This is a genomic window from Pseudomonas sp. R4-84 (genome assembly GCF_054130985.1).
On sequence record NZ_CP096390.1, the window covers coordinates 1,133,998 to 1,190,192 of the forward strand.

55 protein-coding genes and 2 pseudogenes (2 of these 57 only partly in view) are annotated in these 56,195 nt (G+C 61.1%); 36 read left to right on the top strand and 21 right to left on the bottom strand.

Translation table 11 applies throughout. The features are described from left to right. From prfB to M1D68_RS05300, 7 genes are all read left to right on the top strand, one after another. Positions 1-878 (top strand): peptide chain release factor 2 gene (gene prfB / locus M1D68_RS05270; RefSeq protein WP_095963568.1); it begins 218 nt to the left of the window's first position. Within the gene, positions 1-878 belong to an annotated coding region that runs on past the window's edge; the region does not span the whole gene. Between the two features lie 107 nt (positions 879-985). Then, complete coding sequence (lysS, locus tag M1D68_RS05275; protein ID WP_420764203.1) at positions 986-2,488, top strand: lysine--tRNA ligase; 1,503 nt, start codon at positions 986-988, stop codon at positions 2,486-2,488. A gap of 101 nt (positions 2,489-2,589) precedes the next feature. After that, positions 2,590-3,306: a TetR/AcrR family transcriptional regulator gene (locus M1D68_RS05280; protein ID WP_420764204.1), complete on the top strand. Its 717-nt coding sequence runs from the start codon at positions 2,590-2,592 to the stop codon at positions 3,304-3,306. Positions 3,307-3,393: 87 nt separating this feature from the next. Continuing rightward, positions 3,394-3,948, top strand: coding sequence for a hypothetical protein (locus M1D68_RS05285; protein ID WP_434562495.1), 555 nt, complete (start codon positions 3,394-3,396; stop codon positions 3,946-3,948). 37 nt (positions 3,949-3,985) lie between these two features. Further along, entirely contained in the window at positions 3,986-5,263 is a 1,278-nt protein-coding gene (locus M1D68_RS05290; RefSeq protein ID WP_434562497.1) for a flavohemoglobin expression-modulating QEGLA motif protein, read from the top strand. A gap of 147 nt (positions 5,264-5,410) precedes the next feature. Next, entirely contained in the window at positions 5,411-6,316 is a 906-nt protein-coding gene (locus tag M1D68_RS05295; RefSeq protein WP_457969539.1) for an alpha/beta hydrolase, read from the top strand. Next, positions 6,313-6,642: a hypothetical protein gene (locus tag M1D68_RS05300; RefSeq protein ID WP_420764208.1), complete on the top strand. Its 330-nt coding sequence runs from the start codon at positions 6,313-6,315 to the stop codon at positions 6,640-6,642. The genes M1D68_RS05295 and M1D68_RS05300 overlap by 4 nt, the downstream gene beginning before the upstream one ends. A 186-nt stretch (positions 6,643-6,828) precedes the next feature. Here M1D68_RS05300 and M1D68_RS05305 read toward each other — a convergent pair whose 3' ends face one another. From M1D68_RS05305 to M1D68_RS05315, 3 genes are all read right to left on the bottom strand, one after another. After that, positions 6,829-7,620 carry an OmpA family protein gene (locus M1D68_RS05305; protein ID WP_457969541.1) on the bottom strand — a complete coding sequence of 264 codons (792 nt, stop codon included), beginning with the start codon at positions 7,618-7,620 and terminating at the stop codon, positions 6,829-6,831. 49 nt (positions 7,621-7,669) lie between these two features. Further along, positions 7,670-8,083 (bottom strand): DUF4398 domain-containing protein, encoded by a 414-nt coding sequence (locus M1D68_RS05310; protein WP_014336761.1) that lies wholly within the window; start codon positions 8,081-8,083, stop codon positions 7,670-7,672. A gap of 286 nt (positions 8,084-8,369) precedes the next feature. Then, the gene (locus tag M1D68_RS05315; RefSeq protein ID WP_420764210.1) at positions 8,370-8,714 is read right to left on the bottom strand and encodes a pilin assembly protein; all 345 of its coding nucleotides are present in this window, start codon (positions 8,712-8,714) and stop codon (positions 8,370-8,372) included. Between the two features lie 176 nt (positions 8,715-8,890). Between M1D68_RS05315 and ppc the strand changes: the two genes are divergently transcribed. From ppc to M1D68_RS05350, 7 genes are all read left to right on the top strand, one after another. Then, positions 8,891-11,521 (top strand): phosphoenolpyruvate carboxylase, encoded by a 2,631-nt coding sequence (gene ppc, locus M1D68_RS05320; RefSeq protein ID WP_457969544.1) that lies wholly within the window; start codon positions 8,891-8,893, stop codon positions 11,519-11,521. A gap of 289 nt (positions 11,522-11,810) precedes the next feature. After that, complete coding sequence (gene adk / locus M1D68_RS05325; RefSeq protein ID WP_420764212.1) at positions 11,811-12,458, top strand: adenylate kinase; 648 nt, start codon at positions 11,811-11,813, stop codon at positions 12,456-12,458. Positions 12,459-12,552: 94 nt separating this feature from the next. Next, complete coding sequence (gene tsaB / locus M1D68_RS05330; RefSeq protein ID WP_457969546.1) at positions 12,553-13,242, top strand: tRNA (adenosine(37)-N6)-threonylcarbamoyltransferase complex dimerization subunit type 1 TsaB; 690 nt, start codon at positions 12,553-12,555, stop codon at positions 13,240-13,242. Between the two features lie 329 nt (positions 13,243-13,571). Then, positions 13,572-13,880 (top strand): hypothetical protein, encoded by a 309-nt coding sequence (locus tag M1D68_RS05335; protein WP_420764214.1) that lies wholly within the window; start codon positions 13,572-13,574, stop codon positions 13,878-13,880. After that, positions 13,880-14,740, top strand: coding sequence for a DUF72 domain-containing protein (locus M1D68_RS05340; RefSeq protein ID WP_434650088.1), 861 nt, complete (start codon positions 13,880-13,882; stop codon positions 14,738-14,740). The genes M1D68_RS05335 and M1D68_RS05340 overlap by 1 nt, the downstream gene beginning before the upstream one ends. A 33-nt stretch (positions 14,741-14,773) precedes the next feature. Then, positions 14,774-15,595: an isocitrate lyase/PEP mutase family protein gene (locus M1D68_RS05345; protein WP_457969548.1), complete on the top strand. Its 822-nt coding sequence runs from the start codon at positions 14,774-14,776 to the stop codon at positions 15,593-15,595. Between the two features lie 16 nt (positions 15,596-15,611). Next, positions 15,612-16,310 carry an extensin-like domain-containing protein gene (locus tag M1D68_RS05350; protein ID WP_434562511.1) on the top strand — a complete coding sequence of 233 codons (699 nt, stop codon included), beginning with the start codon at positions 15,612-15,614 and terminating at the stop codon, positions 16,308-16,310. Positions 16,311-16,313: 3 nt separating this feature from the next. Here the strand turns inward: M1D68_RS05350 and M1D68_RS05355 are convergent, their stop codons facing one another. Further along, positions 16,314-16,934: an energy transducer TonB gene (locus M1D68_RS05355; RefSeq protein ID WP_420764218.1), complete on the bottom strand. Its 621-nt coding sequence runs from the start codon at positions 16,932-16,934 to the stop codon at positions 16,314-16,316. A 92-nt stretch (positions 16,935-17,026) separates the two neighbouring features. Between M1D68_RS05355 and M1D68_RS05360 the strand changes: the two genes are divergently transcribed. Then, positions 17,027-17,809 (top strand): class I SAM-dependent methyltransferase, encoded by a 783-nt coding sequence (locus tag M1D68_RS05360; protein WP_420764219.1) that lies wholly within the window; start codon positions 17,027-17,029, stop codon positions 17,807-17,809. A 111-nt stretch (positions 17,810-17,920) separates the two neighbouring features. Here M1D68_RS05360 and M1D68_RS05365 read toward each other — a convergent pair whose 3' ends face one another. Beyond that, a complete protein-coding gene (locus M1D68_RS05365; RefSeq protein ID WP_420764220.1) occupies positions 17,921-18,556 on the bottom strand; it encodes a TetR/AcrR family transcriptional regulator in 636 nt (211 codons plus the stop codon). Positions 18,557-18,649: 93 nt separating this feature from the next. Between M1D68_RS05365 and M1D68_RS05370 the strand changes: the two genes are divergently transcribed. Together M1D68_RS05370 and M1D68_RS05375 are read left to right on the top strand one after the other, a co-directional pair. After that, entirely contained in the window at positions 18,650-19,750 is a 1,101-nt protein-coding gene (locus tag M1D68_RS05370; protein ID WP_457969551.1) for an efflux RND transporter periplasmic adaptor subunit, read from the top strand. A gap of 6 nt (positions 19,751-19,756) precedes the next feature. Further along, a complete protein-coding gene (locus tag M1D68_RS05375) occupies positions 19,757-22,822 on the top strand; it encodes an efflux RND transporter permease subunit (RefSeq protein ID WP_457969553.1) in 3,066 nt (1,021 codons plus the stop codon). A 135-nt stretch (positions 22,823-22,957) separates the two neighbouring features. On the opposite strand, the gene M1D68_RS05380 is transcribed toward M1D68_RS05375, so the two are convergent. From M1D68_RS05380 to plsB, 3 genes are read right to left on the bottom strand one after another with little or no spacing between them, the layout of a single operon-like run. Beyond that, positions 22,958-23,647 carry a DUF4197 domain-containing protein gene (locus tag M1D68_RS05380; RefSeq protein ID WP_457969554.1) on the bottom strand — a complete coding sequence of 230 codons (690 nt, stop codon included), beginning with the start codon at positions 23,645-23,647 and terminating at the stop codon, positions 22,958-22,960. Between the two features lie 29 nt (positions 23,648-23,676). Continuing rightward, positions 23,677-24,075: a YbaY family lipoprotein gene (locus M1D68_RS05385; RefSeq protein WP_457969556.1), complete on the bottom strand. Its 399-nt coding sequence runs from the start codon at positions 24,073-24,075 to the stop codon at positions 23,677-23,679. 53 nt (positions 24,076-24,128) lie between these two features. Next, entirely contained in the window at positions 24,129-26,630 is a 2,502-nt protein-coding gene (gene plsB / locus M1D68_RS05390) for a glycerol-3-phosphate 1-O-acyltransferase PlsB (protein WP_457969558.1), read from the bottom strand. 240 nt (positions 26,631-26,870) lie between these two features. Here plsB and M1D68_RS05395 point away from each other — a divergent pair, with 240 nt between their 5' ends. Further along, positions 26,871-27,080, top strand: a complete 210-nt coding sequence (locus M1D68_RS05395; RefSeq protein WP_007927922.1) for a cold-shock protein — start codon at positions 26,871-26,873, stop codon at positions 27,078-27,080. Positions 27,081-27,219: 139 nt separating this feature from the next. On the opposite strand, the gene M1D68_RS05400 is transcribed toward M1D68_RS05395, so the two are convergent. The 3 genes from M1D68_RS05400 to dapE form a co-directional block, all read right to left on the bottom strand. Next, a complete protein-coding gene (locus M1D68_RS05400; RefSeq protein WP_420764225.1) occupies positions 27,220-27,597 on the bottom strand; it encodes a hypothetical protein in 378 nt (125 codons plus the stop codon). Positions 27,598-27,676: 79 nt separating this feature from the next. Continuing rightward, positions 27,677-28,486 (bottom strand): putative RNA methyltransferase, encoded by an 810-nt coding sequence (locus M1D68_RS05405; RefSeq protein WP_434562519.1) that lies wholly within the window; start codon positions 28,484-28,486, stop codon positions 27,677-27,679. Beyond that, on the bottom strand, positions 28,486-29,637 hold the full coding sequence (dapE, locus tag M1D68_RS05410; protein WP_434562521.1) for a succinyl-diaminopimelate desuccinylase: 1,152 nt from the start codon (positions 29,635-29,637) through the stop codon (positions 28,486-28,488). Before dapE ends, M1D68_RS05405 begins: the two co-directional genes overlap by 1 nt. A 305-nt stretch (positions 29,638-29,942) precedes the next feature. Here dapE and tcdA point away from each other — a divergent pair, with 305 nt between their 5' ends. Beyond that, on the top strand, positions 29,943-30,755 hold the full coding sequence (tcdA, locus tag M1D68_RS05415; protein ID WP_457969561.1) for a tRNA cyclic N6-threonylcarbamoyladenosine(37) synthase TcdA: 813 nt from the start codon (positions 29,943-29,945) through the stop codon (positions 30,753-30,755). Positions 30,756-30,881: 126 nt separating this feature from the next. Here tcdA and M1D68_RS05420 read toward each other — a convergent pair whose 3' ends face one another. The 5 genes from M1D68_RS05420 to M1D68_RS05440 form a co-directional block, all read right to left on the bottom strand. Next, positions 30,882-31,286, bottom strand: a complete 405-nt coding sequence (locus M1D68_RS05420; protein WP_434562523.1) for a SufE family protein — start codon at positions 31,284-31,286, stop codon at positions 30,882-30,884. Next, on the bottom strand, positions 31,283-32,488 hold the full coding sequence (locus M1D68_RS05425) for an aminotransferase class V-fold PLP-dependent enzyme (protein ID WP_457969563.1): 1,206 nt from the start codon (positions 32,486-32,488) through the stop codon (positions 31,283-31,285). Before M1D68_RS05425 ends, M1D68_RS05420 begins: the two co-directional genes overlap by 4 nt. 73 nt (positions 32,489-32,561) lie before the next feature. Beyond that, positions 32,562-33,596 (bottom strand): 2,3,4,5-tetrahydropyridine-2,6-dicarboxylate N-succinyltransferase, encoded by a 1,035-nt coding sequence (dapD, locus tag M1D68_RS05430; protein WP_457969564.1) that lies wholly within the window; start codon positions 33,594-33,596, stop codon positions 32,562-32,564. 32 nt (positions 33,597-33,628) lie between these two features. Then, complete coding sequence (locus M1D68_RS05435; protein ID WP_238349422.1) at positions 33,629-33,937, bottom strand: arsenate reductase; 309 nt, start codon at positions 33,935-33,937, stop codon at positions 33,629-33,631. A gap of 369 nt (positions 33,938-34,306) precedes the next feature. Beyond that, on the bottom strand, positions 34,307-34,717 hold the full coding sequence (locus M1D68_RS05440; RefSeq protein WP_457969566.1) for a type II toxin-antitoxin system PemK/MazF family toxin: 411 nt from the start codon (positions 34,715-34,717) through the stop codon (positions 34,307-34,309). Positions 34,718-35,126: 409 nt separating this feature from the next. On the opposite strand from M1D68_RS05440, the pseudogene M1D68_RS05445 reads away from it, so the two are divergent. Beyond that, positions 35,127-35,452: pseudogene (locus M1D68_RS05445) on the top strand (DUF6124 family protein). Between the two features lie 240 nt (positions 35,453-35,692). Here the strand turns inward: M1D68_RS05445 and M1D68_RS05450 are convergent. Together M1D68_RS05450 and M1D68_RS05455 are read right to left on the bottom strand one after the other, a co-directional pair. Further along, entirely contained in the window at positions 35,693-35,995 is a 303-nt protein-coding gene (locus M1D68_RS05450; RefSeq protein WP_420764233.1) for a Fis family transcriptional regulator, read from the bottom strand. Positions 35,996-36,005: 10 nt separating this feature from the next. Next, complete coding sequence (locus M1D68_RS05455; protein ID WP_028237030.1) at positions 36,006-36,347, bottom strand: type II toxin-antitoxin system RelE/ParE family toxin; 342 nt, start codon at positions 36,345-36,347, stop codon at positions 36,006-36,008. A gap of 86 nt (positions 36,348-36,433) precedes the next feature. Here M1D68_RS05455 and M1D68_RS05460 point away from each other — a divergent pair. After that, positions 36,434-36,580: pseudogene (locus M1D68_RS05460) on the top strand (DUF6124 family protein); the annotation flags it as partial. A gap of 263 nt (positions 36,581-36,843) precedes the next feature. Here the strand turns inward: M1D68_RS05460 and dapC are convergent. From dapC to map, 3 genes are all read right to left on the bottom strand, one after another. Next, a complete protein-coding gene (gene dapC / locus M1D68_RS05465) occupies positions 36,844-38,043 on the bottom strand; it encodes a succinyldiaminopimelate transaminase (protein ID WP_457969568.1) in 1,200 nt (399 codons plus the stop codon). Between the two features lie 136 nt (positions 38,044-38,179). Next, positions 38,180-40,882 (bottom strand): [protein-PII] uridylyltransferase, encoded by a 2,703-nt coding sequence (locus M1D68_RS05470; protein ID WP_457969570.1) that lies wholly within the window; start codon positions 40,880-40,882, stop codon positions 38,180-38,182. 44 nt (positions 40,883-40,926) lie between these two features. Then, the gene (gene map, locus M1D68_RS05475; RefSeq protein WP_186705495.1) at positions 40,927-41,709 is read right to left on the bottom strand and encodes a type I methionyl aminopeptidase; all 783 of its coding nucleotides are present in this window, start codon (positions 41,707-41,709) and stop codon (positions 40,927-40,929) included. A 375-nt stretch (positions 41,710-42,084) separates the two neighbouring features. Between map and rpsB the strand changes: the two genes are divergently transcribed. The 15 genes from rpsB to rnhB form a co-directional block, all read left to right on the top strand. Continuing rightward, on the top strand, positions 42,085-42,822 hold the full coding sequence (gene rpsB / locus M1D68_RS05480; protein WP_003198231.1) for a 30S ribosomal protein S2: 738 nt from the start codon (positions 42,085-42,087) through the stop codon (positions 42,820-42,822). Positions 42,823-43,017: 195 nt separating this feature from the next. Further along, positions 43,018-43,884: a translation elongation factor Ts gene (gene tsf / locus M1D68_RS05485; RefSeq protein WP_072387961.1), complete on the top strand. Its 867-nt coding sequence runs from the start codon at positions 43,018-43,020 to the stop codon at positions 43,882-43,884. Between the two features lie 213 nt (positions 43,885-44,097). Further along, positions 44,098-44,841, top strand: coding sequence for a UMP kinase (gene pyrH / locus M1D68_RS05490; RefSeq protein ID WP_039591983.1), 744 nt, complete (start codon positions 44,098-44,100; stop codon positions 44,839-44,841). Then, positions 44,838-45,395, top strand: a complete 558-nt coding sequence (gene frr, locus M1D68_RS05495; RefSeq protein WP_420764236.1) for a ribosome recycling factor — start codon at positions 44,838-44,840, stop codon at positions 45,393-45,395. Before pyrH ends, frr begins: the two co-directional genes overlap by 4 nt. 13 nt (positions 45,396-45,408) lie before the next feature. Further along, a complete protein-coding gene (uppS, locus tag M1D68_RS05500) occupies positions 45,409-46,164 on the top strand; it encodes a polyprenyl diphosphate synthase (protein ID WP_434562533.1) in 756 nt (251 codons plus the stop codon). Next, positions 46,164-46,970, top strand: coding sequence for a phosphatidate cytidylyltransferase (locus tag M1D68_RS05505; protein ID WP_420764238.1), 807 nt, complete (start codon positions 46,164-46,166; stop codon positions 46,968-46,970). Before uppS ends, M1D68_RS05505 begins: the two co-directional genes overlap by 1 nt. Beyond that, positions 46,967-48,157 carry a 1-deoxy-D-xylulose-5-phosphate reductoisomerase gene (gene ispC / locus M1D68_RS05510; protein ID WP_420764239.1) on the top strand — a complete coding sequence of 397 codons (1,191 nt, stop codon included), beginning with the start codon at positions 46,967-46,969 and terminating at the stop codon, positions 48,155-48,157. The genes M1D68_RS05505 and ispC overlap by 4 nt, the downstream gene beginning before the upstream one ends. A gap of 52 nt (positions 48,158-48,209) precedes the next feature. Further along, positions 48,210-49,562: an RIP metalloprotease RseP gene (rseP, locus tag M1D68_RS05515; protein ID WP_457969574.1), complete on the top strand. Its 1,353-nt coding sequence runs from the start codon at positions 48,210-48,212 to the stop codon at positions 49,560-49,562. Positions 49,563-49,636: 74 nt separating this feature from the next. Continuing rightward, positions 49,637-52,012 (top strand): outer membrane protein assembly factor BamA, encoded by a 2,376-nt coding sequence (bamA, locus tag M1D68_RS05520; RefSeq protein ID WP_420764241.1) that lies wholly within the window; start codon positions 49,637-49,639, stop codon positions 52,010-52,012. Between the two features lie 45 nt (positions 52,013-52,057). Further along, positions 52,058-52,561: an OmpH/Skp family outer membrane protein gene (locus M1D68_RS05525; protein ID WP_003184901.1), complete on the top strand. Its 504-nt coding sequence runs from the start codon at positions 52,058-52,060 to the stop codon at positions 52,559-52,561. A gap of 3 nt (positions 52,562-52,564) precedes the next feature. Next, on the top strand, positions 52,565-53,620 hold the full coding sequence (lpxD, locus tag M1D68_RS05530) for a UDP-3-O-(3-hydroxymyristoyl)glucosamine N-acyltransferase (protein WP_434562535.1): 1,056 nt from the start codon (positions 52,565-52,567) through the stop codon (positions 53,618-53,620). Positions 53,621-53,731: 111 nt separating this feature from the next. Then, positions 53,732-54,172 (top strand): 3-hydroxyacyl-ACP dehydratase FabZ, encoded by a 441-nt coding sequence (fabZ, locus tag M1D68_RS05535; protein ID WP_003184897.1) that lies wholly within the window; start codon positions 53,732-53,734, stop codon positions 54,170-54,172. After that, positions 54,169-54,945 (top strand): acyl-ACP--UDP-N-acetylglucosamine O-acyltransferase, encoded by a 777-nt coding sequence (gene lpxA, locus M1D68_RS05540; RefSeq protein ID WP_420764243.1) that lies wholly within the window; start codon positions 54,169-54,171, stop codon positions 54,943-54,945. Before fabZ ends, lpxA begins: the two co-directional genes overlap by 4 nt. 2 nt (positions 54,946-54,947) lie before the next feature. After that, entirely contained in the window at positions 54,948-56,078 is a 1,131-nt protein-coding gene (gene lpxB, locus M1D68_RS05545) for a lipid-A-disaccharide synthase (protein ID WP_457969578.1), read from the top strand. A gap of 11 nt (positions 56,079-56,089) precedes the next feature. Beyond that, positions 56,090-56,195: the 5' portion of a ribonuclease HII gene (rnhB, locus tag M1D68_RS05550; RefSeq protein ID WP_457970685.1), read on the top strand. The gene runs 539 nt beyond the window's last position; 106 of the gene's 645 nt are visible here — the first part of the coding sequence; the start codon lies at positions 56,090-56,092; its stop codon lies beyond the right edge, outside the window.

Below are 56,195 nucleotides of genomic sequence, written 5' to 3' on the forward strand. Positions count from 1 at the left end.
CAAGTGGCCTGGCCGATTGTCGCGACCTGCTGGACATGGCTGTCGAAGAGAACGACGAAGGCGCGGTCGGCGATGTCGTCGCCGAACTGACTCGCCTGGACGAGAACCTCGCCAAGCTGGAATTCCGTCGCATGTTCAGCGGCGAGATGGACATGAACAACGCCTACCTGGACATCCAGGCCGGTTCCGGCGGCACCGAAGCCCAGGACTGGGCCAACATCCTGCTGCGCATGTACCTGCGCTGGGCTGACAAACGCGGTTTCGACGCCACGATCATGGAACTGTCCGCCGGCGAAGTCGCCGGGATCAAGGGCGCCACCGTGCACATCAAGGGCGAATACGCCTTTGGTTGGCTGCGGACCGAGATCGGCGTGCACCGCCTGGTACGCAAGAGCCCGTTCGACTCCGGCAACCGGCGCCACACCTCGTTCTCGGCGGTATTCGTCTCTCCGGAAATCGATGACAACATCGAAATCGAGATCAACCCGGCCGACCTGCGCATCGACACCTACCGCTCCTCCGGTGCCGGTGGCCAGCACGTAAACACCACTGACTCGGCCGTGCGGATTACCCACGTACCGACCAACACGGTGGTGAGTTGCCAGAACGAACGTTCCCAGCACGCCAACAAAGACACCGCGATGAAGATGTTGCGGGCCCGCTTGTACGAGCAGGAAGTGCAGAAGCGCAACGCCGCGTCCCAGGCACTGGAAGACACCAAGTCCGACATCGGCTGGGGTCACCAGATCCGTTCGTACGTGCTCGACGCCTCGCGGATCAAGGACTTGCGTACCAGCATCGAACGCAGCGACTGCGACAAAGTGCTTGATGGCGACATCGATGAATACCTGATCGCCAGCCTCAAGCAAGGGCTGTAACGCGACACCCACGCGGTGGGCAGGCACGCTTGCACGCAAGCGAGGCCTGCCCGCAAACTCCGGCCCGGGGCCGGGGGCAACGAACCTGTGATGGAATCCTTAAAGACATGAGCGACCTAGAACTCGACCCGCAAGCCCTGCAACAGGAAGAAAACTCCCTGATCGCCCTGCGCAAGGAAAAGCTTGCTGCCGAGCGCGAGAAGGGCCAGGCCTTCCCCAACGACTTCCGCCGCGACGCGTATTGCGACGTCCTGCAGAAGAAGTACGCAGACAAGACCAAGGAAGAGCTGGCCGAGGCGGCGATTGCGGTCAAGGTTGCCGGTCGCATCATGCTCAACCGTGGTTCGTTCATGGTGATCCAGGACATGACCGGCCGCATTCAGGTCTACGTCAACCGCAAGACCCTGCCGGAAGAAACCCTGGCCGCCGTCAAGACCTGGGACCTGGGCGACATCATCGCCGCCGAAGGCACCCTGGCCCGCTCCGGCAAGGGCGACCTGTACGTCGAAATGACCAGCGTGCGCCTGCTGACCAAGTCCTTGCGCCCGCTGCCGGACAAGCACCACGGCCTGACCGACACCGAGCAACGTTACCGCCAGCGCTACGTCGACCTGATCGTCAACGAAGACGTGCGCCAGACCTTCCGCGTGCGTTCGCAAGTCATCGCCCACATCCGCAGCTTCCTGATGAAGCGTGACTTCCTGGAAGTCGAGACGCCGATGCTCCAGACCATCCCTGGCGGCGCGGCGGCCAAGCCGTTCGAAACCCACCATAACGCCCTGGACATGGAAATGTTCCTGCGTATCGCCCCGGAGCTGTACCTCAAGCGCCTGGTGGTCGGCGGCTTCGAGAAAGTGTTCGAGATCAACCGCAACTTCCGTAACGAAGGCGTTTCGACCCGGCATAACCCCGAGTTCACCATGCTCGAGTTCTACCAGGCCTATGCTGACTACGAAGACAACATGGACCTGACCGAAGAACTGTTCCGCGAACTGGCGCAGTTGGTCCTGGGCAGCACCGATGTGCCATACGGCGACAAAGTGTTCCACTTCGGCGAGCCGTTCGTGCGCCTGTCGGTGTTCGATTCGATCCTCAAGTACAACCCTGAGATCACCGCCGCCGATCTGCAGGACATCGACAAGGCCCGTGCCATCGCCAAGAAGGCCGGCGCCAAGGTGCTCGGCTTCGAAGGCCTGGGCAAGCTGCAGGTGATGATTTTCGAAGAGCTGGTGGAGCACAAGCTGGAGCAGCCGCACTTCATCACCCAGTACCCGTTCGAAGTGTCGCCGCTGGCCCGTCGCAACGACGAAGACCCAAGCGTGACCGACCGCTTCGAGCTGTTCATCGGTGGCCGGGAAATCGCCAACGCCTATTCCGAGCTCAATGACGCGGAAGACCAGGCCGAGCGCTTCATGGCCCAGGTAGCCGACAAGGACGCGGGCGACGACGAAGCCATGCACTACGACGCCGACTTCGTCCGCGCCTTGGAGTACGGCATGCCGCCGACCGCAGGTGAAGGCATCGGCATCGATCGCCTGGTGATGTTGCTGACCAACTCGCCGTCGATCCGGGATGTGATCCTCTTCCCGCACATGCGGCCCCAAGCGTAATGGTCTGAATCAAAAAGCCGCCTCGATGGGCGGCTTTTTATTGCCTGTCTGGTACAAACGTATCAATTGGTTACTTCTGAAATAGCGAGGAAACACCTGTCGTGAATCGTGCAATGGCTCCAGAAGGTGCAGCGGGCGTCGCCACTGCTGTCGCTGAAAGTGTTCAGTACCAGGGTCGCAAGGCCAGCCGACAGGGCAGTGAACAGCGCCGCCAGGACATTCTCGACGCGGCCATGCGCATCGTCGTGCGCGATGGCGTGCGGGCCGTGCGACACCGCGCGGTGGCCGCCGAAGCGGGCGTGCCGCTGTCGGCCACCACTTACTACTTCAAGGACATCGACGACCTGCTCACCGATACGTTCGCCCAGTACGTGGAGCGCAGCGCGGCGTTCATGGCCAAGCTGTGGACCAACAACGAGGGGCTGCTGCGTGAAATGGTCGCCTACGGGGACGGCAGCGCCGAGTCGCGCTCGCAATTGGCCGACGACATTGCGCGGATGACCGCTGATTATGTGCAGCATCAGTTGCAGAGTCGTCGCGACTATTTGATGGCCGAACAGGCCTTTCGCCAGGAAGCGCTGCTCAACCCACGCCTGGCGGAACTGGTTCGTTCTCATCAACGAATCCTGCTCCATGGCACCTGTCAGTTTTTCCAGGTGTTGGGCTCGCGCGAGCCGCAACAGGATGCCAAAGTGTTGACGGCGATTATCGGTCGGATGGAATATCAGGGCTTGCTCAATGGCGCCGAGCCTGTCGCTGAAGAAGACATGCTCGGCATCCTGACCCGCTACATGCACCTGGTACTGGCGTCGGTGTAGCCCTTATTGGGGTACAACAGGTCCCCCGTGGCGAGGGAGCAAGCTCCCTCGCCACAAGACAAAGCGCTGAAGCCATAGGGAGTTCCAATGAAAGCCTGGCATGCCGTTGTTCTGGCCGTGTCGTTGCTGCTGCTCAGTGGGTGCCTGGTGTCGTTCAAGGCGCCGTTGCCCGACAGCGAAGCCGCGCCCAAGGGCCTGCTCGGCCAATGGACCAGCACCAACGCCTGGGGCGAGCCGTTGAACCTGGAGCTGACGCAAGTCGGCAAGCACCGCTACCAGGCCATCAGCTACTTCAGGGCCAAGCCCCGAGAGCGCGAAGCCATTCCCGTGACGGTCTCCCGACACGGCAGCCGCTGGTACCTGTCGGCCAAGGTGCCGGCCCGCTATGGCGGACATTTTGTCATTGCCGGTTTCGAACTGACCGACAAACAGGAACTGGTGGTCTACAACCTGGACATGGAACAGATCAACCAGGCCATCGGCCAGAAGCTCCTCAGTGGCCAGCCGAACCCAAGCGAAGAGGGCGATGGCGTGCTGGTGGACAGCGACATGGTCAAGGTGTTCAGCTACCTCGACGACCCAGCCAATTCCGACGTGTTCTCGGAAGCCGTGCGCTATCAGCGACTGGCCAAATCCCAATAACTGCTACAAGTGGACGTTTTTTTCACAGGAGTTCCGGGTGGACGATTACCAGCAGACGATACGCACCTTGTCCGATCGCATTGTGCTGGCGCAGACGCCGATTCGAATCCTCGACGCGGTGAAGTGGGACGAGAACATCCGCAAAGGGTTTCTCAAGACCAAGGGCAAGGAAATGCCCACCGTGGACCGCGACTATTACCTCAACCGACCGCTGTCGTTCGATTCCAGCAAAGTGAAGCTGGAGTTTCAGAACATCGAGCGCGACATCACCCGCCAACTCGGGCAGTTCAACCCGGTTGGCCAGATCATGCGCCGCATGTGCAAGGAATACCGCATGGTGGTGCGCATGCTCGAAGCGCGCGGCACCGAGGACTTCGGGCTGATTTCCCAGGAGCTGTATGGCGCGGCGTCCGACGCCTTCCACGCCGGTGACCCGACCCTGGCCGACCTGGGGCTGATGCTGTCCGATTACCTGAACAACATCGATGGCCGTGGCGACCTGAAGGACGAGCCCAAGGTCCTCAGCGCCAAGGAAGCCGTGAGCCTGTTGCAGCATCGCCTCAACCGGGTGTTCGGCGAAGCCGAGGAAACCATCCGCGTGTTCGAGTCCGACGGGATCGTGGCCGACGCGGCGGCGGGCGCCGACTACATCAAGATCCGCACCGACGCGATGTTCAACGAGCGCGATGTACGCGCCCTGGAGGTCCATGAAGGGCTGGTGCACGTCGGCACCACCCTCAACGGCCTGAACCAGCCGATCTGCACCTTCCTGTCCAAGGGCCCGCCCTCGTCGACAGTGACCCAGGAAGGCCTGGCGATCCTGATGGAGATCATCACCTTCGCGTCTTACCCGAGTCGCTTGCGCAAACTCACCAACCGCACTCGTGCCATTCATATGGTGGAAGAGGGCGCCGATTTCCTGCAGGTCTACGAGTTCTTCCGTGAACAGGGCTTTGAAATGGCCGAAAGCTACGGCAACGCCAGTCGGGTTTTCCGTGGTTCGGTGCCGACCGGTCTGCCATTTACCAAAGACTTGTCCTACCTCAAGGGCTTCATCATGGTTTACAACTATATTCAGCTGGCCGTGCGCAAAGGCAAGCTGGAGCAGGTTCCGTTGCTGTTCTGCGGCAAGACCACCCTGGAGGACATGCGCACGTTGCGCCAGTTGGTGGATGAAGGCCTGGTCGTACCGCCCAAGTACCTGCCCGACCAATTTCGCGACATGAACGCGCTGTCGGCCTGGATGTGCTTCTCCAACTTCTTGAACCACCTGAGCCTGGACCGGATCGAAGCGGATTATTCCAATATCCTTTAACCACACCAACAATCCCTGTGGGAGCGAGCTTGCTCGCGATAGCGACAGGACAGTCAATACAGCTGTGACTGACATACCTCTATCGCGAGCAAGCTCGCTCCCACAGGGGACCGTGTTTCAACCTGAGTTTTAGCGAGGCTTCACCGGATGCGAACCCTCGGCATCATGTGCCTGCTGTTGACCCTGACCGGTTGCAGCTCCCTGTTGTTCTACCCCGAACGCGGGCTGCCGTTTACCCCCAAGCGGGCCAACCTTGAATACCGCGATGTCACCCTGACCACCGCCGATGGGCTGAAGCTGCGGGGTTGGTGGCTGCCGGTGAAGCCGGGTGTAAAGGTCAAGGGCACGGTGCTGCATCTTCACGGCAATGGTGGCAACCTGGCCTGGCACCTTGGCGGGAGCTGGTGGTTGCCGGAGCAGGGCTATCAGGTGTTGATGGTCGATTACCGTGGCTATGGCGTTTCCGAAGGCGAGCCGAGCCTGCCGGCGATCTACCAGGACCTCGACGCCGCGTTCAATTGGCTCGACCAGGCGCCGGAAGTGCGGGGCAAGCCGTTGGTGCTGCTCGGCCAGAGTCTCGGTGGCGCGCTGGCGGTGCATTACCTGGTCGAGCACCCGCAGCGCCAGCAGCAGCTCAAGGCCTTGGTGCTCGACGGCGTGCCCGCCAGTTATCGTGATGTAGGGCGTTTCGCTCTTGGCACCTCATGGCTGACCTGGCCACTCCAGGTGCCGCTGTCGTGGCTGGTGCCGGACGGCGACAGCGCCATCGGCTCGATTGCGCAATTGAACGGCGTACCGAAACTGATCTACCACAGCCTCGACGATCCGATCGTGCCCCTTTCCAACGGCATCCGCTTGTATCAAGCTGCGCCGCCGCCACGGGTGCTGCAACTGACCCGTGGCGGGCATGTGCAGACCTTCGCCGACCCAACCTGGCGAACCGTGATGCTGCGCTACCTCGACGACCCCCGGCACTTTGACGGCCTGCGCCGCCTGGGCGAAATTCCGAATTACCCGAAATCACCCGTTGAATCACCTGAGAATCCGCAATGAGCGAAGAACGTAACGCCATCCCCCTGATAATCACAGGAATCTGCAGCATCCTCGGCACCGTCGCGGCGCTCTGGTACTACGGCTACCTGCATTTCGCCAAGCCCGAGGATGCGTTGCTGCTCAACGAGTTCACCATGCTCAAGACCGTTCCGGGGGAGGACTACAAGGTTTCCCTGGAGCCGGCGCCGCAAGTGGCCCAGTGCATCGATGGCGTGCTGGTGTTGTTCGACACCGAACAGAAAGGCCTGACCGGTGTGCTGATCAACGAGAAGAAGCGCGCGGTGCGCTGCATGGGGCAGGAGACCCCACAAAAACTTCAGCCTTAAGCGAGACCCCTGTGGGAGCGAGCTTGCTCGCGATAGCGGTGGTTCAGCAGCATTGATAGTGCCTGACACTCCCCTATCGCGAGCAAGCTCGCTCCCACAAGGATCGTGTGCAGCCAAATAAATTTGATCATAAAAAAGCCCCGCCTGATTGAAGTCAGGCGGGGCTTTTGAGTTGCAGTCAACCGATCAGTTGGCGCTCATGGTCGAACGCGGGGCGACGGGCTGGTTGTCGTTGGAGATGGTGACCTCCACGCGACGGTTCATGGCGCGGCCCGAGACGCTGGTGTTGTCGGCGACCGGGAATTCCTTGCCGTAGCCCTGTGTCACGATGCGGGCCGGGTCGACGCCCATTTTCACCAGGGCGGTGCGCACGGAGCTGGCGCGGCGTTCGGACAGCGATTGGTTGTAGGAGTCCGAACCGGTGCTGTCGGTGTAGCCTTCGATGATCACCTTGCGATCCGGGTTTTCCTGGAGGAACTGCGCCAGTTTGCTCACGTTAGTCATGCCGCTGGTACGCAAGTCCGACTTGTTGGTGGCAAACAGCACGTCGCCGAAGGTCACCAGCGTACCGCGCTCGGTCTGCTTGGCGTTGAGGCTGTCCTTCAACTGCTTGATCTGCGCGTTGCGGGCTTCCAGCAGTGCGCGGGCGCGTTCGTCACCGGCGTTTTTCAGCTCGGCTTCGGCGTTGCGCAGGGCAATGGTCTGCTTGGCCACTTCGACACGCTGGTTGGTCAGGTAGGCCAGTTGGTCGACCTTGGCTTCGTCCTCGTTATCCATGTAGGCCTTGTCGGCCTTGGCGAGAAAATCGGCAGCGTCCTTGGTTTCCAGGGCCGCGACCTTGGTGGCCGCCGGGTCGGCCTGCAAGCCGTTGTAGTTGGTGCGCGCCTGTTCCAGGTTCGCGTTCGGATCGTGGGAGCAAGCGGCCAGGGCTACGCAGGCGGCAAGCAGGGCGGGCATCATGAAATGTTTGTGCGTCATAGTCTGTCGTCCTTTTATCAATGAGAAGTGCGTCGTGGCTCGAACCGGGTCACTGGACCTTGTTCATGCCTTCCTGACGCAGTTCCTGAACCCCTTTCTGGGAATCCTTGAGGGCCTGTTCGGCCTTGGCGGCCTGGGCCTTGCGCTCGGCGACGCGGGCATCCCATTCGGCCTGTTCGGCCAGACGCTTGGCCTCTTCGTAATTCTCGTCGTGCATGGCGATCTCGGCCTGCTTGAGCTTGTCCTGGGCCGATTTCATTTCCACGGCGGCAAACTCGGTGCCGCCAGCGCTGACGGCGCTGTTGACCGCAGATTGCGTGACCGCGTATTGCTCCGAAGGTGGGTTGCCGGCACAACCGGCCAGAATGAAGCTGCTACCGATAGCCAGGGCAGCCAACTTCAGGCCGCGCAGGCCAGTGGATGAGGGTTTGGCAGTGCAGGTATTCATAGGCTTCAACTCCATTGGAAAACTCCTGAAAAAAACACCATTCCATGCTGGGACCGAAGCCGTGACGTCTGTTTTGGCGCTGGCGCCAGGGCGCGTTTTTTTAAACGGCCGTTCCAGTATGGTTATTCGGTGTGACCCGAGGCGTTTTTCAAAAGTTCAGGCAAGGATGGCCATTCGCCAAAAGAAATACTGACTGATTGGTCAAGCGCCAAAAAGCTGAACTTTCAAGGCGGGCAGCGGTATTCCAACGCGACTGGGACAGGCTCCGCGCTGGAATTTCGCACGCTGGAAAGGGCGGCAATCAGTGTTTGGATTTGTCGCTGTGGGAGGAAAGTTCGCGCAGATGACGGCGTGACAGCGCGAGAAAACGTGGCGTCGGGCCCACGTCTTCATACAGCGGATCACCTTCCTCATCGGTCGATACGACTTGCGATCCCTTGACGTAGGGGAAGCTGGCTTCCAGCTCTTCCAACGCGGCGCCGATCAGCTCCCCGAGCAGTTCTTCGGGCTGACGTTTGGGGTACATGTCGCAGATGGCCGCCAGGCGCGCAGCGGCCTCTACATCGAGATGAATCGTGTAGCCGGTCTGGGTCAGGCGACCCTTGGCATTTTCTTCCCAATGCTGGGCAAGCTCACGGATTTTCATGATGACCTCAATAGCCCTGCTTATGGCAGGCGCGACAGTGACAAGCCGTTGTGTGGCTTATCTTGAGACTAGCTTTGTCCGACAAGGTTTAATGTCCCTTCGTCGCTTGTCATAAACGATCAGCATCGGCACTCTCTCCTACAAAGCTGTCCGGACCTTTTGCTGGAGAACTGCTGATGACCGATATCGATGCCCGCCTGCGCGAGGATGTCCACCTGCTCGGCGAGTTGCTGGGCAACACCATTCGCGACCAGTACGGGGACACCTTTCTCGACAAGATCGAGCAGATCCGCAAAGGCGCCAAGGCGGACCGACGTGGTTCCATGGACGCCGAACTGAGCGCCAGCCTCAATCAGTTGAGCGAGGAGGAATTGCTGCCGGTCGCGCGAGCGTTCAACCAGTTCTTGAACCTGGCCAACATCGCTGAGCAATACCAATTGATTCATCGGCGCGAAGAATCCAAGCCTGCGCCGTTTGAAGCGCGAGTGTTGCCCGAGTTGCTGGCACGCTTGCGCGCCGAAGGCCACAGCGCCGAATCGCTGGCCCGGCAGTTGGGCCGGCTCGATATCGAGTTGGTCCTCACCGCCCACCCCACGGAAGTCGCCCGGCGTACGCTGATCCAGAAATACGACGCCATCGCCGCGCAACTGGCGGCCCAGGATCACCGTGACCTCACCAGTGCCGAGCGCGCGCAGATCCATGAGCGCTTGCAAAGATTGATCGCCGAAGCCTGGCACACCGAAGAAATCCGCCGCACCCGGCCCACGCCCGTGGACGAGGCCAAGTGGGGCTTTGCGGTGATCGAGCATTCGCTGTGGCAGGCCATCCCCAATTACCTGCGCAAGGCCGACCAGGCCCTGCACGCCGCCACCGGGCTGCGCTTGCCGCTGGAAGCCGCGCCGATCCGCTTTGCCTCCTGGATGGGCGGCGACCGGGATGGCAACCCGAACGTCACCGCCGCGGTCACACGCGAAGTGCTGTTGCTGGCGCGTTGGATGGCGGCGGACCTTTATCTGCGCGATGTCGATCACCTGGCGGCCGACCTCTCCATGCAAAAGGCCAGCGAGGCCTTGCGCGCCCAGGCCGGTGACAGCGCCGAACCCTATCGCGCGGTACTCAAGCAATTGCGTGAACGCCTGCGGGCCACCCGCAACTGGGCCCAGGCCTCCTTGAAAGCCACTACGCCGGCCTCTTCCGAAGTGTTGCAGGACAACCGCGAACTGCTCGATCCGCTGGAGTTGTGCTATCAGTCCCTGCACGAGTGCGGCATGGGGGTGATTGCCGACGGGCCGCTGCTCGATTGCCTGCGCCGCGCGGTGACCTTCGGGCTGTTCCTCGTGCGCCTCGATGTGCGCCAGGATTCGACGCGCCACACGATGGCCATGACCGAGATCACCGATTACCTCGGGCTTGGACGCTATGAAGACTGGGACGAAGAGCAGCGCATCCGTTTTCTGCTGGATGAGCTGAATAACCGACGTCCGTTGTTGCCGCCGCATTTCAAACCGTCCGCCGACACTGGTGAGGTCCTGGCGACCTGTCGGGAAGTCGCGGCGGCGCCGGCGGCGTCCCTGGGTTCCTACGTGATCTCCATGGCCGGTGCCGCTTCCGATGTGCTGGCAGTGCAATTGCTGCTCAAGGAAGCCGGCGTGTTGCGGCCGATGCGGGTGGTGCCGCTGTTCGAAACCCTCGCCGACCTGGACAACGCTGGGCTGGTCATGGAGCGCCTGCTGGCGTTGCCGGGTTATCGCTCGCGCCTGCAAGGACCCCAGGAGGTGATGATCGGCTATTCCGATTCAGCCAAGGACGCCGGGACCACGGCGGCGGCCTGGGCACAGTATCGAGCGCAGGAGCGACTCGTGGACATCTGCCGCGAGCAGCAAGTCGAACTGCTGTTGTTTCATGGTCGCGGGGGTACGGTAGGCCGTGGCGGTGGCCCGGCGCACGCGGCGATCCTGTCGCAGCCGCCAGGTTCGGTGGCGGGGCGGTTCCGCACCACTGAGCAAGGCGAAATGATTCGTTTCAAATTCGGCCTGCCGGACATCGCCGAACAGAACCTCAACCTTTATCTCGCCGCGGTGCTGGAAGCGACCCTGCTGCCACCGCCGCCGCCCACGCCAGAATGGCGCCATTTGATGGACGAATTGGCCGCTGACGGTGTCAGTGCCTACCGCGCGGTGGTGCGGGAAAATCCACAATTCGTCGAGTATTTTCGCCAGTCCACGCCGGAGCAGGAGTTGGGTCGTCTGCCCTTGGGCAGCCGTCCGGCCAAGCGTCGCGCCGGGGGGATCGAGAGCTTGCGGGCGATTCCGTGGATCTTCGGCTGGACCCAGACCCGCCTGATGCTGCCAGCCTGGCTCGGTTGGGAAACCGCCCTGGGCAAGGCGCTGGAGCGCGGCGAGGGTGAATTGCTGGGGCAGATGCGCGAACAGTGGCCGTTCTTCCGCACCCGCATCGACATGCTGGAGATGGTGCTGGCCAAGGCCGACGCCGATATTGCCCAGTCTTACGATGAGCGTCTGGTGGAACCGGCATTGCTGCCGTTGGGCGAGCATTTACGCGACCTATTGTCGCAGGCCTGCTCGGTGGTCCTGGGGTTGACCGGCCAGTCGCAGCTACTGGCACATAGCCCAGATACCTTGGAATTCATTCGCCTGCGCAACACTTACCTCGACCCCTTGCACCTGTTGCAAGCCGAACTGCTGGCACGGTCGCGGCAGCAGGACGTTGCCCAAGGCAGCCCCGTGGAACAGGCATTGCTGGTGTCTGTAGCCGGGATCGCCGCCGGTTTGCGCAACACCGGCTGACGTCGGGTCGTTACCCGCGACAACTCGCCCGGCTCGTCCGGGCGTAGCCGTTTATGGAGAACGACAGGTCGGCCAGGCGACAGTTTGTTGTCAGGTTGCGACTCTCGCCACCTCGTACGAAGGTCGCGTTCGACGCGGGTTCCTCCGACTTTCGGCGGCTTGTGTGGGTCGGGCCTGCTGTGTATCTTGATCAGCCTTTGGCCGTTTGGGCGGCCACGATCCTGTTTTCCGAGATTGGCCCCACGAGGCGAATCCGAGCGTTTACATAAAAAAATTGAGGAGCACATCGATGCGCGTCATTCTGCTGGGAGCTCCCGGGGCCGGTAAAGGTACTCAGGCAAAGTTCATCACCGAAAAATTCGGTATCCCGCAAATCTCCACCGGCGACATGCTGCGTGCGGCGGTCAAGGCCGGCACCGAGCTGGGCATCAAGGCCAAGAGCATCATGGATGCCGGCGGCCTGGTGTCGGATGACCTGATCATCGCCCTGGTCAAGGATCGTATCGCTCAACCTGACTGCGCCAATGGCTTCCTGTTCGATGGTTTCCCGCGCACCATTCCACAGGCTGAAGCCCTGGTGAGCGCCGGCGTAGAGCTGGATGCAGTCGTTGAAATCGCCGTCGAGGACGAAGAAATCGTCCAGCGCATCGCCGGTCGACGTGTTCATGAGCCGTCCGGCCGTGTCTATCACACCGTTTACAATCCTCCAAAAGCCGAAGGCAAGGACGATGTGACGGGTGAAGAACTGGTGCAGCGCAAGGACGATACCGAAGAAACCGTGCGTCATCGCTTATCGGTCTACCACTCCCAGACCAAGCCGCTGGTGGATTTCTACCAGAAGCTGTCGGCTGCCAACGGCAAGCCGAAATACAGCCATATCGAAGGCGTCGGTTCGGTTGAGGCCATCACTGCCAAAGTGCTTGCGGCCTTGAGCTGAAAAGTCTGATCGGCAGCAACAACTACGGCCCGCTTGCGGGCCGTAGTTGTTTATACTGGCGCACTTTTTCCCCACCTGATTTACGGACACATCAATGAGCACCTTGCTGGCCCTGGACACCGCGACTGAAGCTTGCTCCGTTGCCTTGCTGCACAACGGCAAGGTCACGAGCCATTACGAGGTGATCCCGCGTTTGCATGCGCAAAAATTGCTGCCGATGATCCAGCAGTTGCTCAGCGATGCCGGCACCAACTTGCAAGCGGTGGATGCAATCGCCTTCGGTCGCGGGCCCGGGGCTTTCACCGGTGTGCGCATCGCCATCGGCGTGGTGCAGGGCTTGGCCTTTGCCCTGGAGCGCCCGGTGCTGCCGGTGTCGAACCTGGCGGTGCTGGCCCAGCGCGCCCTGCGCGAACACGGTGCGCGCCAGGTCGCCGCGGCGATCGATGCGCGCATGGACGAGGTGTATTGGGGCTGCTATCGCGAAGCCAACGGCGAGATGCGCCTGGCGGGGCCTGAAGCGGTAATGCCACCCGAGGCGGCGGCGCTGCCGGCTGAGGCGAGCGGTGATTGGTTCGGCGCCGGTACGGGCTGGGGTTATGCCGAGCGGATCGGTGTCAGCCTTGTTGGCCAGGACGCCTCGATGTTGCCCCATGCCGAAGACTTGCTTGCGCTGGCACGCTTCGCCTGGGAACGCGGCGAGGCCATTGTGGCCGATGATGCCCAGCCGGTTTACCTGCGGGACAAGGTAGCAACGCCAAAATCCGAGCGACAATCCCAGGCTTGACCACACTCCAAGCGGGCACAGTTGTGGCGAGGGGATTTATCCCCGCTGGGCGCGTAGCGCCCCCGACATTGTTGCGCCAGATGCGGATCTGGCGAGGGCTGCGCAGTCGAGCGGGGATAAATTCCCCGCCACACAGGCACTTTTAATCCCAGAGTTTTCTGGCTGAAAGTCGTTTCCCCATCCATAAGTCACACCCAACCTTGCCAGTCGTCACTTTTCCGGCCCGTTTTTAAACCTTTTTAGCTTTCTGTGTTCTAGTTATCACTTGCGCGTTTGCGCGGCTACGAATGTGCCGCTAAATTGCCATCATTGATACCGAGCATTCTGTCATGCGTATAGACGGCGTTTCATCCCAGTCCTACCCGATCAAGCGTCGGCCTCGTGCGGGTAAATCCGCTGAGCCCGAAAACTTCGATGATATCGATGGCGACCTGGAATTTCCGTCCGAAGAGCAACTGGCCGCACGTGCCGCCAAAGCCTCTGCGCAGCGCCTGAGCAATCTCCCCGCCCGTCAGCAGGACATGCTGTATCACCGCGCCATGAGCCGCAGTGTCGCCACGGCCCTTGCCAGTTATTTGAGCACTGCCGGTTTTGTCGACTGGGATATGGAAGTGCTAGGGCTCGACCTCTACATCTGATGCGGTTGCCTTATTACCTGGGCTGCCCATCCTGGAGCGAAAACGCCTGGCGCGATTATCTTTATCCCCAAGACGCAAAAAGCTCCGACTTCCTGAACCTCTATAGCCAGGTTTTCAATGCCGTGGAAGGCAACACGACCTTCTATGCGAGCCCGTCTGCGGCCACTGTCCAGCGCTGGGCGGAAATCATGCCCGAGCATTTTCGTTTCACGGCCAAGATCCCGGGCGACATCAGCCATGGCGGCGACTTGCGTGAACACCTGACCGCCACTGAAACCTTCGTTCAACTGCTCAGCCCGCTGGGCGAGCGCGTCTCGCCGTTTTGGCTGCAGCTGTCCAAGGCCTTCACGCCCAATCGGATGCAGGAGCTGGCGGCGTTTATCGACGCGTTCCCGAGCCCGTTGGCGGTCGAGGTCCGTCACGACGAGTTTTTTGCCAAGGGCGATGCCGAGCGCCGGCTCAATCGCCTGTTGCTCGATCGCGGCGTGGAACGCATCTGTCTCGATCCACGGGGCTTGTTCAGCTGCGCCTCGACCGATCCCTCAGTGATCCATGCGCAATACAAGAAGCCTCGGGTGCCTACGCGGCCAGCGGCTTTCACTCAATGCCCGCAGGTGCGCTTCGTCGGCCATCCAGTGGTGGAAGCCAACGAGCCGTTCCTGACGCCCTGGGTGGAGAAAATCGCCGAGTGGATCGAAGAAGGGCGCACCCCGTACATGTTCCTGCACACCGCCGACAACCTTCTGGCGGCAAAGCTCGCGATGCGTTTTCACAGCCGCTTGATGAACCGTTTGCCTGGCTTGCCGGCCCTGCCTGAGCTATATAGAGAACCCGCCGCCGAGCAACTGGGTTTGCTCTAAGGCAAACCCTCCCATTGCTCAGGAGCGACTCTGATGGATGCACAAACCCGGCGAGCCCAGGCGTTCAAGGCCCTGCATGAACGCGAAGGGGCCTTTGTAATTCCCAATCCGTGGGATGCCGGATCGGCGAAGATGCTCGCCAGCCTTGGCTTCGAAGCCTTGGCGACCACCAGTGCCGGCCACGCTTTTTCCCTGGCGCGGCCCGATGGTGCTCTGGGCCTGGATGACACCCTGGCCAACGTGCGAGCGATTGTGGCGGCCACGGATCTGCCAGTTGCGGTCGACCTGGAAAACGGCTTTGCCGATGCGCCCGACCCATGCGCGGCCAGCCTGCTGCGTGCGGCAGAGGCCGGGGCGGTGGGGGGCTCCATCGAGGACGCCACCGGGCGCGAAGACAGCCCGATCTATCGTTTCGATCAAGCAGTGGCGCGGGTCAAGGCCGCGGCCGAGGCGGTGCGCAGCCTGCCGTTCCCGTTCATGCTCACCGCCCGCGCGGAAAATTTCCTGCACAACAAACCCGACCTGGACGACACGATCCGACGCCTCAAGGCGTTCGCCGACGCAGGCGCCGACGTGTTGTACGCGCCAGGATTGAGCAGCGCCGAACAGGTCCTCGCGGTGGTACAAGCGGTGGCGCCCAAACCGGTCAATGTGCTGATGTCCGGCGCCCTGGACCTTACCGTGGCGCAGTTGAGCGAACTGGGCGTCAAGCGCATCAGTGTCGGCTCGGCGTTGGCGCTGGCGGCCTATGGCGAGTTCTTCCGCGCCGCGCAGGAAATCCAGCAGCAAGGCACGTTCACCTTCACCCGTCGCTCGATGCCATTCAAGCAGGCCAATCAATTATTCAAGGGCTGATGCCCGGGGCGTTGTCGTGCGGTTTTTCAAAGGTTTGATGGTGGTGCTGCTGATCGTCGGCGCCGCAGTGCTTGGCGTATGGCGCGGCTGGTTGTCGGTGCCGCCGCAATGGAATCCCTGGGCGCCGCTGGACGTCAGCGCCCCGCCGAACATGCTGACCCGCTACAAGCTGATGGCCCTGCGCAACGACCCACAACTGTGCGACCAGGCGCTCGCTACGTCAGGGCTTCGGACCTCTCGCCAGGCGGACAGCGGCGCCAACACCACCTGTCCGTTGACCAATGTGTTGCGAGTGCAGGGCGGCGAGGTGGCGCTGAGCAGCAGCTTCCTGGCCAGTTGCCCGCTGGCCGTGGCTTTTGCGTTGTTCGAGCGCCATGCGCTGCAGCCGGCGGCAACGGCGGCCTATGGGCAGAAAGTCACGCGTGTCGATCATCTGGGCAGCTTTGCCTGTCGCAACATGTACGGCCGTGAGAGCGGGGCGCGCAGCCAGCACGCCACCGCCAGCGCGCTCGATATTGCCGGGTTTCGCCTGGCCAATGGGAAGGCGATCAGCGTGCTCAGGGACTGGCCGAAAGACAACACCGATGCGCAGTTCCTGCGGCAGGTGCGAGATGGCGCCTGTGAGATGTTCAGTGTGGTGTTGAGTCCGGACTACAACGCGGCGCACCGCAACCACTTCCATCTGGATGTAGGGCCGTGGTGGATCTGTCGGTAAGAATCAGGCGGCGATACGAAGGTTCTGCAGAACGATCGGACGTGCCCAACGGGTATCGAAATCGAGTTGCTTCTGCTGCGCCACCAATTCCTCTTCCGGGAACGGAGGGAACGGTTTATCCAGCAAGTCGAGTTCGAACTCGGCGATCGGCAGGTGCAATGGACGCGGGTGCGGCGCCGGGCCCGGTTCCGACTGTGGCTGGCCGGCTGTGAGGACGATCGGGCGAACCCAGTTGCTCTCGAAGGTTTGCTGCTTTTGCTGGGCAACGATTTCTTCGGGCGGGAACGGTGGGAACGGTTTGTCCAGCAAATCCAGTTCGAACTCGGCAATCGGCAGGAACAACGGCTCTGGCGGCTTGACCTGGGTTTCCTTCACGTCGCAGGTGCGCTGGCTGACGATGTGCTCCAGCAGCTCGGCGCCAAGGGTCGGTTCAACCGCTTCATCGAGGGCGACGGGCTGGTAGCTGCCAGGCGCCGGTGCGTTTTCACCCAGTTGATCGGCCAGGGCCCGGGCAAAAAAATCCTGCCACAGGTGACTGACGCCGCTCAGCGCTTGGGTGTTACGCAGGCTGTAATCGCCGTAAGGGGAGATAACGCCTATCGATGTGGATTGAATGTCTGACATTTTTCTCGGTCGACGCTCAGCTCTGGCAAAATGCCGTTCACCGTTGTTATCGGCTGGTTTTGCCGATCCTTAATTTTTTCGAGCGTGTTTTCATGATTGAGCAACCCGCGGCCTGCCGCATCCATGTCGAGGCCTTGATTCCGGCGTTCCAGCCCCAGGCCGAACAATGGGCAGAGCGGCTTGGCCTGCCTTTGCAAGTGGACGATGGCGAGTTTGCCTTGCAGGTCGGCGAGCAGGGATTGCAATTGCAGCAATTGGGTCCGGACGCGCCGGGACCGGTGCGGGTGGATTTCGTCGAGGGTGGCGCGGCCCATCGGCGCTTGTACGGCGGTGGCAGCGGTCAGATGATCGCCAAGGCGGTCGGTGTCGCCCAAGGTGTGCGTCCGCGGGTACTCGACGCCACGGCCGGGTTGGGCAAGGACGCGTTTGTGCTGGCGAGCCTGGGCTGCGAAATGAGCCTGATCGAGCGCCAGCCGCTGATCGGTGCACTGCTGGAAGATGGCCTGGCCCGTGGCGCGGAAGATTTCGACGTGGCGCCGATCGTGGCGCGCATGCGTTTGCTCAAGGGCAACTCCATCGAGGTGATGCGCCATTGGGAAGGCGAGCCGCCCCAGGTGATCTACCTGGACCCGATGTTTCCCCATCGAGAGAAAACCGCCCTGGTGAAAAAGGAAATGCGCCTGTTCCGACCTTTGGTGGGCGATGACAATGACGCACCGGCGCTGCTGGCCGCGGCGCTGGCGCTGGCGACCCACCGGGTGGTGGTCAAGCGCCCGCGCAAGGCGCCTTGCATCGAAGGGCCGAAGCCGAGCCATGGGCTCGAGGGCAAGTCCAGTCGGTACGATATCTATCCCAAGAAGGCGCTCAAGGCTTGAAACCGAGGCGCCCCCGTTCGCGAGCAGGCTCGCTCCCACACGGAACACCACGATCCCTTGTGGGAGCGAGCCTGCTCGCGAATGAAGCCCCCAGGTGATGGCGCTTGGGAACTAAGGCCGATAGGCCCGCATGAACAACCCCACCACTTCCTGCACATGAGCCTCGGCCGCCTCGGCGTCTTGCGGTCCGTCGCAGCCGTACAGCAACCTGAAGTTGGCCGCCCCCTTGATCAGGCAGAAAAAATGCTCGGCGGCATTTCGCGGTTTGTCGATGCTCAAGGCGCCGCTCTGGTTGACCTTGCTCAATAACCGCTCCATGCCGCAGAGCATGCGTTGCGGGCCGGCCTCGTAGAAAATCGTCGAGAGCTTCGGATCCTGACTACCCAGGGCGACCATCAGCCGATGCAGATTCACCGACTCGTCGCTGTTGATCAGTTGATTGAAGCCTCGGGCGATGTTCAACAACACGTGTTCGATCGGGACGCCTTCGACCCATTCGAAGAACAGCGGCGGCACTTGCTCCTCGCACTTGGCGATCACCGCGGCGGAAAACAGCGTTTCCTTATCGTTGAAGTGGCTGTAGACCGTCAGCTTCGATACGCCGGCCTCGGTCGCCACCGCATCCATGCTGGTACTGGCGTAACCCAGGCTCAGGAAGAGATTTTTGGCCGCATCGAGAATGGCCTGGCGTTTGGCCAGATCCTTCGGACGACCAGGGCCGCTGGGAGGGGGAGGATTGTTCGACATTCTTCGCTTTAATACTGGACTGGTGAGTTTGCTATTAATAACATACCCGCCAGTATAATTATTCCAAGCATCATTAGCGAAAGGTCATCCACCATGTTCCGCTATGTCCTGCCCCTCGCCGTGCCAGTCAGCCTGGCTTTTTTATTGTCTGCGTGTGGCCACGAGGAGCCGGTGGCCGTCACCGTCCGCCCGGCCATGGTGGTCAAGCCCGAGCCCTCGGCCCAGGCGATGGACAGTTATCCTGGCGAAGTGCGGGCGCGATTCGAGCCGGACCTGGCCTTTCGCATCGGTGGCAAAGTCAGCCGACGGCTGGTGGAGGAGGGGCAGCGGGTCAAGGCCAATCAACCCTTGGCTGAACTCGATCCCGAAGACGTGCGTCTGCAACTCGAGGCGAGCCGGGCCCAGGTCGCTGCCGCCGAGGCCAACCTGAGCCTGGTGCGTGCCGAGCGTGACCGCTACAAGACCTTGATGGAGCGGCAGATGGTCAGCCGCTCCCAATACGACAACGCCGAAAATCTCTTTCGCTCCGGGGCCGCGCGAGTCAAGCAGATCAAGGCTGAATTCGACGTTGCCAGCAACCAGGCCAGCTATTCGATTTTGCGTGCGCCCCAGGATGGCGTGGTGGCCCGGCGTTCGGTGGAAGTGGGTCAGGTCGTGTCGGCCGGTCAAACCGTCTTCACCCTGGCCACCGACGGTGAACGCGAGGTGCTGATCAGCCTGCCGGAGCAGAGTTTCGGTCGGTTCAAGATTGGCCAGCCGGTTTCGGTCGAGCTGTGGAGCCAACCTGACCAGCGCTTTAGCGGACGTATCCGCGAACTCTCGCCGGCCGCCGATCCCAGATCCCGCACCTTCGCCGCTCGTGTCGCCTTCACCGCCGGCAGCGTCCCGGCGGAACTGGGCCAGAGCGCCCGGGTGTTTATCCAGAATGCCGAAAAGGTCCCCCTGTCAGTGCCGCTGTCGGCCCTCACCGCCGAGAACGGCGCGACTTATGTTTGGGTGGTCAACCCCGACAACACCCTCAAGAAAGTCCCGGTGCGTGTCGGTGCCTTTGGCGAAAACTACGTGCCGGTGCTTGAAGGTCTGGGTGCCAATGACTGGGTGGTGGCCGCTGGCGTGCATGTGCTCCTGGACGGCCAGCAGGTGCGGCCGGTGGATCGCTCCAACCGCGTAGTCAACCTGGCGGCCAAGGAGTAACCCCCGATGGGCTTCAATCTTTCCGAATGGGCGTTGCGGAACCGCCAGATCGTACTGTTCCTGATGCTGTTGCTCGCAATCGTCGGGGCGCTTTCCTACACCAAGCTTGGCCAGAGCGAAGACCCGCCGTTCACCTTCAAGGCCATGGTCATTCGCACGATCTGGCCAGGCGCCACGGCTGAGGAAGTGTCGCGCCAAGTCACCGAGCGCATCGAAAAGAAGCTGATGGAAACCGGCGATTACGAAAAGATCGTCTCGTTCTCCCGCCCGGGCGAATCCCAGGTGACGTTCATGGCTCGCGACTCCTTGCATTCCAAGCAGATTCCCGAGCTGTGGTATCAGATCCGCAAGAAAATCAGCGATATCCGGCATACCTTGCCGCCGGGTATCCAGGGGCCGTTCTTCAACGATGAGTTCGGCACCACGTTTGGCAATATCTACGCACTCACCGGTGACGGCTTCGATTATGGCGTGCTCAAGGATTATGCCGACCGCATCCAGATCCAGCTGCAGCGGGTCAAGGATGTGGGCAAGGTCGAATTGCTCGGCCTGCAGGACGAGAAAATCTGGGTCGAACTGTCGAACGTGAAACTGGCGACCCTCGGCCTGCCGCTGGCGGCGGTCCAGCAAGCCCTGGAAGCGCAGAACGCGGTGTCTACGGCCGGATTCTTCGAGACCGCCAGCGAGCGATTGCAGCTACGGGTTTCCGGGAATTTCCAGACCGTGGAAGAGATCCGTGACTTCCCGATCCGCGTGGCCGACCGCACCTTCCGCATCGGCGATGTAGCAGACGTGCGTCGCGGCTTCAACGATCCACCCGCGCCGCGCATGCGGTTCATGGGCGAAGATGCCATCGGCCTGGCCGTGGCGATGAAGGAGGGCGGTGACATCCTTGTGTTGGGCAAGGCCCTGGAAGTCGAGTTTGCCCGCATCCAGAACACGCTGCCGGCGGGTATGCAATTGCGCAAGGTTTCCGACCAGCCCGCGGCGGTGAAGACCGGTGTCGGCGAGTTCGTCCAGGTGCTGGTGGAAGCGCTGACCATCGTGTTGCTGGTGAGCTTTTTCTCCCTGGGGCTGCGTACCGGGATGGTGGTGGCGCTGGCGATTCCGCTGGTGTTGGCGATGACCTTCGCCGCGATGTACTACCTGGGGATCGGCTTGCACAAAATCTCCCTCGGCGCGCTGGTCTTGGCCCTGGGGCTGCTGGTGGACGACGCGATCATCGCCGTGGAGATGATGGCGATCAAGATGGAGCAAGGCTTCGACCGGGTCAGGGCGGCCAGCTACGCCTGGACCAGTACGGCGTTTCCGATGCTCACCGGGACCTTGATCACCGCGGCGGGCTTCCTGCCGATCGCCACCGCCCAATCGGGCACCGGCGAGTACACCCGTTCGATTTTCCAGGTGGTGACCCTCGCACTGTTGGCTTCCTGGGTGGCTGCCGTGGTATTCGTGCCGTATCTGGGGGAAAAACTCCTGCCGGACCTGGCGAAGATTCATGCGGCCAAGCATGGCACGGTGGACGGCCAGCCCGATCCCTACGGCACGCCGTTCTACCAGCGTGTACGGCGATTGGTGGAGTGGTGCGTGCGCCGGCGCAAGACCGTCATCGCGTTGACGGTGCTGCTGTTCCTGGGCTCGGTGGTGCTGTTCCGTTTTGTGCCGCAGCAGTTTTTCCCGGCGTCGGGGCGCCTGGAGCTGATGGTCGATTTGAAATTGGCCGAAGGCGCTTCGTTGGTCAACACCGCCGAGCAGGTCAAGCGCCTGGAAGCGTTGCTCAAGGACCACGCTGGTATCGACAACTACGTCGCTTATGTCGGCACCGGTTCACCGCGTTTCTATCTGCCCCTGGATCAACAACTGCCGGCGCCGAGCTTCGCCCAATTCGTGGTGTTGGCCAAGACCATCGAAGACCGCGAGCCGTTGCGCAGTTGGCTGATCACCACCCTGAACGAGCAGTTCCCAACCTTGCGCTCGCGGGTGACGCGCCTGGAGAACGGTCCGCCGGTGGGCTACCCGGTGCAGTTTCGCGTGACAGGCGAGCACATCGAGGAGGTGCGGACCCTGGCGAGGAAAGTGGCGACAAAAGTCCGGGAAAACCCCTACGTTGCCAATGTGCATCTGGACTGGGAAGAGCCCAGCAAAGTGGTCTATCTGAACATCGACCAGGACCGTGCGCGAGCCTTGGGGGTGACCACCGCGAATCTGTCGAGCTTCTTGCGAAGCTCCCTCACCGGATCCAGCGTCAGCCAGTACCGTGAAGACAACGAGTTGATCGAGATTCTGCTGCGCGGCACGGTGCATGAGCGCACGGAGCTGTCGCTGTTGCCAAGCCTGGCGGTGCCGACCGACAACGGCACGACCGTTGCCCTGTCGCAGATCGCCACGCTGGAGTATGGCTTTGAAGAGGGCGTGATCTGGCACCGCAACCGCCTGCCGAGCGTGACCGTTCGGGCCGATATCTACGGCAAAGAACAGCCGGCGACCCTGGTGCAGCAGATTTTCCCGACCCTGGATCCGATCCAGGCGGAACTTCCGGATGGTTATCTGCTTGAGGTGGGTGGCACGGTAGAGGACTCGGCCCGAGGCCAGAAATCGGTGAACGCCGGTGTGCCGTTGTTCATCGTGGTGGTGCTGACCTTGTTGATGCTGCAACTGCGCAGCTTCTCTCGCACGGCCATGGTCTTCCTCACCGCGCCGCTGGGGTTGATCGGGGTGACGCTGTTCCTGTTGGTGTTCCGCCAGCCGTTCGGTTTCGTTGCAATGCTTGGCACCATCGCCTTGTCCGGCATGATCATGCGCAACTCGGTGATCCTGGTGGATCAGATCGAACAGGACATCAAGGCCGGGCTTGCCCCGTGGCAGGCGATCATCGAAGCGACGGTGCGACGGTTCCGCCCGATCGTGCTCACCGCGCTGGCGGCGGTGCTGGCAATGATCCCGCTGTCACGCAGCCTGTTCTTCGGCCCGATGGCGGTGGCGATCATGGGGGGATTGATCGTGGCGACGGCATTGACGCTGCTGTTCCTGCCGGCGTTGTATGCGGCGTGGTTCAGGGTCAAGAAGACTTGAACCGAGTCTGATAGCACTGAAAATCAAATGTGGGAGCGAGCCTGCTCGCGATTGCGGTGCTACAGCCAACAGAGATGTTATGGCTGATACCGATATCGCGAGCAGGCTCGCTCCCACAGTGTTTTTGCGCTTGGCTTAGAGGGTGCCAAAAACCTTCTTCGCCAAACTGGTCGCCGCAGCCGCCGGATTCTGGCGAATGGTGGCTTCCTGTTTTGCGATCATCTCGAACAAACCATCCAGCGCCTGTTCAGTCACATAGTTCTCGACATTGGCGCTCTTGGCATCGACCACTCCCAGTGTCGCGGCTTGGCCGGCAAAGGCGTTGTATTGCTGGGCCAGGCCGACCTTGTCGGTGGCTTGCTTGACGATGGGCAGGAACTTGGCGCGAATCTGCTCGCGGCTGCTCTTGTTCAGGTACTGGGTGGCCGAATCTTTGCCGCCGCTCAATATGCCCTTGGCGTCGCTCACGCTCATGTTCTTCACGGCGTCGACCAGGATCGGCTGGGCCTGCACCACCGCGGCTTCGGCCGCCTGGTTCATGCTGGTTTCCAGCTGATCCACCTGGTCGCCCATGCCGAAGGCTTTCATCTTGCTGGCGACTTTGCCGAGCTTGCCTGGCAATTCAATCTTGACGTCCGGGTTGTTGCTGAACCCGCCTGGGGTGCCCAGCTGCTTGACCGCCACCTGGGCGCCTTGGGTCAGGGCATCCTTGAGACCACCCGTGGCGTCTTTCTGGGAAAGGTCGCCGAGGGACAGGGCCATGGCATTGGCGCAGATCAACAGGCCGGCGCACAGGCCGGTGAAACGAAGGGTAAAGCGGAGCATGGCAGCTTCCTTGAAGAGTGGAACAGGAATCAGCGTGCAGCGTCGACGCGAATCTTCAACGGCTGCGGATCTTTGCCATCGAGCCGCACGGTGTGTTGTTCAGTGCTGATGAACATCAACTGGCCGTCGACTTCGATGCGGGCGCTCACGGCATAACGGTGGCCGGGCTTGACCTGCGCCGGATCATAACTGAGCTTGAATGGTAATGGGACTTGGCCTTTGACGGGGCCCCGCTGCTCATCGACCGTCACGGCTGGCGCGTCGGCGAGGGAGACGTCTTGCAGGCTCACGGTCAAGGTAGCAGTGGGCGGCAAGGCGATGCGTTGCAGGTAGAACACCTCGCCGTCGAGGCTGTTCTTGCTGGCCAGCGGCGTGCTGGAGCAGGCGCTGAGCAACGTGGCAGCAGCGACGAGAAGAAGCTTTTTCATGGGGACATTTCCATATTGGGGGCCCCAGTGAAACCCTGGGGCCTGTGACAAAATCAATCCTGAGTGACTGGCGTGTCCGGAACCATGGCGTCTTCACTGCGATGCAACGCCACCTGGCGGATCGACAAGCGAATCTCCGCCGGCAACACACGCTTGGCCGCGCCTTCGGCCAATTCGCCGAGCAGCTCGTGATAGCTTAGCTTGCCCGCTTCATCACGGCGCAGTACGTCGAGGTCGAGCATCGTCTGGATGAAGTGGCGGAACAGGCTCTTGTCGAAGAACTCCGGCGCGTTCAGTCCGTGCAGGATCGACAGCCGCTGGGCCATGACTGTGCAGAGGTCTTCCAGTTCTTCGGCGCTGATGCTGTTCTGCCCGCTGTTGAGCAGCAGCGAAACGGTCATGTAGAAGCGCTGCAAGGTCTGGGCGATGCTCTTCGATAGCAAGGTCAGCAGCACAAAGTGTCGAGAACTTGGAACGGGACGCAAGTACAGGTCTTTCTCGAAGCGCAGCAGGCCCTGCTCGACGAACGCTTCAAGCCACTGGTCGACCACATCGTCCAGTTCTTCCAGCGACCAGCGAATGAACAGCTCCGATTGCAGGTACGGATACAGGGCCCGTGTATAACGCAGGATCTGTTCGCGGCTCATGCGCGAGCTGCTCTGGAAGAAGCTCGCCAGCAGCGCCGGAAGGGCGAAGATGTGCAGCACGTTGTTGCGGTAGTAGGTCATCAACACGGCGTTCTGTTCATCCAGATACAGAATCTTGCCCAAGGCATCGCTCTGTTCCGACAGCAGGTCCATGCCTTTGACATGCTCGATCAACGCCCGGCCGTCGCCCTCAGGCAAGGTGGTGTGGGGCGAATAGGGCACTTTGCGCAGCAGCGCGAGGTACAAGTCCAGCACGCGGGCCATGGCCTGGTCGTCGAGAGCCAGTCGGCTGGTGGACAGCAATGCCAGGGCGACAAGGTTGACCGGGTTGATAGCGGCGGCCTCGTTCAGGTGCCGCGCCACGCGTTCGCCGAGGCGGTTGGTGGTCGCGTTGAGCCAGGCCGGCTTGAATTGCGGGCCCAGCGCTTGCTGGCGCCAGCCAGGTTGCTCGCCGTCGAGGAATTCCGCCAGCTTGATCGGCTCGCCGAAGTTCACCGCCACTTGGCCGAAGCGTTGCTTGAGGGCGCCGATGACCTTGAAGATGTCGAAGATCGACTCCTTCTTCTTGCTCGCGCCGCGCAGTTCGCCCAGGTAGGTACGGCCTTCCAGGACCCGCTCATAACCGATGTACACCGGCACGAAGACGATGGGCATGCGTGACGAGCGCAAGAAGCTGCGTAGGGTAATGGCGAGCATGCCGGTCTTGGGTTGCAGCATGCGCCCGGTGCGCGAACGGCCGCCTTCGACGAAGTACTCCACCGGGAACCCCTTGGTGAACAGCGTATGCAGGTATTCGTTGAACACGGCGGTATAGAGCGGGTTGCCCTTGAACGTGCGGCGCATGAAAAACGCCCCGCCGCGGCGCAGCAGGCTGCCGATCACCGGCATGTTCAGGTTGATGCCGGCGGCGATGTGCGGTGGCGTCAGGCCATTGCGAAACAGCAGGTACGACAGCAGCAGGTAGTCGATATGACTGCGGTGGCAGGGGACATAAATGACTTCATGGCCTTGGGCAACGTTTTGCACGCCTTCGATGTGGTTGACCTTGATGCCGTCGTAGATCTTGTTCCAGAACCAGCTCAGCACCACTTCCAGGAAGCGGATGGCCGTGTAGGTGTAGTCCGAGGCGATCTCGTTGCCGTAGCGCAGGGCCTGGGCTTTGGCTTTCTCCGGGGAGATCTTCTCCCGCTCGGCTTCTTCGGCGATGGCCTGCTTGACCAGCGGCTGGTTCAACAGACCCTTGACCAGATGGCGTCGGTGGGAGATGTCGGGACCGATGACCGCCGCTTTCAGGTTGCGAAAGTGTACCCGCAGGATCCGCTGGGCCATGCGCACGGTGCGTTCGTGGCCTTTATCGTGCTCGATCAGTTCGCGCAGATGGATCGGGGCGGAGAACTGCACGCGGGTCTTGCGCCCCAGGATCATGATGCTCAGCAATCGGCGCAGGCGTCCGGTGACGGCCCAACTGTCGGCGAACAACAGTTTCCACGGGCTGGATTCGCTGTCGGGCGATTGGCCCCAGAACACGCTGACCGGAATGATCTGCGCGTCCTCGGCGGCGTTGTGGGTCAGCACGTCGACCAGCCGCGTCAGGGTGGGCGGCGCACCGCGTTTATCCTGGCGCCCCAGCCAGTCCGGTGCCGGCGTCAGGTAGAAGAATGCCGCCGGCTCCAGCAGGTTGCCCACCGAGACCGGCAGTACCGGGCGCGGCAGGCCGGCCTTGGTGCATTCGGTGTCGAGCACCGCCAGGTCGGTCAGCGAAGGGTCTTGCAGGACGTAGAACACGGGGCGACTGCGGTCGAGGTTGAGGGTAAAGGACGACTGATTGATCGTCTCGGAGCGAACCCAGAGATATAAAAGTCGGCGCAAGGTGCCAAACACAAGACGGCGGAACGGGGAGCGGGTCATACGGCTTCTGCATGAGTGAATGGGATGGAGCGGGCGCCAGTGTGCCGGATTCGTCGAAAATCGGCAAAAAAGCACCGAAGTAAAGTCAGTTGAGAGTTTTTCCGGGTGTCATATACTCGGCCGGTTACTGCCCGGGGCTTCCCCATGGACGTTCGGACGGTGGCTTAGGTTCGTACGGCTTTGCCTTTTCAATCGGGCGGGAAAAGCCGACTTAACAATAAGAAAACAGGAGTGAGCATCATGGCAACACGCGAAACCGGCAGTGTGAAGTGGTTCAACGACGCCAAGGGCTACGGCTTTATCCAGCGCGAGGGCGGAGCGGATGTGTTCGTGCATTACCGCGCGATCCGTGGCGAGGGCCACCGCTCACTGACCGAAGGCCAGCAGGTCGAGTACGCGGTCGTGGAAGGCCAGAAGGGCCTGCAGGCTGAGGATGTGGTGGGGTTGTAAGCCGCATTCACCGGCAACACAAAACCCTGTGGGAGCGAGCCTGCTCGCGAAAGCTGTGTATCAGACAATGACTCATTAACTGTCACACCGCTTTCGCGAGCAGGCTCGCTCCCACATTAGATCAGCGCTGGGCGCTAAATCACGCCGTTTTCCAGGTAATCTCTTCTTCCCCATCGGCGCTGATGCGGATCCAGCGGTCCGCCGATTCTTCCCCTTCTTCTTCCACCCAGGAGCCGGGCGCGCAGCGCACTTCGACGTTCAGCGCGGCGAAGGCGGCGCGGGCGCAGGCAATGTCGTCTTCCCACGGGGTCTGGTCACTTTCCAGATAGAGGCTGTTCCATTTTCCTACGGCCTTGGGCAGCCAGGTCACCGGAATGTGGCCAGCCTTGCACTTGTAGGTCTGGCCTTTCTGTACCCAGTCGCTGCATGGGCCCAGGGCCTCGCCTAGCCAGTGGGCGATGGCCTTGTGGTCAACGTCGGCGTCCTTCAGGTAAATCTCGATATCGGGTTGGCGCATGGATGTCCTCACTGCGGTCTTGAAAAATCCATTCGCGGATTTAGCTGGCCCCAAGCGATTGCCAGGGGCCAAAGGTTAATTATTGAACAATGAAATAATCGTAGCGCATCGACACCGTGACTTCGAACGGCTCGGCCTGTTCGATCACGTTGGCGCGGCGCTCGGCGCTGGCGCGCCAGCCGTGGGGCGTCATCGCCAGCAGATTGGCGCGGTCCTGGCCGCTGTCGAGCGTCAGCTTGAATTCCAGGGTTTCGCTGTGATCCAGCGCCATGCCGGGCGGCACCAAGGCCAGGTGCTTGTCGTCCGTGTACTCGCGGACTTCGTCGTACAGGCGCTCGCGCAATTCCATCAGGTGGCCGGCGGTAGGGCCGACTTTCATCAGGCCGCCGCCGGGGCTGAGCAAGCGCTTGGCCTCTTGCCAATCCAGCGGGCTGAACACACTCGCGAGGAACTGGCAGCAGCCATCCGCCAGCGGCACCCGGGCCATGCTGGCGATCAACCAGGTAAGCCGCGGGTTGCGCTTGCAGGCGCGCTTGACCGCTTCGCGGGAGATGTCGAGGGCATAGCCATCGGCGTTGGGCAGGGCATCGGCGATTTGCGCGGTGTAGTAGCCCTCACCACAACCGATGTCGAGCCAACGCCCAGGTGCCCGTTCGGCGGCCAATTCGGCCAGGCGCCGGGCGACCGGGGCGTAGTGCCCGGCGTTGAGAAAGTCGCGGCGAGCTTCGACCATCGCCTGGTTGTCGCCGGGGTCGCGGCTGTTCTTGTGCTGCACCGGCAACAGGTTCAGGTAACCCTGCCGCGCACGGTCGAACCGGTGGCCGGCGGGGCACACGACGCCGTTGTCCACGGCGTTCAGCGGTTCACTGCAGATCGGGCAGGCGAGCATCAGGCGAGCAACTTGATCAGCGTCTTGTAGTAGATCTCGGTGAGCACGTCGAGATCAGCCGCCAGCACGCGTTCGTTGACCTGGTGGATGGTCGCGTTGACCGGCCCCAGCTCCACGACTTGCGTGCCCATGGTGGCGATGAATCGACCGTCGGACGTACCGCCGCTGGTGGAGGCTTTCGTCTCGCGGCCCGTCACGTCCTTGATGCTCGACGACACGGCGTCCAGCAGGGCACCCGGCTCGGTGAGGAATGGCAGGCCGGACAAAGCCCAGTCGATGTGCCAGTCCAGCTGATGCTTGTCGAGGATATCGGCGACGCGCTGTTGCAGGCCCTCGACGGTGGATTCAGTGGAGAAGCGGAAGTTGAACACCGCTTCCAGATCGCCGGGGATCACGTTGGTCGCGCCGGTGCCAGAGTTCAGGTTGGAGATCTGGAAGCTGGTCGGTGGGAAGAAATCGTTGCCATGGTCCCAGTGCTCGGCGGCCAGTTCGGCCAGGGCCGGCGCGGCCAGGTGGATCGGGTTCTTCGCCAGGTGTGGATAAGCCACGTGACCCTGTTTGCCGCGTACGGTGAGTTTCGCGCCGAGGGAACCGCGACGGCCGTTCTTGACCACATCGCCCACCAGCGTGGTGCTCGACGGCTCGCCGACGATGCACCAGTCCAGGCGCTCCTGGCGGGCCTTGAGGCGTTCGACCACGGCTTTGGTGCCGTGGTGGGCCGGGCCTTCTTCATCGCTGGTGATCAGGAAAGTCAGCGAGCCCTTGTGGTCCGGGTAGTCGGCGACAAACCGCTCGGCCGCCACAACCATCGCCGCCAGGCTGCCTTTCATGTCCGCCGCGCCGCGGCCGCAGAGCATGCCGTGTTCGTCGATGACCGCATTGAACGGGTCGAGCTGCCACGCCTGCACCGGACCGGTCGGCACCACATCGGTGTGGCCGGCGAAGCACAGCACCGGGCCGTCCTGCTTGCCATGGCTGGCCCAGAAGTTATCCACATCCTCGATGCGCATCGGCTCCAGCTTAAAACCGGCGTCGCCCAGGCGCTGCATCATGATTTTCTGGCAATCGGCATCCAACGGCGTCACGGACGGACGGCGGATCAGGTCGATGGCGAGTTGCAGGGTCGGCGAAAGGTCGGCGTGGGCCGTCATGGAAGCTCCGGGAATAATGTGGACGCAAGGCTAGTGCGGGAGCAGGCTGGCTCGCGCAAAATGGCGGTTATCTTATAGCAAAACGACTCTCATGGGCCCCTGGTGCTGGTCGGTTGGAACACAAATCCTGTGGGAGGGAGCCTGCTCGCGATGGCGGTGGATCAGTCGATACTCTATTGACTGGATTGACGCCATCGCGAGCAAGCTCGCTCCCACAAGGGGAAATTGGTGGGATTCAATTCGCGAACAGCTCGAATTGCCACGGCAAAGCCCTATAATGCGCGCCGGTTTTTGGGGTGACGGTCATGAGTACAGAAGATCCACGGTTTGCCGGCATCGCCCGTTTGTATGGCATCGAAGGCCTGGAGCGCCTGCGGGCGGCCCATGTGGCAATTGTCGGCGTTGGCGGCGTCGGATCCTGGGCGGCGGAAGCCATTGCCCGTTGTGGCGTGGGCGAGATTTCGCTGTTCGACTTGGACGACGTCTGCGTCAGCAACGCAAACCGCCAGCTACACGCCCTGGATAGCACCGTCGGCAAGCCCAAGGTCGAGGTGATGGCCGAGCGGCTGCGCGGCATCAACCCCGATTGCACCGTGCATGCAGTCGCGGACTTCGTCACCCGCGACACCATGGCCGAGTACATCACGCCGAACATCGACTGCGTGATCGACTGCATCGACAGCGTCAACGCCAAGGCCGCGCTCATCGCCTGGTGCAAGCGCCGCAAGATCCAGATCATTACCACCGGCGGCGCGGGCGGGCAGATCGACCCGACGCTGATCCAGGTCTGTGACTTGAACCGCACCTTCAATGACCCGCTGGCCTCCAAGGTGCGCTCGACCTTGCGCCGCGACTACGGCTTCTCCCGCACCGTGACCCGCCACTACAGCGTGCCGTGCGTGTTCTCCACCGAACAGCTGCGCTACCCGAAACCGGATGGCAGCATTTGCTTGCAGAAGAGTTTTGTCGGAGACGGCGTCAAGCTCGACTGCGCCGGCGGGTTCGGCGCGGTGATGATGGTCACGGCGACGTTCGGCATGGTCGCTTCGACCAAGGCTGTGGATAAGATTGTCGCGGGCGTGCGGCGGCCGGCGGACAGGGTCAAACCCGGGGAGTGATGTAGCGCAGTTGACTAAGGGAGTGATGAACCTGTGGCGAGGGAGCTTGCTCCCGCTGGGCTGCGCAGCAGACCCATTAATGTGAGCGCTTCGCGCTCAAGCGGGAGCAAGCTCCCTCGCCATAGGTTATTGCGTCAGTTCGCGCATGCGCTTCAACACCGCATTCAATCCATTGCTGCGCGACGGCGATAGCTGCCGCGATAACCCCAACTGATTGAACCAATCCGGCAAATCCACCTGCTGTAACTCGTCAGCGGATAAGCCATTGACCCGCGCGAGCAACAACGCCACCAAGCCACGGATCAATCTCGCATCGCTGTTGGCGGAGAACTGCCAGTGGCCGTCGCGCAACTGCCCCACCAACCACACCTGGCTCTCACAGCCGTGGACAAGGTTGGCGTCGCACTTGTCTGCATCGCTCAATGGCGCCAGGCGATCGCCCCACTGCATCAGCAGGCGGGCCCGCTGTTCCCAACCGGAGGCGTCCTGAAAAACTTGCAGCGCGGCGACCGCATCGGCAGGCAGGTTCATCGCAGCATCTCCAAGGCCTGGTCCAGGGCCTCGAAAAAACGTTCGAGATCGGCGGAGTCGTTGTACAGCGCCAGCGACACCCGAATCGCCCCGGACAGCTTCATATGCCTGAACAGCGGCATTGCGCAGTGATGCCCGGCGCGCACGGCGATGCCTTGCTCGGTCAGCAGGTGCGCCAGGTCGGCATTGTGGATGCCGTCGACCACAAAACTGACGAGGGCCAGTTGCGGCTCGCCCACCAGGCGCACGCCGTTGCGCGCCTGCAGGCCGTGAAGCAGATAGTCATGCAGGGCAGTTTCATGATCGATGACCGCCTGCCCGTCGAGGCCGGACAGGTAATCGAGGGTCGCTCCCAGGCCGATCACACTGGCGATAGGCGGCGTCCCGGCTTCGAAACCCAGTGGCGCCGGGCGGAAGGTGGCGCTGTGGTAATCGGCCTGCTGCACCATTTCGCCGCCAAACTGCCAGTGACGCAGTTGGCCAAGCGCTGCGGTGCGGCCAAACAGCACACCCAAGCCTTCCGGGCCGTACAGCTTGTGACTGGAAAACACATAGAAGTCGCAGCCCAAGGCCTCCACATCATGACGACCATGGACGACGCCTTGGGCGCCATCGATGACCGTCAGCGCACCCTGCGCCTTGGCCATCGCCAGCAATGCCGGCAACGGCTGCCAAGTGCCAAGCACGTTGGACAATTGGCTCACCGCCAACAGGCGCGTGCGAGGGCCGATAAGCTCGGCGGCCGCAGCGCTGTCGATAACGCCGTCGGCGTCCAGTGGCAGTACCACCAGTGTCAACGCGCGGCGCTCGGCCAGTTGCTGCCAGGGCAACAGGTTGGCGTGGTGTTCCAGGGCGCTGACGGCAATTTCATCGCCTGCGTTGAACAGGTGTTCCAGCCCGTAGGCGAGCAGGTTCAACGCCGAAGTAGCGCCGTGGGTGAATACGATTTGCCCGCAGTCACCCGCGTTGAGCCATTGTGAGACCTTGAGGCGACTGTCTTCGAATGCTTGGGTGGCCAGGGCTCCGGGCAGATGTTGCGCCCGGTGCACGTTGGCCGCGCCGTTGGCGTAGTAATGCGCCAGAGCGTCGAGCAAAGCTTGGGGTTTTTGCGTGGTGGCGGCGTTGTCCAGGTAGGTCTGGCCTTGCCGTTGCAGGGCGGCGATGGCCGGGAAATCGGCACGCCAGGGGGATTGAATCAACATGCTTGCGGGCCCTGCTGGAGTTACGCCGGACCCTGTGGGAGCAAATCTGCTCCCACAGGTGATGGTGTGGAGCTTAGTTGTGCGCGTGCAATGCTTCGTTCAGCTCGATGGCCGACTTGTGGGTCTTGCATTCCACCGCGCCGGTCTCAGAGTTACGGCGGAACAACAGGTCCGCCTGGCCGGCCAGATCGCGGGCCTTGACCACTTTGACCAGCTGGTTGTTCTCATCCAGCAGGGCGACTTTGGTGCCGGCGGTCACGTACAGGCCCGACTCCACGGTGTTGCGGTCGCCCAGCGGGATACCGATGCCGGCGTTGGCGCCGATCAGGCAGCCTTCGCCGACCTTGATCACAATGTTGCCGCCGCCCGACAGGGTGCCCATGGTCGAGCAACCGCCGCCCAGGTCCGAGCCCTTGCCGACGAACACGCCCGCCGAGACACGGCCTTCGATCATGCCCGGGCCTTCGGTGCCGGCGTTGAAATTGACGAAACCTTCGTGCATGACCGTGGTGCCTTCGCCCACATAGGCGCCCAGGCGCAGGCGCGCGGCGTCGGCGATACGCACGCCGGCCGGGACCACGTAGTCGGTCATTTTCGGGAATTTATCCACCGAGAACACTTCCAACAACTCGCCACGCAAGCGGGCTTCGAGCTGGTGCTCGGCCAGTTCGGCCAGGTCGATCGCGCCCTGGCTGGTCCATGCCACGTTTGGCAGCAGCGGGAAGATACCGGCCAGGTTCAGGCCATGAGGCTTGACCAGACGATGGGACAACAGGTGCAGCTTCAGGTAAGCCTCAGGGGTGGAGCTCAGTTGGGCATCCTCGGCCAACAGGGTGGCGACCAGCGGCTTGTGGCTTTCAGCCAGGCGAGTCAACAGCTTGGCTTGCGCTGCGTCGACGCTGCGAAGTGCCTCGGCCAGTTGCGAGGCCTGGGCGGTGGTGAAAGTGATGGCCTGGTTGCCTTCGCTGTAGCCAAGGATCGGCGCGACGGCTGCCACGATTTCGGCCGACGGGTTGAGCAATGGCTGTGCGTAGAACACTTCCAGCCAGGCGCCTTCACGATTTTGGGTGCCGACGCCGAAGGCCAGGCTGAACAGGGTAGTGGACATGAAATTACCTCTACAAAATGGACTGGGCAGGCTTACTTGATTTCTGCCGCGTAGATATCTGGCTTGAAGCCAATCAGGGTACGGTCACCGAGGTCGAGCACCGGGCGCTTGATCATCGAGGGTTGGGCGAGCATCAGTTCGATGGCTTTCGTCTGGTCGAGATCGGCTTTGCGTTCGTCGTCGAGTTTGCGAAAGGTCGTACCGGCGCGGTTCAACACCACTTGCCAGCCATGCTCGTCGCACCATTGAGTCAGGTGCTCACGGTCGATGCCGGCGGTCTTGTAGTCATGAAAATCGTAGTGCACAGCGTGATCATCGAGCCAGGTGCGCGCCTTTTTCATCGTGTCACAGGCTTTGATGCCGAAAAGGTGCAACGTTTTGCTTGAATCGGTCAAGGAACTGCCCCCTTTGCAGGTGCCGGAAATAAAAGGTGAAGGATTATGCCATGACCGGACGGTTTCGCGGCGACCCAGGTTGATGTACACCAAAACCTGTGGGAGCGAGCTTGCTCGCGATGGCGGTCTTACACCTAACATTGATGTCGACTGATACACCGCTATCGCGAGCAAGCTCGCTCCCACATGGAGTCGTTGCGACATTGCTACAACGGCCAAGCCCATGCTAGGTGGTTAATATGGCACTTCAACGGCGAGCTGTTGCCGGATGTGTAACGCTTATTGCGTTCGGAGCGAGGTGGAATCTGGAGTCGATCAATAGAGGCTGGGCCAGAGCGGAAGGTAAGCCTTCACACCGGTGATCACGCCTTGCATGTCTTCAGAGCCCAGGCGAGGAACAAAGTACTCTCGACCCTTGGATCGAGTTTTTCTGTGTAGCTTATCCAGGCGTTCAAAACTTACGGTATAGATCATGTCGCACTTTACCCACAGTTCTTTGTATCCATCGGACTGGAGGGGATTGGTGCGGAGCAGGTGATGCCAGTCCTGCTGAGTCTGTGGCGTTGTGGGGGAAATCGGCACCACGGTACAGAGCTTGCGACTATGTGTGGCAGTGGGGGAGATCACCACCACCTTGCGGATCTTCAACATTTCAGGCGCAACAAAGCCCCGCGTGAAGTCACAAAGAAGAACATCACCTTGCTTGGGATGGTAAAAAAGAGGCATTCCTTATCCTCATGAAAAAGCAAAGCCGCCCGAAGGCGGCTTCAATCGACACGCAGTTGAGCTTGCTTCGCCCTTTCTGCGCCGCTGGGTCAACCCCCCGAGAGGGACCCAGACTCCTGCCAGCTCTCGCTGGTGACGGGGTCGATTATGGCTACCGGCGATAGCGAATTCAAGCCAGCTTGAACCCTCGTAACAGGGTTAAATGAGGTCTGTCGGTTTACAACATCAGCAAAATCAAAGGCTTGGCGTTCGCGGTACGTTTTATGTCTTTTCTTGTCTGAGCAGACAGATCGTGGTCTGTCAGACGCGCCGAAGTTTCCGACAAGTTTTTAAGGTTGTCCGTCGGAAGCGAGGGCTCTAGCCTCTGGGTGTCGCTGCCAATTCAGCGGTCGGACGTGAGAATCCGAACATCTCTAGGAGCACGGAGGATTACGCCCCCGAAAAGCTGCAAGAAGCCGCTAACCGTGTGCTGGATCAATATCTCAAGCCTGATGACGACAGCGAGCCAGAACCCAAGCCCTCAGTGCAGTTGTTCACTGTGGCTGAAGGTATCGACACCGAAGTGTTGCTGGCCAACCTCAGCGAAACCCTGGCTTCGGCCAATGCGTGCTCAACGACCTTGCCTTCGATCAGGACGGCTCGCGACGGCATGTAGCGTTGGGGGTGCCGCAGATGATTGAGTTGGGGGTGTTGTTGGCGAACAAGTGCCTGGATCGGGTAGAGCTTCGGACTTGATGTAATAAGTGCTGGCCTCTTCGCGAGCAGGCTCGCTCCCACAGGGTATGTGGTGTCACCAAATATGAGGTCTACATCAAACCCCTGTGGCGAGGGAGCTTGCTCCCGCTGGGCCGAGCTGGCGTTCCAGCGCGAAGCGGCCCTGAAACCGGGCAGCGCGGTATGTCAGGCAGATTGAGTTGACTGCTTTGGGGCTGCTACGCAGCCCAGCGGGAGCAAGCTCCCTCGCCACAACAGCTGTTATGCGTGGGTTTCTTCCTGCTCAGGCACCAGCCGTACTTCCACCCTCTGACCCAACGCACGCGCTGCGCTGGCAAGTGTTGCCAGCGTCATCCCCGCATCGTTCTGATCCAGCGCACGATCAACAGCAGTGCGACTGGTGTGCATCCGCTGTGCCAAGGCCTTTTTGGTCACTTTCTGAAGCTTCATTGCTTCGGCAATCTGCCAGGCAATAACGCGTTTGAGCGCAGCTGCGGAAACTTCTTCGGCGATACCTTGCTCGGCGAGGAAGTCGTCAAAATCAGATCCGATGTGTTTGTTCATTTGCTGTGCCTCATAGTCTTGCTTTGCGTTGCTTGGCGGTTGCCATGTCGGTGGTTGGCGTTTTTTGACTTTTCTTTATGAAAGCGTGGAGCAGAACCATGTCAGAGCCCACCACAGTGAAGAGAACGCGGGCGATGGTATCTCCAAGGTCAATCCTGACCTCCCATAGCCCAGTGTCCAGCTTGCGAACCACCGGCATACCTATAGGCCAACCAATCTGAACGGTTTTGATGTCAGTCCCGATCATCCGTCTATGCTCGCGAGGCAGGTCAGTCAGCCATTCGCGAACAGGCTCATTCCCGGCGTCGGTGCGGAAGAAACGTACGTTCAGTATGGGGGCAATATCAACCATGAATGGAAGTGTACCGAAATAGGTGCATTTCACAAGTCCGGTTGCTACTGAGAATGTCTACAGAATCCTGCGATTGCGGGCATCTCCTGGCCTCGGCCTATACAATACTCAGCAACCTGACGTTTGACCTGGACGGCTCGCGACGGCATGTAGCGTTGGGGGTGGCGCAGATGATTGAGTTGGGGATGTTGTTGGCGAACAAGTGCCTGGATCGGGTAGAGCTTCGGACTTGATGTAATAAGTGCCGGCCTCATCGCGAGCAGGCTCGCTCCCACAGGGTATGTGGTGTCAACAAATATGAGGTCTACATCAAACCCCTGTGGCGAGGGAGCTTGAGCCCGCTGGGCCGGGCTGGCGCTCCAGCGCGAAGCGGCCCTGAAACCGGGCAGCGCGGTATGTCAGGCAGATTGAGTTGACTGCTTTGGGGCTGCTACGCAGCCCAGCGGGAGCAAGCTCCCTCGCCACAACAGCGGTCCGCTTCAGCGCGATACAGCCATCAACCCCGGCGCTGGATAAACGCTCGGATCCGCTCCGCCGCTTCCACGCATTCGGCCAATGGCGCAACCAGGGCCATGCGCACGCGGCCGGCGCCTGGGTTGACGCCGTCCACGTCGCGGGACAGGTACGAGCCTGGCACGACGGTTACGTGTTCCTGTTCGAACAAGTCGCGGCAGAAGGCGGCATCATCGCCCGCTACGTTCGGCCACAGGTAGAAGCTGCCATCGGGGCGTTGTACGTCCAGCACCGGGCTGAGGATTTCCAGCACGGCGTCGAATTTTTCCCGGTACAGGGCGCGGTTGGCTCGCACGTGCTCTTCGTCGTTCCACGCGGCGATGCTCGCCAGTTGGGTCTGAACCGGCATCGCGCAGCCATGATAGGTGCGGTACAGCAAAAAGCCCTTGAGGATGTCGGCGTCGCCGGCCACGAAACCGGAGCGCAGGCCGGGCAGGTTGGAGCGCTTGGAGAGGCTGTGGAACACCACGCAGCGCTTGAAGTCCTTGCGGCCCAGTTCGACGCAGGCGGTGAGTAGGCCTGGCGGTGGGGTTTGTTCGTCGAAGTAGAGTTCGCTGTAGCACTCGTCCGAGGCGATGACGAAGTCATATTCATCCGCCAGGGCGATGAGTTTCTTCAGCACATCCACCGGGATCAGCGCGCCAGTCGGGTTGCCGGGGGAGCACAGGAACAGGATCTGGCAACGTTTCCAGATGTCCGGCGAGACGGCATCGAAATCCGGATTGAAACCGTTCGTGTCCAGGCACGGCAGGTAATGCGGCTTGGCCCCGGCCAGGAACGCCGCGCCTTCGTAGATCTGGTAGAACGGATTCGGGCTCACCACCAGGGCGTTGTCGCCACGGTTGACCACGGTCTGGGTGAAGGCGAACAGGGCTTCGCGGGTGCCATTGACCGGCAGCACGTGGCGCGCCGGGTCGAGCCAGCCGTTCGGCACGTTGAAGCGGCGCTCGCACCAGCCGGTGATGGCTTCACGCAGTTCCGGGATGCCGAGTGTGGTCGGGTACACCGCCATTTTTTCCAGATTGCTGGCCAGCGCCTCGGCCACGAAGCTTGGCGAGCGATGCTTGGGCTCGCCGATGGACAACGCAATCGGGCGCTTGTCCGGGTTCGGCGTGACGCTGCCGAGCAGGGCGCGGAGTTTTTCGAACGGGTACGGCTGGAGCTGGTTCAAAGCGTTGTTCATCGGGGGCCTCGTTCAATGTGGGCGCGGTCCTTTGTGGGAGCGAGCTTGCTCGCGATAGCGGTGGATCAGGCAACATCGGCTTGGATGTTCCGCGGCCATCGCGAGCAAGCGCGCTCCCACAGGGAGTGGTGTTCGTTCAGATGCTGATGCGAGTCAGGTGAGCATCGGGTTCCTGGTTGACGCTCAAGTGCTGGACGATCGCTTCCTGCAAGCGGTTGCAAAGCTGCGGATCGGACAACGGCTGGTTGTGGGCGTCGGTGATGAAGAAAACGTCTTCCACCCGCTCGCCGAGCGTGGCGATCTTGGCGTTCTGCAGCGACAGGTCGAATTCCAGGAAAATATGGCCGACTCGCGCCAGCAGGCCCGGGCGATCCGGTGCGCTGAGCTCCAACACCGTGACCTGACGCTGGGCGTCGTTGTGGATCGTCACTTGTGGTGCAAAGGCAAAATGCTTGAGCTGGCGGGGCACGCGTCGCTGGATGATGGTCGGATAGTCCGCCGGGTTGCGTAGAGCGTCGGTGAGTCCGTCGCGAATCTGCTTGACTCGCGCCGGGTTGTCGCCAATAGAGTCGCCGTCAGTGTCGAGCACGATATAGGTGTCGAGGGTGAACTGGCTTGTGGACGTAATGACCCGAGCGTCATGGATGTTGAGATTGAGCTGATCCATCGCCGCCACCGTCACCGCGAAGAAGTCGTGCTGGTCCGGCGCATAGATGAAGATCTGCGTGCCGCCCTCGAACTCGCGCTGGGTGGTTTCCTTGATCAACACCAGCGGCCCGCCATCGGCCGGTTGCTGCAGGATCGCGTCGCTGTGCCAGGCCACGTCGCCGGCGGTATGGCGCAGGAAATAATCATCACCCAATTGCGACCAGAGCTGCTCGACGTCGTCCGGATCGGTGCCCCCGCGCACCAGGATATCCAGGGCCGCGCTTTGGGTGCGGCGGATCTGCTCTTCGCGGTCCACGGGGTTTTCCAGGCCACGGCGCAAGGCGCGCTTGGTCTCGGTGTAGAGCTGGCGCAACAGGCTGGCGCGCCAGGAATTCCACAGGGTCGGGTTGGTGGCGTTGATGTCGGCAACGGTCAGCACGTAGAGGTAATCCAGGCGGGTTTCGTCGCCAACAGCCTGGGCGAAGTCATGGATCACCTGCGGGTCGGACAGGTCCTTGCGCTGGGCGGTGGTGGACATCACCAGGTGGTTCTGCACCAGCCAGACGATCAGCCGGCTGTCCCAAGTTGGCAGTTGGTGCCGCTGGCAAAAAGCCTCGGCATCCACCGCGCCAATCTCGGAATGGTCGCCCTGGCGGCCCTTGCCGATGTCGTGATACAGCCCCGCCATGTAGATCAGCTCGGGCTTGGGCAGCTTGGCCATGAGCTTGCTGGCCAGCGGAAATTTCTCCGACACCTGGGTGTACTGCAGCTTACGCAGATGCTTGATCAGGTTCAGGGTGTGGGCGTCGACCGTGTAGATATGGAACAGGTCGTGTTGCATCTGCCCGACGATGTAGCCGAATTCCGGCAGGTAGCGCCCCAGGATCCCGTAGCGGTTCATGCGTCGCAGGTTGCGGTGCACGCCGATCTTGCACTTGAACAGTTCGATGAACAGGCTGGTGTTGCGGATATCGTGGCGGAAATCATCGTCGATCAGATGCCGGTTTTCCCGCAGCAGGCGAATGGTATCGGCGCGCACGCCCTTGATTTCCGGTTGCTGGGCCATGAGCACGAAAATCTCGAGCATGGCGAACGGGGTGCGGCGGAACACATTGGCATTGCGCGCTTCGATGTAGCCGTCGTGCAGTTGGAAACGCGAGTTGATCGGCTGCGGCGGCTCCTCGTCCTCGGGGGCGAGGATGACCTCTTCGAAGTGCTGAATGATCAGTTCGCTGAGCTGGGCGATGCTCATCACGACACGGTAGTACTGCTGCATGAAGTTTTCGATGGATTGCTTGGCATCCTGTCCTTCGAAACCCAGCAGGCCGGCAATGGAGCGCTGATGATCGAACAGCAAGCGGTCCTCGGAGCGTCCGGCGAGCATGTGCAGGGCGTAGCGGACCTTCCATAAGAATTCCTGGGACGATGCCAGCAAGGCATTCTCGCTTTCCACCAGGAAACCTTCGCCCGCCAGGGCTCGCAGGTTCAGCGTGCCGTACTGACGGCGGGCGACCCACAGGATCGTCTGGATGTCACGCAGCCCGCCGGGCGAGCCCTTGACGTTGGGCTCCAGGTTGTATTCGGTGTCGTTGTACTTGTGGTGCCGGGCCTTCTGCTCGGCATGCTTGGCCAGGAAAAAGTCCTTGCTGGGCCACATGTGCGCGGTGCTGGTCACATCCAGCATGCGCTGGCGCAGGCGCTCGGGGCCGGCGATGGTGCGGCTTTCCATCAGGTTGGTGATCACCGTCAGGTCGGCGCGGGCCTCGTCGGCGCATTCCTGCACAGAACGCACGCTTTGGCCGACTTCCAGGCCAATGTCCCACAGCAGCGTCAGGAAGCGCTCGATGGAATCGCGGAAAATCTCGTGGTCCGCGCTTTCCAAAAGGATCAGCAGATCAATGTCGGAATAGGGGTGCAGTTCGCCACGCCCGTAGCCGCCCACCGCCACCAGGGCGATGTCGGCATCCTCGCTCCAGTTGAACTGGTCCCAGGCCTTTTGCAGGATGTTGTCGACGAACCAGGCGCGGTCTTCGATCAACCGGCGGATATCGCGGCCACTGCGAAAGCGCTGGTCGAGCACTTCGTGGGCCTGGCGGATCGCCTTCTTGAACGCCGAAATGGGGCTTGCCTTCAGGGCCAGTTCAGCCTGGAACTGGCCGCGGTCGAAGAGTTCGGGGTCCACCTGCGGCATCGAATGACTTTCCTTTCTATCTATATCTATAGGCTGGGTACGGGTCAGGCGGAAACACGCGCGATGGTGTCATCGCTGCGCAGGGTAAAGATTTCGTAGCCGGTCTCGGTGACGAGCAGCGTGTGCTCCCATTGCGCCGACAACTTGCGGTCCTTGGTGATGGCGGTCCAGCCGTCGCCCAGTACCTTGGTGTCGGCGCGGCCCTGGTTGATCATCGGCTCGATGGTGAAGGTCATGCCCGCCTGCAGTTCCATGCCGGTGCCGGCGCGGCCGTAATGCAGGATCTGCGGTTCTTCGTGGAACACCTTGCCGATGCCGTGGCCGCAGAACTCGCGCACCACCGAGAAGCCGTTCTTCTGCGCATGCTTCTGGATCACTTCGCCGATGTCGCCCAGGCGGCAGCCCGGTTTCACCAGTTCGATGGCCATGTACATGCATTCCTGGGTGACCTTGGACAGGCGTTCGGCCCACTCCGGTACGTTGCCGACATGGAACATCCGGCTGGTATCGCCATGGTAGCCATCCTTGATGACAGTGACGTCGATGTTCAGGGTATCGCCGTCCTTCAATGGTTTCTCATTGGGGATGCCATGGCAGACCACATGGTTGATCGAGGTACAGATCGACTTCGGAAAGCCTTTATAGTTGAGCGGGGCAGGGATGGCTTTCTGCTCGTTGACGATATAGTCGTGGCAGATGCGGTCCAGCTCTTCAGTGGTAACGCCCGGCTTGACGTAGTCGGCGATCATTTCCAGCACTTCGGCGGCGAGTTTGCCGGCGACACGCATTTTAGCGATGTCCTCGGGAGTCTTGAGGGTAACGGTCATACAGGCTCTCTCTGCGCCCGACGGCGCTGTTCAAAACGAAATGGGCGGCGGATGATGATCCATGCGGCCCTGAAAGAGGCGATTCTAACAGACGATCAGCGCAAATCCCCGTCCACATGCATCGCTTCTCTCTATAGGGGTGTGCATCCATGGCCCATGAAAGGGCTGTGGGAAGGGGGCTTCACCGGGATTTCAGAATCCGTGTTCCGTTTTCGCCCTTGCTGTGGTATAAAATGCGCCGCTTTCCGGGGATGACCCCGTAAGCTTAAATCCACACACGTGTCGACACGATGACCTGGGTGCCTTCGGCTTTTATAGTCGCTGGTTGGTCATTGGGATACGTGGAGGCCAAACCCGACTTATCAAGGAACTATCATGTCCCAAGTCAACATGCGCGATATGCTGAAGGCCGGTGTGCACTTCGGTCACCAGACCCGTTACTGGAACCCGAAAATGGGCAAGTACATTTTCGGCGCGCGCAACAAGATCCACATCATCAACCTTGAAAAAACCCTGCCGATGTTCAACGAAGCACTGACCTTCGTAGAGCGCCTGGCCCAGGGCAAAAACAAGATTCTGTTCGTCGGCACCAAGCGTTCCGCCGGCAAGATCGTTGCTGAAGAAGCAGCACGTTGCGGTTCGCCGTACGTCGATCACCGCTGGTTGGGCGGCATGCTGACCAACTTCAAGACCATCCGCGCTTCCATCAAGCGTCTGCGTGACCTTGAAGTCCAGTCCGAAGACGGTACTTTCGCCAAGCTGACCAAGAAAGAAGCGCTGATGCGCACTCGCGATCTTGAGAAGCTGGACCGCTCCCTGGGCGGTATCAAGGACATGGGCGGTCTGCCTGACGCACTGTTCGTGATCGACGTTGACCACGAGCGCATCGCGATCACCGAAGCCAACAAGCTGGGTATCCCGGTCATCGGCGTTGTCGATACCAACAGCAGCCCGGAAGGCGTTGACTACATCATCCCAGGCAACGATGACGCCATCCGCGCCATCCAGCTGTACATGGGTTCGATGGCTGACGCTGTTATCCGTGGTCGCAACAACGTTAATGGCGGCACCGAAGTCTTCGCTGAAGAAGCTCCGGCGGCAGCCGCTGAGTAATTGACGCCCTGGCGTTGACTCAGTAAGCAAAAAGGGGGCTTGGCCCCCTTTTTGCCACCTCGAAAACCACTTGTCGCAAGCGCAGCTACCTGTTTGTAACCTGCAGCGATCTATAAACAGTGGTTTTTCCAGGAAGAATTGATCGCCCGTTCGGTCGGGTGGAATGGTTGAAAACCTATCCAAGAGGATTTTGAAATGGCAGAGATTACTGCAGCGTTGGTCAAAGAACTGCGCGAGCGTACCGGCGAAGGCATGATGGATTGCAAGAAAGCCTTGACCAAGGCTGGCGGCGACATCGAGAAAGCCATTGATGACATGCGCGCTTCGGGCGCCATCAAGGCTGCCAAGAAAGCTGGCAACGTTGCCGCTGAAGGCGCCATCGCCATCAAGGACGACGGTAAAGCCGCCGTTCTGCTGGAAGTCAACTCCCAGACCGACTTCCTGGCTCTGCAGGATGACTTCAAGGCATTCGTCGCTGCCAGCGTCGAAAAAGCTTTCGCTGACAAACTGACCGACGCAGCTCCGCTGATCGAAGCTCAGGAAGAAGCCCGCCTGGTCCTGGTTGGCAAGACTGGCGAAAACGTCAACATCCGTCGCCTGGTTCGCGTTGAAGGTGATGTGGTTGGTACCTACCTGCACGGCAACAAAATCGGTGTTGCAGTTGTCCTGAAGGGCGGCGATACCGAGCTGGCGAAAGACATCGCCATGCATGTGGCTGCAACCAACCCTGAGTTCCTGCTGCCTTCGGACGTTTCGGCTGAAGCGATCGAGCGCGAGAAGGGTGTTTTCCTGCAGCTGAACGAAGAGAAGCTGAAAGGCAAGCCTGCTGAAATCGCTGAAAAAATGGTCAGCGGCCGTATTTCCAAATTCCTGGCCGAAGCCAGCCTGGTTGAGCAGGCGTTCGTCAAGAACCCGGAAATCAAGGTCGGCGACCTGGCGAAGAAAGCCGGCGCTGAAATCGTTTCGTTCACCTACTTCAAAGTAGGCGAAGGCATCGAGAAGCCGGTCGACAACTTCGCTGAAGAAGTTGCTGCCCAGGTAGCTGCTGCCAGCAAGCAATAAGACGGTTCAACGACTGTCGCCCAGAAGAGGCTGCCCGCTCACGCGCGCAGCCTCTTTTTGGATGAGGATGCCGATTTATATTGGTTTCCTGTCGGAACTGGCTTACAAAGCCGTGTTCCGATGGCGCTGTGTCAGCGTCAAGCTAGAGTGAACGAGGCTGCAAACAGTCCGTTAAGAATTTTTTGAGAAAATACGCCGCAGGAGAGATTCGCAATGGCTCAGCAGGGCAGTGGTTATCAGGCTCGCTATAAACGCATTCTACTCAAGCTTAGCGGCGAGGCCCTGATGGGCTCGGAAGAGTTCGGGATCGATCCGAAAGTGCTGGACCGCATGGCTCTGGAAGTTGGCCAGTTGGTCGGGATCGGCGTACAGGTCGGCCTGGTCATCGGCGGCGGCAACCTGTTCCGTGGTGCAGCGCTGAGCGCGGCGGGCATGGATCGGGTCACGGGCGACCACATGGGCATGCTGGCCACTGTGATGAACGCTCTGGCTATGCGCGACGCGCTGGAGCGTGCCAATATCTCAGCCATCGTGATGTCGGCCATTTCCATGGTTGGCGTGACCGATCACTACGATCGCCGCAAGGCCATGCGCCACCTCAACTCCAAGGAAGTGGTGATCTTTGCCGCCGGTACCGGTAATCCGTTCTTCACCACGGATTCGGCCGCGTGCCTGCGAGCGATCGAAATCGATGCCGATGTCGTGCTCAAGGCAACCAAGGTAGATGGCGTATACACCGCTGACCCGTTCAAAGACCCGCATGCCGAGAAGTTCGATCATCTGACCTACGATGAAGTGCTGGATCGCAAGCTGGGTGTAATGGATCTGACGGCTATCTGCCTGTGCCGCGACCACAAGATGCCGCTGCGCGTTTTCAACATGAACAAACCCGGTGCCCTGCTGAATATCGTCCATGGCGGCGCCGAAGGAACACTGATCGAGGAAGGCAAGCAATGATCAACGAAATCAAGAAAGACGCTGAAGAGCGCATGAAGAAATCCTTGGACTCCCTGAGCCACGCATTCGGTCAGATTCGTACCGGCAAGGCTCACCCGAGCATCCTCGGCAGCGTCATGGTGCCTTACTACGGCACTGACACACCGCTGAGCAGCGTTGCCAACGTCACCGTGAAAGATTCGCGCACCCTGCAGGTCGTGGCTTTTGAGCGCAACATGCTCGCTGCTGTAGACAAGGCGATCCAGAGCGCCGGTCTGAACCTCAACCCAACTAACCTGGGTGAGCTGCTGCTGATCCCGATGCCCGCTCTCACCGAGGAAACGCGCAAAGGCTTTACCAAACAGGCCCGTAGCGCTGCGGAAGACGCGCGTGTTGCCGTGCGCAACATCCGTCGTGACGCGTTGGGTGAGCTGAAGAAGCTGGTCAAGGATAAGGAAATCAGTGAAGACGAAGAGCGTCGTGCCATCGCTGATATCGATAAGCTGACCAAAGAATCCGAGGCCCAGATCACCAAGGCCACGGACGAGAAAGAAAAAGACCTGATGGCCGTATAAGGGTCTCGTTTTAATGGATAAGACCAAGCAGGCCGTGCCGTTCGCGGTGCCGCGCCACGTGGCGATCATCATGGACGGCAATAACCGCTGGGCCAAGAAACGCTTTATGCCCGGCGTCGCCGGGCATAAAGCCGGGGTTGATGCGGTCCGTGCAGTCATCGAGGTGTGTGCCGAGGCCGGGGTCGAGGTGCTCACCCTGTTCGCCTTCTCCAGCGAGAACTGGCAGCGTCCGGCCGATGAGGTCAGTGCCTTGATGGACCTGTTCCTCAAGGCCTTGCGACGTGAAGCCAAGCGCCTGGACGAAAACAAGATCAGCTTGCGGATCATCGGCGATCGTTCACGTTTTCATCCTGAGCTGCAGGCGGCAATGCGCGAGGCTGAGTCAGCCACGGCTGGCGCCGATCGGTTTGTCCTGCAAATCGCCGCCAATTATGGCGGCCAATGGGATATTGCCCAGGCCGCCCAGCGGCTGGCGCGGGAGGTTCAGGCCGGTCATTTGCGGCCAGAGGACATCACTGCCGACCTGTTGCAAACGTGCCTGGCGACCGGCGACCTGCCGCTGCCGGACTTGTGCATCCGCACCGGTGGCGAACACCGCATCAGCAATTTCCTGCTGTGGCAGCTGGCTTACGCCGAGCTGTACTTCTCCGACCTGTTCTGGCCGGACTTCAAACACGAAGCCATGCGCACCGCGTTGGCCGATTTCGCTTCCCGTCAGCGTCGTTTCGGTAAAACGAGCGAGCAGATCGAAGCTGGAGCCCGGGTTTAATGCTAAAACAAAGAATCATCACAGCCTTGATCCTGTTGCCCATCGCCTTGGGTGGTTTTTTCTTGCTGGAAGGTGCGGGCTTCGCCCTGTTCATCGGCCTGGTCGTGACGTTGGGCGCTTGGGAATGGGCGCGGCTGGCGGGTTTTGCCTCTCAATCGGCGCGCGTGACCTACGCGGCGGCGGTAGCGGCCATGTTGTTCATCATGTATGTGGTGCCTGGTATCGCGCCCTGGGTACTGGGAGCGGCGGTGCTCTGGTGGGCAACCGCGACGTTCCTGGTCTTGACCTATCCGCGTACCACGCACCATTGGTCCAATGCCGCGACCAAGCTGGTGATAGGGCTACTGATTTTGTTGCCGGCCTGGCAAGGGCTGATCTGGATCAAGCAGGGGCCTCTGGGCAACTGGCAGATCATGGCGGTGATGGTGCTGGTGTGGGGCGCCGATGTCGGAGCCTATTTTTCTGGCCGTGCCTTCGGCAAGCGCAAGCTGGCGCCAAAGGTCAGTCCTGGCAAGAGCTGGGAAGGCGTCTATGGCGGCCTTGCCTTGAGCCTGGTCATCACGGCGGTGGTCGGCTTCGTGCGAGACTGGACCGTTGCGCAACTGTTGATGGGGTTGTTCGGCGCAGCCCTCATCGTGTTTGTCTCGGTGGTCGGCGACTTGACCGAAAGCATGTTCAAGCGCCAGTCCGGGATCAAGGACAGCAGTAACCTGCTGCCGGGCCACGGCGGCGTACTGGATCGTATCGACAGCCTGACTGCCGCGATTCCTGTCTTCGCCGTTCTGCTCTGGATGGCCGCGTCGTGAGTCGTGCACAGCAGATCACTGTGCTGGGCGCTACGGGTTCGATCGGCCTCAGCACGCTGGACGTCATTGGCCGGCACCCTGAGCGCTACCAGGTGTTCGCCCTCAGTGGTTTCACGCGCTTGAGCGAGTTGCTGGCGCTGTGCATTCGCCACGCGCCACGGTTTGCCGTGGTGCCCGAGGCTGGCGTGGCGAGCGCGCTGCAAGACGACCTGCGGGCCGCGGGGCTGCAAACCCGGGTGCTCGTGGGGGAAGAGGGTCTTTGCCAGGTGGCCTCCGATCCGGAAGTCGACGCCGTGATGGCGGCGATCGTGGGTGCGGCGGGGCTGCGCCCGACCTTGGCGGCGGTGGAGGCTGGCAAGAAAATTCTGCTCGCCAATAAAGAGGCGCTGGTGATGTCTGGCGCGCTGTTCATGCAAGCGGTGCGCAAAAGCGGCTCGGTACTGTTGCCGATCGACAGCGAACACAACGCGATTTTCCAATGCATGCCGCAGGACTTTTCCCGTGGCCTGGGGACAGTGGGCGTCCGGAGGATTCTTCTGACGGCGTCCGGTGGTCCGTTCCGGCAGACACCGCTGGAAGAATTGGTGCATGTTTCACCCGAGCAGGCCTGCGCTCATCCGAACTGGTCCATGGGGCGCAAGATTTCCGTGGATTCAGCCAGCATGATGAACAAAGGGTTGGAGTTGATCGAGGCCTGCTGGCTGTTCGACGCCAAGCCGTCGCAGGTAGAAGTGGTGATCCACCCGCAGAGCGTGATCCACTCCCTCGTCGACTACGTCGATGGTTCGGTGCTGGCCCAGTTGGGCAACCCGGACATGCGCACGCCGATCGCCAACGCGTTGGCCTGGCCGGAGCGGATTGATTCGGGAGTGGCGCCGCTGGACCTGTTCGCGATCGCGCGCCTGGATTTCCAGGCGCCCGATGAACAGCGCTTTCCCTGTCTGCGCCTGGCGCGGCAGGCGGCCGAGGTGGGCGACAGCGCGCCGGCCATGCTTAATGCCGCTAACGAAGTGGCGGTTGCAGCGTTTCTCGATGGGCGTGTCCGTTACCTCGAGATCGCGAGTATCATCGAGGAAGTCTTGAACCTCGAGGCCGTGGTCTCCCTCGATGACCTCGACGCGGTATTTACCGTGGATGCCAGGGCTCGCCAGTTGGCGGGCCAGTGGTTGAGCCGCCACGGGCGTTGAGGCTGCGGTACGTTAGCCAGGGTTGTCCTGGGCAGGATTGTGGAGAAAACAGATGAGCGCGCTCTATATGATCGTCGGCACCCTGGTTGCGCTGGGTGTGCTGGTCACTTTTCACGAATTCGGCCATTTCTGGGTCGCGCGTCGCTGTGGCGTCAAGGTCCTGCGTTTTTCCGTCGGCTTCGGCATGCCCCTGCTACGCTGGCACGACAAGCAGGGCACTGAATTCGTTGTCGCGGCCATCCCCCTGGGCGGCTACGTGAAGATGCTCGACGAGCGCGAGGGTGAAGTTCCTCTCGACCAGCTCGACCAATCCTTCAATCGCAAGACCGTTCGTCAGCGCATCGCCATCGTGGCGGCGGGGCCGATCGCCAACTTCCTGCTGGCCCTGGTGTTTTTCTGGGCGCTGGCCATGCTGGGCAGCGAGCAGGTGCGCCCTGTCATTGGCGCGGTCGAGGCGGGGAGCGTTGCGGCGCGCGCCGGGTTGGGCGCGGGCCAGGAAATCGTGGCCATCGATGGCGAGCCAACATCAGGCTGGGCCGCCGTCAATCTGCAATTGGTGCGTCGCCTGGGTGAGAGCGGTTCCCTGCAGATGATCGTTCGCGAGGAGGGATCCACCGCGGACTCGCCCCGGGAGCTGGTACTCGATAATTGGCTCAAAGGTGCCGACGAGCCTGATCCGATCCGCTCCCTCGGGATCCGTCCATGGCGTCCCGCGCTGGCGCCTGTCCTCGCCGAGCTCGACCCGAAAGGCCCGGCACATGCCGCGGGCCTGAAGACCGGTGACCGTTTGCTCGCGTTCGACGGGCGGGCGGTCAGCGACTGGCAGCAGGTGGTCGACTCGGTTCGTGTCCGTCCTGATGCCAAAATATCGCTGAGCGTGGAGCGCGACGGCGCCACGATTGATGTTCCCGTGACGTTGGCCGCCCGTGGCGAAGCCAAAGCGCCGACGGGTTACCTGGGGGCGGGGGTCAAGGCGGTCGACTGGCCACCGGAGATGGTTCGAGAGGTCAGCTTCGGCCCTGTCGCGGCAATTGGCGAGGGCGCGCGGCGTACTTGGACCATGAGTGTCCTGACCCTCGACTCGCTGAAGAAAATGTTGTTCGGCGAGCTCTCGGTAAAAAACTTGAGTGGACCGATAACCATTGCTAAAGTGGCGGGCGCTTCTGCCCAGTCGGGCGTCGCTGATTTCCTGAATTTCCTTGCTTATCTGAGCATTAGCCTGGGGGTTCTGAATTTGCTGCCCATCCCGGTACTGGATGGGGGGCATCTGCTGTTTTATCTGATCGAGTGGGCGCGTGGTCGTCCCTTGTCGGATCGGGTGCAAGGTTGGGGGATACAGATCGGTATCAGCTTGGTGGTCGGGGTGATGTTGCTTGCCTTGGTCAACGATCTGGGTCGTCTGTAACGCTTCGCTGAATTGCGAATCTGCCGCATTTTGCGGCAGTTTGTTTATTGCCAGTTGGAATAAGAAAGGACTTCATGAAACGTCTGCTGCTAACTGCGGTTCTCACCGTATTGATGATCGCCGAAGTTCACGCCGAGTCCTTCACAATCTCTGATATTCGCGTCAACGGCCTCCAGCGGGTTTCCGCAGGTAGCGTCTTTGGTGCCTTGCCGCTGAACGTCGGCGAGCAGGCGGATGATCGGCGCCTGGTGGAATCCACTCGTGCGTTGTTCAAGACCGGCTTCTTTCAAGATATCCAGCTGGGCCGCGACGGCAATGTCCTGGTCATCACGGTCGTCGAGCGCCCTTCGGTCGCCAGTATCGAGATCGAGGGCAACAAGGCGATTTCCACTGAGGACCTGATGAAAGGCCTCAAGCAATCCGGCCTGGCCGAAGGCGAGATCTTCCAGCGCGCCACTCTCGAAGGTGTGCGTAACGAGCTGCAGCGCCAGTACGTCGCCCAGGGTCGCTATTCGGCCACCGTCGACACCGAAGTGGTGCCGCAGCCACGCAACCGCGTCGGCCTGAAGGTCAACATCAACGAAGGCACCGTGGCGGCCATCCAGCACATCAACGTGGTGGGCAACACGGTTTTCCCGGATGAAGACCTGATCGACCTGTTCGAGCTCAAGACCACCAACTGGCTGTCGTTCTTCAAGAACGACGACAAGTACGCCCGTGAAAAACTTTCCGGTGACCTGGAGCGCCTGCGTTCCTACTACCTGGACCGTGGCTACATCAACATGGATATCGCTTCGACCCAGGTGTCCATTACCCCGGACAAGAAGCACGTCTACATCACCGTCAACGTCAACGAAGGCGAGAAGTACACCGTTCGTGACGTCAAGCTCAGTGGTGACCTGAAAGTCCCTGAAGACCAGGTGAAATCACTCTTGCTCGTGCAGAAGGGCCAGGTGTTCTCGCGCAAGCTGATGACCACCACGTCCGAGCTGATCACCCGTCGCCTGGGTAACGAGGGTTATACCTTTGCCAACGTCAACGGCGTGCCGCAGCCGCACGATGAAGACCATACCGTCGACATCACCTTCGCCGTGGATCCGGGCAAGCGTGCCTACGTCAACCGCATCAACTTCCGTGGCAACACCAAATCCGAAGATGAAGTGCTGCGTCGTGAAATGCGCCAGATGGAAGGCGGTTGGGCGTCGACCTACCTGATCGACCAGTCCAAGACCCGTCTGGAACGCCTGGGCTTCTTCAAGGAAGTCAACGTCGAGACCCCGGCCGTACCGGGCGTCGATGACCAGGTGGATGTGAACTACAGCGTTGAAGAACAAGCTTCCGGCTCGATCACCGCCAGCGTCGGTTTCGCCCAGAGCGCGGGCCTGATCCTGGGTGGGTCGATCACCCAGAACAACTTCCTGGGCACCGGTAACAAGGTCAGCCTCGGCCTGACCCGAAGCGAGTACCAGACCCGCTACAACTTCGGCTACGTGGACCCCTACTGGACCGCCGACGGCGTGAGCCTGGGCTACAACGCCTTCTATCGCACCACCGACTACGACGAGCTCGATGCTGACATCTCCAGCTACGCCGTGGACAGCCTGGGTGCGGGTGTGAACGTTGGTTACCCAATCAGCGAGACTTCGCGCCTTACCTTCGGCCTCACCGCGCAGCAGGACAAGATCAACACCGGTCGCTACACCGTTGACGAGATTTTCGATTTCGTCGAGAAGGAAGGCGATAACTACCTGAACTTCAAGGCGTCTGTCGGCTGGTCCGAATCGACCTTGAACAAGGGCGTGCTGGCGACGCGCGGTCGGTCCCAGAGCCTGGTGCTGGAAACCACCACCCCTGGCAGTGACCTGTCGTTCTTCAAGCTCGATTACCGTGGCCAGTTGTTCCAGCCGTTGACCGACAACTACACCATGCGCCTGCACACCGAGCTGGGTTATGGCGATGGCTACGGTTCGACCGATGGCCTGCCGTTCTATGAGAACTACTACGCCGGTGGTTTCAACTCGGTCCGTGGTTTCAAGGACAGCACCTTGGGCCCGCGCAGTACGCCGAGCCGTGGCACCAACCCGGGGACCATCCGCGATCCGGACCAGGATCCGCTGCCGTTCGGTGGCAACGTGCTCATCCAGGGCGGCGCGGAAATCCTGTTCCCGATGCCGTTCGTCAAGGATCAGCGCTCCCTGCGTACCTCGGTATTCTGGGACGTGGGTAACGTATTCGACTCCAGTTGTGATGACACCACCAACGCTAACGGTACGAGTTCCAATACCAAGTGCAACGACATCAGCCTCAGCAACCTGGCCAGCTCCGTCGGTGTGGGCGTGACCTGGGTCACCGCGCTGGGCCCGTTGAGCTTCGCATTGGCGATGCCGATCAAGAAACCGGACGACGCTGAAACCCAAGTGTTCCAATTCTCCCTCGGCCAGACGTTCTAAGCGTCTGACCCAAGATAACGACAACGGATTTTGTAGGAGTACATCGTGCGTAAGTTGACTCAATTGGTTCTCCTGGCGACCGTGCTGGTCGCAGGCCCGGCTTTTGCCGACATGAAAATCGCCGTGCTGAACTATCAGATGGCCTTGCTGGAGTCCGACGCGGCGAAGAAATATGCCGTAGACGCCGAGAAGAAATTTGGCCCGCAACTGACCAAGCTCAAAGGCCTGGAAAGCAGTGCCAAAGGCATTCAGGACCGTCTGGTGGCCGGTGGCGACAAGATGGCCCAGGGCGAGCGCGAACGCCTGGAGCTTGAATTCAAGCAGAAGGCTCGTGACTTTCAGTTCCAGTCCAAGGAACTGAACGAAGCGAAAGCCGTGGCCGACCGTGAAATGCTCAAGCAGCTCAAGCCGAAACTCGACAGCGCCGTGGAAGAAGTCATCAAGAAAGGTGGTTTCGACCTGGTGTTCGAGCGGGGCGCAGTGATCGATGTCAAACCTCAATACGACATCACGCGCCAGGTCATCGAGCGCATGAACCAGCTGAAGTAATCCATGACAGCGACTATCAAGCTCGGCCAATTGGCTGAGTTCCTCGGCGCCACCCTGCGTGGCGACCCGGAGAAGGTCATCACTGGGCTAGCCACTTTGCAAGAGGCTGGCCCAGCTCAGTTGAGCTTCCTGGCAAATCCCCAGTACCGCAAATACCTGGCTGACAGCCGGGCTGCCGCGTTATTGCTCAAGGCTGGCGATGCCGAAGGGTTTGTCGGCGATGCGCTGATCGTGGCCGATCCGTACCTGGCGTACGCGCGAATTTCCCATCTGTTCGATCCCAAGCCCAAGTCGGCGGCAGGCATTCATCCCAGCGCGGTGATCGCGTCGGATGCCGTCGTCGATCCCTCGGCCAGTATCGGTCCCTTCGTCGTCATCGAAAGCGCGGCCCGGATTGGCGCCGGCGTGACGCTGGGCGCCCATTGCTTCATCGGTGCGCGTAGCGAGATCGGCGAGGGCGGTTGGCTGGCTCCGCGGGTCACCCTCTACCACGATGTACGCATCGGCAAACGGGTGGTGATCCAGTCCGGCGCGGTGCTGGGCGGTGAAGGGTTCGGTTTCGCCAATGAGAAGGGCGTCTGGCAAAAGATCGCCCAGATTGGTGGCGTGAGCGTTGGCGACGACGTGGAGATAGGCGTCAATACGGCCATCGACCGTGGCGCGCTGGCCGATACGGTCATCGGCAATGGCGTCAAGCTCGATAACCAGATCCAGATCGCCCACAACGTCCAGGTCGGTGATCACACCGCCATGGCGGCTTGTGTCGGCATTTCCGGCAGCACCAAAATCGGCAAGCACTGCATGCTCGCCGGCGGCGTGGGCCTGGTGGGCCATATCGATATTTGTGACAACGTATTCCTGACCGGGATGACCATGGTGACCCACTCGATTACCGAGCCGGGTGCCTATTCTTCCGGCACAGCCATGCAACCGGCTGCCGAGTGGCGAAAGAGCGCGGCGCGTATCCGCCAGCTCGACGACATCGCGCGGCGCCTCAAGCAGGTGGAAAAGCGTGTAGGGGACGTGACCCCTGGCGGTAATGCTTCATCAGATGGCTGATACCATTTCCATATCAAGTGTGCACAGCCGCTAGGCCCTGGCCTCCTTGATTTGCTAGCGGGGTGCGCGTCAATCGTGCGCTCCCAATCTTTACATAGGCTTCCCCCCGAAATGATGGACATCAACGAGATTCGCGAATACCTGCCTCACCGTTACCCGTTCCTGCTGGTGGATCGGGTCGTGGACCTGGATGTTGAAGGCAAGCGCATTCGCGCCTACAAGAATGTCAGCATCAACGAACCGTTCTTCAATGGCCACTTCCCAGCGCATCCAATCATGCCGGGCGTGTTGATCATCGAAGCGATGGCTCAGGCTGCCGGGATCCTTGGTTTCAAAATGCTCGACGTGAAGCCTGCCGATGGCACGCTGTATTACTTCGTCGGCTCCGACAAGCTGCGTTTCCGCCAGCCGGTGACCCCGGGCGATCAATTGATCCTCGAGGCCAAGTTCATCAGTTGCAAGCGCCAGATCTGGAAATTCGAATGCCAGGCTTCGGTCGACGGCAAGCCGGTCTGCTCCGCTGAAATCATCTGCGCGGAACGCAAGCTATGAGTTTGATTGACCCTCGCGCAATCATCGATCCGTCGGCCGTGCTGGCCGCCGATGTCGAGGTTGGCCCTTGGTCAATCATCGGCGCAGGTGTGGAAATCGGCGAGGGCACGGTGATCGGTCCCCACGTAATTCTCAAGGGCCCGACCCGGATCGGCCGGCACAATCGCATCTACCAGTTTTCATCGGTAGGCGAGGACACGCCCGATCTCAAGTACAAAGGTGAAGAAACCCGCCTGGTGATCGGCGATCACAATGTGATTCGCGAAGGCGTGACGATCCACCGTGGCACCGTCCAGGACCGTTCCGAAACGACGCTGGGCGATCACAACCTGATCATGGCCTATGCCCATATCGGTCACGACAGCATCATTGGCAACCATTGCATCCTGGTCAACAACACCGCGTTGGCCGGCCATGTGCATGTGGATGACTGGGCGATCCTGTCCGGTTTCACCCTGGTCCACCAGTATTGCCATATCGGTGCCCACAGTTTCTCCGGCATGGGCACCGCCATCGGCAAGGATGTCCCGGCCTATGTCACGGTGTTCGGTAACCCGGCCGAAGCCCGCAGCATGAACTTCGAAGGCATGCGTCGTCGTGGTTTCAGTGAAGAGGCGATCACGGCCTTGCGCCGCGCCTACAAGGTCGTCTACCGCCAGGGCCTGACGGTCGAGCAGGCGCTCGCCGAACTGGCCGAAGCGTCAGTGCAGTTCCCGGAGGTCGCGACATTCCGCGACTCCATCCAGTCTTCGACCCGCGGCATCACCCGCTGACCATGGCCAATCTGCGTATTGCGCTGGTGGCGGGAGAGGCTTCCGGTGACATCCTGGGTGCCGGCTTGATGCGCGCGCTCAAGGCGCAGCATCTCGCGGTCGAATTCATCGGTGTCGGCGGCCCGTTGATGCAGGCCGAAGGCCTGGAGTCCTACTTTCCCATGGAGCGGCTGTCGGTCATGGGCCTGGTGGAGGTGCTCGGGCGCTTGCGCGAGTTACTGGCCCGTCGCAAGCAACTGATCCAGACGCTGATCGAGGAGAAACCGGACGTCTTCATCGGCATCGACGCGCCGGACTTCACCCTCAATATCGAGCTCAAGTTGCGCCAGGCTGGCATCAAGACCGTGCATTACGTCAGCCCGTCCGTCTGGGCCTGGCGGCAGAAGCGGGTGCTGAAGATTCGCGAAGGCTGCGACCTGATGCTCACGCTGCTGCCATTCGAAGCGCGCTTCTACGAAGAAAAAGGCGTGCCGGTGCGGTTTGTCGGGCACACCCTGGCCGATACCATTCCCCTGGAAGCAGACCGCGCGGCGGCTCGCCAGACCTTGGGCCTGCCGGAAGGGCCGCTGGTGGCGTTGATGCCTGGCAGCCGGGGCGGCGAGGTCAGTCGCCTGGGCGGGTTGTTCTTCGACGCCGCCGAACGGATGCGGACGATGCGTCCCGATGTCAGGTTTGTCCTTCCTTGTGCCAGCCCGCAGCGGCGCGGCCAGCTTGAAGCCTTGCTGGCCGGGCGCGATTTGCCGGTGATGCTGCTCGACGGTCAGTCCCACCAAGCGCTGGCCGCCTGCGATGCCGTGTTGATTGCCTCTGGCACTGCTACCCTTGAGGCGTTGTTATACAAACGCCCAATGGTGGTCGCGTATCGTTTGGCGCCGCTGACGTTCTGGATTCTCAAGCGCATGGTCAAGAGCCCTTACGTTTCCTTGCCGAATCTTCTGGCCCAGCGCTTGCTGGTACCCGAGCTGCTTCAGGACGACGCAACCGCCGAGTCGCTGGCCAATACGCTGTTGCCCCTGATCGACGGCGGCGAGGAACAGACCCGGGGCTTTGACGAAATCCACCGCACCTTGCGACGCGATGCGTCCAACCAGGCTGCGGAGGCTGTATTGACCCTGATCGGCAAGAAACAATGAGCAACGTAAAGCTGCAGATGGGCCTGGATTTCAACCTGGTCGCCGAGGTGGAACAGCTTGTCGCCGGTGTCGATGAAGTAGGACGCGGCCCGTTGTGCGGTGCGGTGGTCACGGCGG

Coding starts and splice junctions, on each gene's coding strand:
- lpxA (WP_420764243.1), top strand. CDS start 54,169: ATGAGTTTGATTGACCCTCGCGCAATCATCGATCCGTCGGCCGTGCTG.
- M1D68_RS05305 (WP_457969541.1), bottom strand. CDS start 7,620: ATGACGCACAAACATTTCATGATGCCCGCCCTGCTTGCCGCCTGCGTA.
- lpxB (WP_457969578.1), top strand. CDS start 54,948: ATGGCCAATCTGCGTATTGCGCTGGTGGCGGGAGAGGCTTCCGGTGAC.
- M1D68_RS05370 (WP_457969551.1), top strand. CDS start 18,650: ATGTTCCGCTATGTCCTGCCCCTCGCCGTGCCAGTCAGCCTGGCTTTT.
- M1D68_RS05285 (WP_434562495.1), top strand. CDS start 3,394: ATGAAAGCCTGGCATGCCGTTGTTCTGGCCGTGTCGTTGCTGCTGCTC.
- M1D68_RS05405 (WP_434562519.1), bottom strand. CDS start 28,486: ATGCTCGCCTGCCCGATCTGCAGTGAACCGCTGAACGCCGTGGACAAC.
- M1D68_RS05440 (WP_457969566.1), bottom strand. CDS start 34,717: ATGCCTCTTTTTTACCATCCCAAGCAAGGTGATGTTCTTCTTTGTGAC.
- M1D68_RS05385 (WP_457969556.1), bottom strand. CDS start 24,075: ATGAAAAAGCTTCTTCTCGTCGCTGCTGCCACGTTGCTCAGCGCCTGC.
- lpxD (WP_434562535.1), top strand. CDS start 52,565: ATGACAGCGACTATCAAGCTCGGCCAATTGGCTGAGTTCCTCGGCGCC.
- lysS (WP_420764203.1), top strand. CDS start 986: ATGAGCGACCTAGAACTCGACCCGCAAGCCCTGCAACAGGAAGAAAAC.
- rseP (WP_457969574.1), top strand. CDS start 48,210: ATGAGCGCGCTCTATATGATCGTCGGCACCCTGGTTGCGCTGGGTGTG.
- M1D68_RS05395 (WP_007927922.1), top strand. CDS start 26,871: ATGGCAACACGCGAAACCGGCAGTGTGAAGTGGTTCAACGACGCCAAG.
- M1D68_RS05300 (WP_420764208.1), top strand. CDS start 6,313: ATGAGCGAAGAACGTAACGCCATCCCCCTGATAATCACAGGAATCTGC.
- tsaB (WP_457969546.1), top strand. CDS start 12,553: ATGAGCACCTTGCTGGCCCTGGACACCGCGACTGAAGCTTGCTCCGTT.
- tcdA (WP_457969561.1), top strand. CDS start 29,943: ATGAGTACAGAAGATCCACGGTTTGCCGGCATCGCCCGTTTGTATGGC.
- frr (WP_420764236.1), top strand. CDS start 44,838: ATGATCAACGAAATCAAGAAAGACGCTGAAGAGCGCATGAAGAAATCC.
- M1D68_RS05345 (WP_457969548.1), top strand. CDS start 14,774: ATGGATGCACAAACCCGGCGAGCCCAGGCGTTCAAGGCCCTGCATGAA.
- M1D68_RS05470 (WP_457969570.1), bottom strand. CDS start 40,882: ATGCCGCAGGTGGACCCCGAACTCTTCGACCGCGGCCAGTTCCAGGCT.
- M1D68_RS05420 (WP_434562523.1), bottom strand. CDS start 31,286: ATGAACCTGCCTGCCGATGCGGTCGCCGCGCTGCAAGTTTTTCAGGAC.
- M1D68_RS05450 (WP_420764233.1), bottom strand. CDS start 35,995: ATGAACAAACACATCGGATCTGATTTTGACGACTTCCTCGCCGAGCAA.
- ppc (WP_457969544.1), top strand. CDS start 8,891: ATGACCGATATCGATGCCCGCCTGCGCGAGGATGTCCACCTGCTCGGC.
- M1D68_RS05400 (WP_420764225.1), bottom strand. CDS start 27,597: ATGCGCCAACCCGATATCGAGATTTACCTGAAGGACGCCGACGTTGAC.
- M1D68_RS05295 (WP_457969539.1), top strand. CDS start 5,411: ATGCGAACCCTCGGCATCATGTGCCTGCTGTTGACCCTGACCGGTTGC.
- uppS (WP_434562533.1), top strand. CDS start 45,409: ATGGATAAGACCAAGCAGGCCGTGCCGTTCGCGGTGCCGCGCCACGTG.
- M1D68_RS05340 (WP_434650088.1), top strand. CDS start 13,880: ATGCGGTTGCCTTATTACCTGGGCTGCCCATCCTGGAGCGAAAACGCC.
- M1D68_RS05455 (WP_028237030.1), bottom strand. CDS start 36,347: ATGGTTGATATTGCCCCCATACTGAACGTACGTTTCTTCCGCACCGAC.
- M1D68_RS05335 (WP_420764214.1), top strand. CDS start 13,572: ATGCGTATAGACGGCGTTTCATCCCAGTCCTACCCGATCAAGCGTCGG.
- M1D68_RS05425 (WP_457969563.1), bottom strand. CDS start 32,488: ATGTTGATTCAATCCCCCTGGCGTGCCGATTTCCCGGCCATCGCCGCC.
- M1D68_RS05310 (WP_014336761.1), bottom strand. CDS start 8,083: ATGGAGTTGAAGCCTATGAATACCTGCACTGCCAAACCCTCATCCACT.
- M1D68_RS05365 (WP_420764220.1), bottom strand. CDS start 18,556: ATGTCGAACAATCCTCCCCCTCCCAGCGGCCCTGGTCGTCCGAAGGAT.
- map (WP_186705495.1), bottom strand. CDS start 41,709: ATGACCGTTACCCTCAAGACTCCCGAGGACATCGCTAAAATGCGTGTC.
- plsB (WP_457969558.1), bottom strand. CDS start 26,630: ATGACCCGCTCCCCGTTCCGCCGTCTTGTGTTTGGCACCTTGCGCCGA.
- rpsB (WP_003198231.1), top strand. CDS start 42,085: ATGTCCCAAGTCAACATGCGCGATATGCTGAAGGCCGGTGTGCACTTC.
- pyrH (WP_039591983.1), top strand. CDS start 44,098: ATGGCTCAGCAGGGCAGTGGTTATCAGGCTCGCTATAAACGCATTCTA.
- fabZ (WP_003184897.1), top strand. CDS start 53,732: ATGATGGACATCAACGAGATTCGCGAATACCTGCCTCACCGTTACCCG.
- bamA (WP_420764241.1), top strand. CDS start 49,637: ATGAAACGTCTGCTGCTAACTGCGGTTCTCACCGTATTGATGATCGCC.
- M1D68_RS05315 (WP_420764210.1), bottom strand. CDS start 8,714: ATGAAAATCCGTGAGCTTGCCCAGCATTGGGAAGAAAATGCCAAGGGT.
- adk (WP_420764212.1), top strand. CDS start 11,811: ATGCGCGTCATTCTGCTGGGAGCTCCCGGGGCCGGTAAAGGTACTCAG.
- M1D68_RS05435 (WP_238349422.1), bottom strand. CDS start 33,937: ATGAAAAAGGCGCGCACCTGGCTCGATGATCACGCTGTGCACTACGAT.
- M1D68_RS05375 (WP_457969553.1), top strand. CDS start 19,757: ATGGGCTTCAATCTTTCCGAATGGGCGTTGCGGAACCGCCAGATCGTA.
- dapE (WP_434562521.1), bottom strand. CDS start 29,637: ATGACGGCCCACGCCGACCTTTCGCCGACCCTGCAACTCGCCATCGAC.
- dapD (WP_457969564.1), bottom strand. CDS start 33,596: ATGTCCACTACCCTGTTCAGCCTGGCCTTCGGCGTCGGCACCCAAAAT.
- M1D68_RS05380 (WP_457969554.1), bottom strand. CDS start 23,647: ATGCTCCGCTTTACCCTTCGTTTCACCGGCCTGTGCGCCGGCCTGTTG.
- M1D68_RS05505 (WP_420764238.1), top strand. CDS start 46,164: ATGCTAAAACAAAGAATCATCACAGCCTTGATCCTGTTGCCCATCGCC.
- M1D68_RS05360 (WP_420764219.1), top strand. CDS start 17,027: ATGATTGAGCAACCCGCGGCCTGCCGCATCCATGTCGAGGCCTTGATT.
- dapC (WP_457969568.1), bottom strand. CDS start 38,043: ATGAACAACGCTTTGAACCAGCTCCAGCCGTACCCGTTCGAAAAACTC.
- M1D68_RS05355 (WP_420764218.1), bottom strand. CDS start 16,934: ATGTCAGACATTCAATCCACATCGATAGGCGTTATCTCCCCTTACGGC.
- tsf (WP_072387961.1), top strand. CDS start 43,018: ATGGCAGAGATTACTGCAGCGTTGGTCAAAGAACTGCGCGAGCGTACC.